At 59.9% G+C, this 53,314-nt stretch carries 72 protein-coding genes (2 of these 72 only partly in view); 59 read left to right on the top strand and 13 right to left on the bottom strand.

Annotated elements, in window-relative coordinates; all coding sequences use genetic code 11:
• The 35 genes from FQ755_RS20005 to FQ755_RS20160 all read left to right on the top strand — a co-directional run.
• Positions 1–492: the 3' portion of a phosphoadenosine phosphosulfate reductase family protein gene (locus FQ755_RS20005; RefSeq protein WP_144156532.1), read on the top strand. Its footprint begins 351 nt before the window's first position; 492 of the gene's 843 nt are visible here — the last part of the coding sequence; its start codon lies beyond the left edge, outside the window; the stop codon is at positions 490–492.
• 1 nt (position 493) lies between these two features.
• A complete protein-coding gene (locus FQ755_RS20010; protein WP_144156533.1) occupies positions 494–928 on the top strand; it encodes a recombination protein NinB in 435 nt (144 codons plus the stop codon).
• Positions 925–1,143 carry a hypothetical protein gene (locus FQ755_RS20015; protein ID WP_144156534.1) on the top strand — a complete coding sequence of 73 codons (219 nt, stop codon included), beginning with the start codon at positions 925–927 and terminating at the stop codon, positions 1,141–1,143. The genes FQ755_RS20010 and FQ755_RS20015 overlap by 4 nt, the downstream gene beginning before the upstream one ends.
• Positions 1,144–1,297: 154 nt before the next feature.
• Positions 1,298–1,942: a recombination protein NinG gene (locus FQ755_RS20020; RefSeq protein WP_260858719.1), complete on the top strand. Its 645-nt coding sequence runs from the start codon at positions 1,298–1,300 to the stop codon at positions 1,940–1,942.
• Positions 1,939–2,394 (top strand): hypothetical protein, encoded by a 456-nt coding sequence (locus tag FQ755_RS20025; RefSeq protein WP_144156535.1) that lies wholly within the window; start codon positions 1,939–1,941, stop codon positions 2,392–2,394. The genes FQ755_RS20020 and FQ755_RS20025 overlap by 4 nt, the downstream gene beginning before the upstream one ends.
• The gene (locus FQ755_RS20030) at positions 2,394–2,705 is read left to right on the top strand and encodes a hypothetical protein (protein ID WP_144156536.1); all 312 of its coding nucleotides are present in this window, start codon (positions 2,394–2,396) and stop codon (positions 2,703–2,705) included. Before FQ755_RS20025 ends, FQ755_RS20030 begins: the two co-directional genes overlap by 1 nt.
• Positions 2,706–2,886: 181 nt before the next feature.
• Positions 2,887–3,096 carry a hypothetical protein gene (locus tag FQ755_RS20035; protein WP_144156537.1) on the top strand — a complete coding sequence of 70 codons (210 nt, stop codon included), beginning with the start codon at positions 2,887–2,889 and terminating at the stop codon, positions 3,094–3,096.
• Positions 3,097–3,175: 79 nt separating this feature from the next.
• Positions 3,176–3,583: a hypothetical protein gene (locus FQ755_RS20040; RefSeq protein ID WP_144156538.1), complete on the top strand. Its 408-nt coding sequence runs from the start codon at positions 3,176–3,178 to the stop codon at positions 3,581–3,583.
• Positions 3,584–3,975: 392 nt separating this feature from the next.
• Positions 3,976–4,245: a phage capsid protein gene (locus FQ755_RS20045; protein WP_144156539.1), complete on the top strand. Its 270-nt coding sequence runs from the start codon at positions 3,976–3,978 to the stop codon at positions 4,243–4,245.
• Positions 4,242–4,367, top strand: a complete 126-nt coding sequence (locus FQ755_RS38240; protein ID WP_260858720.1) for a hypothetical protein — start codon at positions 4,242–4,244, stop codon at positions 4,365–4,367. Before FQ755_RS20045 ends, FQ755_RS38240 begins: the two co-directional genes overlap by 4 nt.
• A gap of 531 nt (positions 4,368–4,898) precedes the next feature.
• Entirely contained in the window at positions 4,899–5,549 is a 651-nt protein-coding gene (locus tag FQ755_RS20050) for a putative metallopeptidase (protein ID WP_144156540.1), read from the top strand.
• Between the two features lie 30 nt (positions 5,550–5,579).
• Positions 5,580–6,092 (top strand): DUF2280 domain-containing protein, encoded by a 513-nt coding sequence (locus tag FQ755_RS20055; RefSeq protein WP_144156541.1) that lies wholly within the window; start codon positions 5,580–5,582, stop codon positions 6,090–6,092.
• Complete coding sequence (terL, locus tag FQ755_RS20060; protein ID WP_260858722.1) at positions 6,028–7,578, top strand: phage terminase large subunit; 1,551 nt, start codon at positions 6,028–6,030, stop codon at positions 7,576–7,578. Before FQ755_RS20055 ends, terL begins: the two co-directional genes overlap by 65 nt.
• Before the next feature lie 134 nt (positions 7,579–7,712).
• Positions 7,713–8,408: an HNH endonuclease gene (locus FQ755_RS20065; protein ID WP_144156542.1), complete on the top strand. Its 696-nt coding sequence runs from the start codon at positions 7,713–7,715 to the stop codon at positions 8,406–8,408.
• Positions 8,378–9,850 carry a DUF1073 domain-containing protein gene (locus FQ755_RS20070; protein WP_144156543.1) on the top strand — a complete coding sequence of 491 codons (1,473 nt, stop codon included), beginning with the start codon at positions 8,378–8,380 and terminating at the stop codon, positions 9,848–9,850. Before FQ755_RS20065 ends, FQ755_RS20070 begins: the two co-directional genes overlap by 31 nt.
• On the top strand, positions 9,813–10,616 hold the full coding sequence (locus FQ755_RS20075; protein ID WP_144156544.1) for a phage minor head protein: 804 nt from the start codon (positions 9,813–9,815) through the stop codon (positions 10,614–10,616). Before FQ755_RS20070 ends, FQ755_RS20075 begins: the two co-directional genes overlap by 38 nt.
• A gap of 29 nt (positions 10,617–10,645) precedes the next feature.
• Entirely contained in the window at positions 10,646–10,786 is a 141-nt protein-coding gene (locus FQ755_RS37525; protein WP_186308605.1) for a hypothetical protein, read from the top strand.
• Positions 10,787–10,836: 50 nt separating this feature from the next.
• Entirely contained in the window at positions 10,837–11,442 is a 606-nt protein-coding gene (locus tag FQ755_RS20080; RefSeq protein ID WP_144156545.1) for a hypothetical protein, read from the top strand.
• Between the two features lie 55 nt (positions 11,443–11,497).
• Positions 11,498–11,797, top strand: coding sequence for a hypothetical protein (locus FQ755_RS20085; RefSeq protein WP_144156546.1), 300 nt, complete (start codon positions 11,498–11,500; stop codon positions 11,795–11,797).
• 6 nt (positions 11,798–11,803) lie between these two features.
• Positions 11,804–13,186, top strand: coding sequence for a DUF2213 domain-containing protein (locus FQ755_RS20090; protein ID WP_144156547.1), 1,383 nt, complete (start codon positions 11,804–11,806; stop codon positions 13,184–13,186).
• Between the two features lie 65 nt (positions 13,187–13,251).
• Positions 13,252–13,857, top strand: coding sequence for a hypothetical protein (locus FQ755_RS20095; RefSeq protein WP_144156548.1), 606 nt, complete (start codon positions 13,252–13,254; stop codon positions 13,855–13,857).
• 32 nt (positions 13,858–13,889) lie between these two features.
• Positions 13,890–15,098 carry a DUF2184 domain-containing protein gene (locus FQ755_RS20100; RefSeq protein WP_144156549.1) on the top strand — a complete coding sequence of 403 codons (1,209 nt, stop codon included), beginning with the start codon at positions 13,890–13,892 and terminating at the stop codon, positions 15,096–15,098.
• Positions 15,099–15,160: 62 nt separating this feature from the next.
• Entirely contained in the window at positions 15,161–15,433 is a 273-nt protein-coding gene (locus FQ755_RS20105; RefSeq protein WP_144156550.1) for a hypothetical protein, read from the top strand.
• An 8-nt stretch (positions 15,434–15,441) separates the two neighbouring features.
• Positions 15,442–15,657: a hypothetical protein gene (locus FQ755_RS20110; RefSeq protein WP_144156551.1), complete on the top strand. Its 216-nt coding sequence runs from the start codon at positions 15,442–15,444 to the stop codon at positions 15,655–15,657.
• Positions 15,654–16,388: a DUF4054 domain-containing protein gene (locus tag FQ755_RS37530; RefSeq protein WP_186308606.1), complete on the top strand. Its 735-nt coding sequence runs from the start codon at positions 15,654–15,656 to the stop codon at positions 16,386–16,388. The genes FQ755_RS20110 and FQ755_RS37530 overlap by 4 nt, the downstream gene beginning before the upstream one ends.
• 20 nt (positions 16,389–16,408) lie before the next feature.
• Complete coding sequence (locus FQ755_RS20120; protein WP_144156552.1) at positions 16,409–16,888, top strand: hypothetical protein; 480 nt, start codon at positions 16,409–16,411, stop codon at positions 16,886–16,888.
• Positions 16,889–16,890: 2 nt separating this feature from the next.
• Positions 16,891–17,301: a hypothetical protein gene (locus tag FQ755_RS20125; RefSeq protein ID WP_144156553.1), complete on the top strand. Its 411-nt coding sequence runs from the start codon at positions 16,891–16,893 to the stop codon at positions 17,299–17,301.
• Positions 17,302–17,303: 2 nt separating this feature from the next.
• Positions 17,304–17,888, top strand: coding sequence for an LIC_12616 family protein (locus FQ755_RS20130; RefSeq protein ID WP_144156554.1), 585 nt, complete (start codon positions 17,304–17,306; stop codon positions 17,886–17,888).
• 59 nt (positions 17,889–17,947) lie between these two features.
• Complete coding sequence (locus FQ755_RS20135; RefSeq protein WP_144156555.1) at positions 17,948–19,762, top strand: DUF3383 domain-containing protein; 1,815 nt, start codon at positions 17,948–17,950, stop codon at positions 19,760–19,762.
• A gap of 19 nt (positions 19,763–19,781) precedes the next feature.
• Positions 19,782–20,225, top strand: a complete 444-nt coding sequence (locus FQ755_RS20140) for a phage protein (protein ID WP_144156556.1) — start codon at positions 19,782–19,784, stop codon at positions 20,223–20,225.
• Between the two features lie 3 nt (positions 20,226–20,228).
• Positions 20,229–20,615 (top strand): phage tail assembly chaperone, encoded by a 387-nt coding sequence (locus tag FQ755_RS20145; protein ID WP_144156557.1) that lies wholly within the window; start codon positions 20,229–20,231, stop codon positions 20,613–20,615.
• 32 nt (positions 20,616–20,647) lie between these two features.
• Positions 20,648–20,824 carry a DUF6889 family protein gene (locus tag FQ755_RS38750; protein WP_409937530.1) on the top strand — a complete coding sequence of 59 codons (177 nt, stop codon included), beginning with the start codon at positions 20,648–20,650 and terminating at the stop codon, positions 20,822–20,824.
• Positions 20,821–22,674, top strand: a complete 1,854-nt coding sequence (locus FQ755_RS20150) for a transglycosylase SLT domain-containing protein (RefSeq protein WP_144156558.1) — start codon at positions 20,821–20,823, stop codon at positions 22,672–22,674. Before FQ755_RS38750 ends, FQ755_RS20150 begins: the two co-directional genes overlap by 4 nt.
• Positions 22,671–23,351, top strand: a complete 681-nt coding sequence (locus FQ755_RS20155; protein ID WP_144156559.1) for a phage baseplate protein — start codon at positions 22,671–22,673, stop codon at positions 23,349–23,351. The genes FQ755_RS20150 and FQ755_RS20155 overlap by 4 nt, the downstream gene beginning before the upstream one ends.
• Entirely contained in the window at positions 23,348–23,659 is a 312-nt protein-coding gene (locus FQ755_RS20160) for a phage baseplate plug protein (RefSeq protein WP_144156560.1), read from the top strand. The genes FQ755_RS20155 and FQ755_RS20160 overlap by 4 nt, the downstream gene beginning before the upstream one ends.
• Here the strand turns inward: FQ755_RS20160 and FQ755_RS20165 are convergent.
• Entirely contained in the window at positions 23,639–24,259 is a 621-nt protein-coding gene (locus tag FQ755_RS20165; RefSeq protein WP_144156561.1) for a hypothetical protein, read from the bottom strand. The two genes, FQ755_RS20160 and FQ755_RS20165, sit on opposite strands and share 21 nt — an antisense overlap.
• A gap of 8 nt (positions 24,260–24,267) precedes the next feature.
• On the opposite strand from FQ755_RS20165, the gene FQ755_RS20170 reads away from it, so the two are divergent.
• A complete protein-coding gene (locus tag FQ755_RS20170) occupies positions 24,268–25,224 on the top strand; it encodes a phage protein (RefSeq protein ID WP_144156562.1) in 957 nt (318 codons plus the stop codon).
• On the opposite strand, the gene FQ755_RS20175 is transcribed toward FQ755_RS20170, so the two are convergent.
• A complete protein-coding gene (locus FQ755_RS20175; protein WP_144156563.1) occupies positions 25,221–25,781 on the bottom strand; it encodes a hypothetical protein in 561 nt (186 codons plus the stop codon). The genes FQ755_RS20170 and FQ755_RS20175 overlap by 4 nt on opposite strands.
• 11 nt (positions 25,782–25,792) lie before the next feature.
• Between FQ755_RS20175 and FQ755_RS20180 the strand changes: the two genes are divergently transcribed.
• The 7 genes from FQ755_RS20180 to FQ755_RS20210 all read left to right on the top strand — a co-directional run bounded on the left by FQ755_RS20180 (position 25,793) and on the right by FQ755_RS20210 (position 32,004).
• Entirely contained in the window at positions 25,793–26,533 is a 741-nt protein-coding gene (locus FQ755_RS20180; RefSeq protein WP_144156564.1) for a Gp138 family membrane-puncturing spike protein, read from the top strand.
• 8 nt (positions 26,534–26,541) lie between these two features.
• The gene (locus FQ755_RS20185) at positions 26,542–26,892 is read left to right on the top strand and encodes a hypothetical protein (RefSeq protein ID WP_144156565.1); all 351 of its coding nucleotides are present in this window, start codon (positions 26,542–26,544) and stop codon (positions 26,890–26,892) included.
• A 158-nt stretch (positions 26,893–27,050) separates the two neighbouring features.
• Complete coding sequence (locus FQ755_RS20190) at positions 27,051–28,328, top strand: hypothetical protein (RefSeq protein WP_144156566.1); 1,278 nt, start codon at positions 27,051–27,053, stop codon at positions 28,326–28,328.
• The gene (locus FQ755_RS20195; protein ID WP_144156567.1) at positions 28,328–28,999 is read left to right on the top strand and encodes a DUF2612 domain-containing protein; all 672 of its coding nucleotides are present in this window, start codon (positions 28,328–28,330) and stop codon (positions 28,997–28,999) included. The genes FQ755_RS20190 and FQ755_RS20195 overlap by 1 nt, the downstream gene beginning before the upstream one ends.
• Before the next feature lie 63 nt (positions 29,000–29,062).
• Positions 29,063–30,388 (top strand): gp53-like domain-containing protein, encoded by a 1,326-nt coding sequence (locus FQ755_RS38245; RefSeq protein ID WP_260858724.1) that lies wholly within the window; start codon positions 29,063–29,065, stop codon positions 30,386–30,388.
• On the top strand, positions 30,389–30,751 hold the full coding sequence (locus FQ755_RS20205; protein WP_144156568.1) for a hypothetical protein: 363 nt from the start codon (positions 30,389–30,391) through the stop codon (positions 30,749–30,751).
• Positions 30,752–30,759: 8 nt separating this feature from the next.
• A complete protein-coding gene (locus FQ755_RS20210; protein ID WP_144156569.1) occupies positions 30,760–32,004 on the top strand; it encodes a hypothetical protein in 1,245 nt (414 codons plus the stop codon).
• Here the strand turns inward: FQ755_RS20210 and FQ755_RS20215 are convergent.
• The 3 genes from FQ755_RS20215 to FQ755_RS20225 all read right to left on the bottom strand — a co-directional run bounded on the left by FQ755_RS20215 (position 31,938) and on the right by FQ755_RS20225 (position 34,311).
• Entirely contained in the window at positions 31,938–33,164 is a 1,227-nt protein-coding gene (locus FQ755_RS20215; protein ID WP_186308607.1) for an acyltransferase family protein, read from the bottom strand. The two genes, FQ755_RS20210 and FQ755_RS20215, sit on opposite strands and share 67 nt — an antisense overlap.
• 74 nt (positions 33,165–33,238) lie before the next feature.
• Complete coding sequence (locus FQ755_RS20220) at positions 33,239–33,826, bottom strand: hypothetical protein (RefSeq protein ID WP_260858726.1); 588 nt, start codon at positions 33,824–33,826, stop codon at positions 33,239–33,241.
• Between the two features lie 185 nt (positions 33,827–34,011).
• Positions 34,012–34,311 carry an XRE family transcriptional regulator gene (locus tag FQ755_RS20225; RefSeq protein WP_144156571.1) on the bottom strand — a complete coding sequence of 100 codons (300 nt, stop codon included), beginning with the start codon at positions 34,309–34,311 and terminating at the stop codon, positions 34,012–34,014.
• Between the two features lie 88 nt (positions 34,312–34,399).
• Here FQ755_RS20225 and FQ755_RS20230 point away from each other — a divergent pair, with 88 nt between their 5' ends.
• From FQ755_RS20230 to FQ755_RS20260, 7 genes are all read left to right on the top strand, one after another.
• On the top strand, positions 34,400–34,840 hold the full coding sequence (locus FQ755_RS20230) for a hypothetical protein (RefSeq protein WP_144156572.1): 441 nt from the start codon (positions 34,400–34,402) through the stop codon (positions 34,838–34,840).
• Positions 34,798–35,310 (top strand): glycoside hydrolase family protein, encoded by a 513-nt coding sequence (locus tag FQ755_RS20235; protein ID WP_260858728.1) that lies wholly within the window; start codon positions 34,798–34,800, stop codon positions 35,308–35,310. The genes FQ755_RS20230 and FQ755_RS20235 overlap by 43 nt, the downstream gene beginning before the upstream one ends.
• A gap of 87 nt (positions 35,311–35,397) precedes the next feature.
• Positions 35,398–35,877, top strand: a complete 480-nt coding sequence (locus FQ755_RS20240; RefSeq protein WP_144156573.1) for a hypothetical protein — start codon at positions 35,398–35,400, stop codon at positions 35,875–35,877.
• An 8-nt stretch (positions 35,878–35,885) separates the two neighbouring features.
• On the top strand, positions 35,886–36,083 hold the full coding sequence (locus FQ755_RS20245; RefSeq protein ID WP_144156574.1) for a hypothetical protein: 198 nt from the start codon (positions 35,886–35,888) through the stop codon (positions 36,081–36,083).
• On the top strand, positions 36,080–36,319 hold the full coding sequence (locus FQ755_RS20250) for a hypothetical protein (protein WP_144156575.1): 240 nt from the start codon (positions 36,080–36,082) through the stop codon (positions 36,317–36,319). The genes FQ755_RS20245 and FQ755_RS20250 overlap by 4 nt, the downstream gene beginning before the upstream one ends.
• A gap of 39 nt (positions 36,320–36,358) precedes the next feature.
• Positions 36,359–36,679, top strand: coding sequence for a hypothetical protein (locus FQ755_RS20255; protein ID WP_144156576.1), 321 nt, complete (start codon positions 36,359–36,361; stop codon positions 36,677–36,679).
• Entirely contained in the window at positions 36,679–37,266 is a 588-nt protein-coding gene (locus tag FQ755_RS20260; protein WP_144156577.1) for a lipase family protein, read from the top strand. Before FQ755_RS20255 ends, FQ755_RS20260 begins: the two co-directional genes overlap by 1 nt.
• A 74-nt stretch (positions 37,267–37,340) precedes the next feature.
• Here the strand turns inward: FQ755_RS20260 and FQ755_RS20265 are convergent, their stop codons facing one another.
• Both FQ755_RS20265 and FQ755_RS20270 read right to left on the bottom strand, forming a co-directional pair.
• Positions 37,341–37,610, bottom strand: coding sequence for a hypothetical protein (locus tag FQ755_RS20265; RefSeq protein ID WP_144156578.1), 270 nt, complete (start codon positions 37,608–37,610; stop codon positions 37,341–37,343).
• 94 nt (positions 37,611–37,704) lie between these two features.
• On the bottom strand, positions 37,705–38,703 hold the full coding sequence (locus FQ755_RS20270; protein WP_144156579.1) for a tyrosine-type recombinase/integrase: 999 nt from the start codon (positions 38,701–38,703) through the stop codon (positions 37,705–37,707).
• Positions 38,704–39,350: 647 nt separating this feature from the next.
• Between FQ755_RS20270 and FQ755_RS20285 the strand changes: the two genes are divergently transcribed.
• The 6 genes from FQ755_RS20285 (at position 39,351) to FQ755_RS20310 (ending at position 45,364) form a co-directional block, all read left to right on the top strand.
• The gene (locus FQ755_RS20285; protein ID WP_144157071.1) at positions 39,351–40,403 is read left to right on the top strand and encodes a LacI family DNA-binding transcriptional regulator; all 1,053 of its coding nucleotides are present in this window, start codon (positions 39,351–39,353) and stop codon (positions 40,401–40,403) included.
• Positions 40,404–40,544: 141 nt separating this feature from the next.
• Positions 40,545–41,594: an ABC transporter substrate-binding protein gene (locus FQ755_RS20290; protein WP_144157073.1), complete on the top strand. Its 1,050-nt coding sequence runs from the start codon at positions 40,545–40,547 to the stop codon at positions 41,592–41,594.
• Entirely contained in the window at positions 41,591–42,415 is an 825-nt protein-coding gene (locus FQ755_RS20295) for an ABC transporter permease (protein WP_144156581.1), read from the top strand. Before FQ755_RS20290 ends, FQ755_RS20295 begins: the two co-directional genes overlap by 4 nt.
• Before the next feature lie 35 nt (positions 42,416–42,450).
• On the top strand, positions 42,451–43,398 hold the full coding sequence (locus tag FQ755_RS20300; RefSeq protein WP_260858729.1) for an ABC transporter permease: 948 nt from the start codon (positions 42,451–42,453) through the stop codon (positions 43,396–43,398).
• Positions 43,395–44,465, top strand: a complete 1,071-nt coding sequence (locus tag FQ755_RS20305) for an ABC transporter ATP-binding protein (protein WP_144156582.1) — start codon at positions 43,395–43,397, stop codon at positions 44,463–44,465. The genes FQ755_RS20300 and FQ755_RS20305 overlap by 4 nt, the downstream gene beginning before the upstream one ends.
• A gap of 71 nt (positions 44,466–44,536) precedes the next feature.
• Positions 44,537–45,364 carry a phosphodiesterase gene (locus tag FQ755_RS20310; RefSeq protein WP_144156583.1) on the top strand — a complete coding sequence of 276 codons (828 nt, stop codon included), beginning with the start codon at positions 44,537–44,539 and terminating at the stop codon, positions 45,362–45,364.
• Between the two features lie 85 nt (positions 45,365–45,449).
• Here the strand turns inward: FQ755_RS20310 and FQ755_RS20315 are convergent, their stop codons facing one another.
• From FQ755_RS20315 to FQ755_RS20335, 5 genes are all read right to left on the bottom strand, one after another.
• The gene (locus FQ755_RS20315) at positions 45,450–45,887 is read right to left on the bottom strand and encodes a response regulator (RefSeq protein WP_144156584.1); all 438 of its coding nucleotides are present in this window, start codon (positions 45,885–45,887) and stop codon (positions 45,450–45,452) included.
• Between the two features lie 167 nt (positions 45,888–46,054).
• Positions 46,055–46,687: a response regulator transcription factor gene (locus tag FQ755_RS20320; protein ID WP_144156585.1), complete on the bottom strand. Its 633-nt coding sequence runs from the start codon at positions 46,685–46,687 to the stop codon at positions 46,055–46,057.
• A 181-nt stretch (positions 46,688–46,868) separates the two neighbouring features.
• Entirely contained in the window at positions 46,869–47,417 is a 549-nt protein-coding gene (locus FQ755_RS20325; protein WP_144156586.1) for a bacterioferritin, read from the bottom strand.
• A gap of 88 nt (positions 47,418–47,505) precedes the next feature.
• The gene (locus tag FQ755_RS20330; RefSeq protein ID WP_006052455.1) at positions 47,506–47,667 is read right to left on the bottom strand and encodes a DUF1328 domain-containing protein; all 162 of its coding nucleotides are present in this window, start codon (positions 47,665–47,667) and stop codon (positions 47,506–47,508) included.
• A 98-nt stretch (positions 47,668–47,765) separates the two neighbouring features.
• Positions 47,766–47,942, bottom strand: a complete 177-nt coding sequence (locus FQ755_RS20335; RefSeq protein ID WP_144156587.1) for a DUF1328 domain-containing protein — start codon at positions 47,940–47,942, stop codon at positions 47,766–47,768.
• Between the two features lie 190 nt (positions 47,943–48,132).
• Between FQ755_RS20335 and FQ755_RS20340 the strand changes: the two genes are divergently transcribed.
• The gene (locus FQ755_RS20340) at positions 48,133–49,611 is read left to right on the top strand and encodes a sensor histidine kinase (RefSeq protein WP_144156588.1); all 1,479 of its coding nucleotides are present in this window, start codon (positions 48,133–48,135) and stop codon (positions 49,609–49,611) included.
• Positions 49,612–49,858: 247 nt separating this feature from the next.
• Entirely contained in the window at positions 49,859–49,993 is a 135-nt protein-coding gene (locus FQ755_RS20345; RefSeq protein ID WP_074300036.1) for an entericidin A/B family lipoprotein, read from the top strand.
• Between the two features lie 270 nt (positions 49,994–50,263).
• Here the strand turns inward: FQ755_RS20345 and FQ755_RS20350 are convergent, their stop codons facing one another.
• Positions 50,264–51,055, bottom strand: a complete 792-nt coding sequence (locus FQ755_RS20350; RefSeq protein ID WP_144156589.1) for a DUF4397 domain-containing protein — start codon at positions 51,053–51,055, stop codon at positions 50,264–50,266.
• Positions 51,056–51,423: 368 nt separating this feature from the next.
• Here FQ755_RS20350 and FQ755_RS20355 point away from each other — a divergent pair, with 368 nt between their 5' ends.
• On the top strand, positions 51,424–53,314 hold the 5' portion of the coding sequence (locus tag FQ755_RS20355) for an NADPH-dependent 2,4-dienoyl-CoA reductase (protein ID WP_144156590.1). It continues 140 nt past the right edge of the window; 1,891 of the gene's 2,031 nt are visible here — the first part of the coding sequence; its start codon is at positions 51,424–51,426; the stop codon falls past the right edge of the window.

Genomic DNA, 53,314 nt, shown 5'->3' on the forward strand with positions numbered 1-53,314 from the left:
AAGACTCGCACGATGCACCGCTATCTGCGCTCCATTGGCTTTACGGAGTGGGACACGATGCTCGGCATTCGGGCCGACGAACCAAAGCGCGTTGCCACGTTTCGCCGCAACCCTCATCCGGAGACTAAAGACGAAATGGTTCTGATCCCACTCGCAGATGCCGGAGTCAGCGCGCGCGATGTTGGCGACTTCTGGCGCGCGCAGGAGTTTGACCTTGGTTTGCCGAACATGAATGGCAAGACCATGCACGGCAACTGTGATCTTTGCTTCCTGAAACCCGCTCATCAGGTCTACAGCCTGGTTGCGGAGAAACCTGAGCGAGCCATCTGGTGGGCCGAACAGGAACGTCAAGCGGAAGAATTCGCGCATGGCAATGGATGCCGGTTCCGCGATGAGCGTCCTAGCTATCAACGCATGGCGCAATACGCGAGGCAGCAGCAAGACATGTTCGACCAGTTGGAAGAATCCATTTCCTGCCTTTGCGGAGATTGACATGAGCGACAAGCAACTGTTCCGCCTGACGCACCCAACCGCCCGCCAGATGGCGTCACGTGCCTGCATCAACGCACCTGACGGCTTCGTGGTTGAAATCAAGCCCGCAACACGATCGATCGACCAAAACGCGAAGCTTCACGCAATGTTTGCCGATGTGGCACGTCAGTCTGCACTGCACGGTCGCAAGCTCACAGCCGACCAATGGAAGGTCATTTTCATTTCCGGGCATGCCGTGGCGACCGGGCTTGGTGCCGACCTGTTACCCGGCATCGAAGGCGAGTTCGTAAACATCCGCGAGAGCAGCGCGCGCATGGGCGTGAAAAGAATGGCAAGCCTCATCGAATATATGTTGGCGTGGGGAGCGGATAACGAGATTGTCTGGTCGGAGCCGGTCGCCCAAGGCTACGAACAACTCGCAGAGCAATTCGCATGACCCACGACGAAACCCGCGACTACACCGACCCCACCTCAGAGGGCAACCATCCCCGATACCGTACAGGTCGCGAATGCATCATGCCTGCGTGCAAGAAAGAAGCAGGGACGGCATGGTCAAAATATTTCTGCGTGAAGCATTCGGCGAATTTCATGCGGCAGGTTGAGGCGGTTCGGCGGCGTGTGCAGGAACAGATTGAGGGGGTAGCGAAATGACAGTCCGCAAATATTGGCAGCGGCACCCGATCCAGTTGCGCCTTATGGCGTTAGTACTTCTCGTGTTCCTGCCGATCCTATTTCCGTTGCTGGCTGTGATTGTGGCCGATTGGCGCGGTATCGCTCGTGACTACGCGGGCCAATATCGAGACGCATGGCACGCATTGGTGAGGGGCAAGTGATTCGCTCATCATTCCAGCCAAAGATGCTCAAGCCCAAGAAGTGCCGCATGTGCCCCACGGTTTTCGTGCCGCAGCGATCGATGCAATTTGCTTGTTCGCCTGCTTGCGCGCAAGCATGGTCCGCCAAACAGCGCGCGCAGAAAGAAGCCCGAGCCAAGCGCGAGGAGCGGAAGTCATTCAAGGAGCGCGCGGAGAAGATCAAGACGCGGGCGGAGCACCTTGGCGAGTTACAGGATGCTGTGAACGCCTACGTGCGCCTCAGGGATATCAACGATCCGTGCATTTCCTGCGACAAGCCAGCGACATGGCAAGGGCAATGGCATGCATCACATTTTAAATCGGTCGGCCATGCGCCAGCCCTACGGTTCAACCTGCTCAATATCCATAAGGCCTGCAGTGTCTGCAACAAGTGGAAGTCAGGAAATTACGTGGGATACAAACCCCGACTGGAAAAGAAGATTGGTAAAGAGGCGGTCGATTGGCTTGAGGGTCCGGCTGGTAACGAGCCGCTAAAGATCACCGTAGCGGAGATTAAAGAGCTTAAGAAATTCTACCGTGCCGAAGTGCGCAGGATGAAGAAGGCATTCGTCAATCAACCTGAAGAGGAAACAGCATGAACAAAGATCGTCTATTGGCAGGCGCAGCAATCGTAGTCATCCTTGGCGCAGTGATGTTCGTTTGCGCGTCCTGCGATCAGCAACCGCAACCAGTTGCATATGCGCCACAACAACAGGGGCAATCGCCCGTCATGGTGGCACAGCAACCAGCCAACGATAACTTCTTGGAAGACGTCTTTCTGTACCACATGATATTTGGTGGCAATCAGACAACGGTGGTGCATCAATATTCGCGCCCCGCTTACGTCGCGCCGCCTCGATCTACCACGGTCGTCAACAACACGACCATCATTAACCGGGCCGTGCCTGCACCGCCATATACCGCGCCGACACTGCGCCCAACAACGACCTATACGCCGCCGCGTGCCACGTCTTATTCGGGCTCGTACTCGCCGCGACCCAGCTATTCGAGCTATTCGTCGCGCAGCAGCTATTCAAGCGGGAGGCGCTAATGATCGATCTATCTGATGCCGAAGACGTAGCTGACGCCTGTTCCGTCCTTACTACCCACAAGGCCGACATAAAGGCAAACGCCGCAGAGGTAATCCTTGAGCTTGTAGCGGAGGTGCGGGCGTTGCGGGCTGATGCAGCGCGACTTGATTGGATTGAGGCGCGCATCGCGGATAGCGCTGCGGTCTGGATGCTGCCATGCGGTGAGTCGCTGCGGTTTGTGCAGGTCAGGCACTTTGGCGAGTGCGAGAACTACCCCACGGTCGAAGGTCTACGCAACGCTATCGACGCCGCGCGCAAGGGCCAACCATGAACCACGACACCAACCGCGAAGACCTGATAGGACTTGGCAGAGTAATCGTCGACCAAAACGGAGTTGGCTGGTTTGGGTGCGTCTATAGGCCAATTCAACCGCATCGGATTTGCATATCGTGCGGCGCCAAACCCGATCCTTACGGCAATCTGCCATGCCCTTGTGGGCAGAGGGAGGAATCATGCTGACCATCACCGGACTCATCTTACTGGCTGCGGGAATCTTTGCTTGGTTCGCTGGGGTTGAGCATGGACGTGACTTGGAGCGAGTCGAGCGGGAAACGCGACCGATCAAAAAGGGTCGCCGCAAGTACCGTGACGCCGATCCTGCAACATTCGGAGTAGAGGCGGCGTTTCCGCGCGATGTGCATGATGGCTCTACGCAGGATTAGCTGTGGCACATAAGCAGTACTAAGTGTATAATTTTACAGGCTTTGTTTAACGGACTCGGGGTGTGAAATGACAGAGCAATTGGACGAAAATCAGGCGTTGCATCTGTTCTGCCTTGACTGGGCGGATTGGCACCGGTCACGCAGGCTGTTCGCGCCGCCGGTACCCAAAAACATCCTCGTTCGCATCGCGGGCCATATTGGCGGCGGCGAAGTGCCTGATGCGATCCTGTCCTCGGATGCCAGCTTCTTCAATCTATCGGTGCTCGCGCAGGAAGAGTCGCGCCCCAAGATGATTTTCTATCTGTACTACATCCACAAGGTGCGCCATATCAAGATGGTAGCTGAGCAGATGGGTATCAGTACCTCGATGTGGTATCGGGAAATGCGCTCGTTCCGTGGCAAGGCTTGGCGTTCATATCGCCGCATGATGGACGACCCGGCAATGAATCCGTTCGAAGAGGCAGAGGAAGTGGCCGAGCAAGTGTGAACCTGTGGAGTTCACATCTTTCTTGACTCATTTTTCCATGGAAACAGTATCATTTCTGGAAATGTGAATTGCTGCCCCCGAAGCCCTGCCGCCGCGCGGGGCTTTCGTTTTTCTGGTGATCCCATGGCCCGTTCCGCAACTTTCCAGTCTGGCTCATTTGGCCGAGACCCGATGGAGGCGTATGCCGCGAAACAGGCCAATGAGCACCGTCAGGCGCAGGAGCCGTGGAGGCGGGATGTAAAAAACAGCCCTCTCCCCGAATATCCACGTCGATGGGAAAACGAACCCACCCCACCCCACAAGCCACTAGAACAATGGCTGGCAGAAGAAGGGCAACCGCGAAAGAGAAGTGCGGCATGGCTGGCGTTAGAGGAATTGTTTAAATGAGCGGAATGATTCTCGACCATGCTGATTACTCCGATCTGGAAGAGTTCGGCCGCATCACGATCGACCACACCTCGCGCGGCGTTGAAATCACCGTGGACGGCTTCCAGTTCGCCAGTGGTGGCACGTGCCGCGAGCACAACACCAAGGCGCTCGCATGGGCGCGTGACGTGCTGGCAGCGAAGATCTCAGCCAATGCGCTCGTCCCTGGCGGCTTCATCATCTCGATTGCCGATATGGATCAGGATGAGCTCGATGCGGAACGGGCCAAGAAATGAACCTCGAAGCCCAGCAACTGATCGACAGCCTCGAGGCGGACATCCAGCGCATGAGGATTGACGAGGCCCTGAAGGCGTCGCTTGTGGCGCGGCTGGATGCTCTCCGAAGGATGGTGCTGTGATGACCGACGCTGAGAAGATTGCCGAGCTTGAGCGCCGGGTCGATCGCCTTAAAAAGGGCATCCATCGCAATGGCGAGGTGCCTACCCCACCGATTACCTGGCCAATCATGCCAACGATGGGCGCTAAGCCGCGCTGTTCTAAATGCAATATTGAGTTGGGCTCCCCTATTGGGTACGTCTGCCCGAATTTCGGCAGTTGCCCTACTAGGCTGGCTGGCTTCAGTTGCTCCACTGCGGGCGCACCGGCCTAAATCATGATCCCCATCGCCGAATACCTCGCCGCCTGCGCTGCTGCAATAGCGCAATTCCACCTTGCCGCGGCCAATGCCTGGGTGGCTTGGGGTGATTGGCTGCTGCCGGATTGATTTGCCGTCACGCGTAGGACGGCTACGCAGAGCACACCCGGGCGGCTCTATTCTCCTCCTCGGCCCTCACCGAGTTCGCTGCTTCGGCGGCGCTTTTATTCGCGCCACGCGCTAATTGAGCAGAAAGTGGCGACCCGCCGCTCTGGCCGAAGTTGGAACTGCTCAAATGGCAAAGAAAACTCCGGAATTCGCTAGAACGCGCCCTGCTCCGCCAGAAATCCTCTTCGACGAGAGCAACTGGACCAAGCACTTCGTGCCGGCCGATGGCCTCGCCGAGTGGGTAGCCAAGACCTTGATGGACGAATCCTCACCGCTCTATAACGAGGATCACAAACACCTCCACTACGCCGACATCGAATACCTCTGGGCTGCAGTCGAGAACAAACGCCAGATGCGCCGGATAGTCGGGCAGTGCGAGGAAGTCACCTTCCGTTGTGGAGCGTGGCAGAAAGGTCGTCAGGAACAGCAGATGAAGGAATGGTTCGGGCGAGTCCCGGCTTACCTGATTACGCTTGACGCCAATTACGCGCGGGAGTGCTCGGACATTGAGTTCTGTTCCCTTGTCGAGCATGAGCTTTACCACATCGCACAGGAGCGGGATGCGTTCGACGCCCCTGCTTTCACCCGCGACGGACTCCCGAAGATCGGCATCCAATCTCACGACGTCGAGGAATTTGTCGGCATCGTCCGCAGGTATGGCGTGGGTGCTGCAGCGGGCAAAACGGCCGCGCTCGTTGATGCTTCAAAGCGTGCGCCCGAGGTCGGAAATGTGGATATTGCGCGGATGTGCGGGACTTGCTTATTGCGCGCCGCGTAGTTACACCCTAGTTATACGAGATTTCACATTATGGCAACACTCACGGATGACGTGAAAACGTTCATCGTGCAGGCGTTGGCCTGCTTTGACACACCCAACCAGGTGTCCATCGCCGTGAAAGAGGAATTCGGGCTGGATGTGCCCCGCTCTCACGTGCAGGCGTATGACCCGTCCAAAGCGTTAGCTAAGAGTCTTGGCAAGAAATGGCGCGAGTTATTCGCAGCCACACGCAAGGCGTTTATCGAAGATCAGGCAACTATCCCGATTGCTCATCAGAACTTCCGGTTGCGCGCCCTGAACAGGATGTACGACAAGGCAGCATCGGGCGGCAATATCGCACTGGCTGCCCAGCTAATTGAGCAGGCCGCCAAGGAGGCTGGGGATGCCTTCACCAACAAACACAAACTGGAACACACCGGAAAGGACGGCGGCCCGATCAAGAGTGCAGTCACGCCGGTCGATCTAGACGATGCGACCGATGAAGAACTCGATGTCCTTGAGCGCGTCCTTGCTAGGCGTCAGTCTGGCGCAGATCAAGGCTGAGAAGCTTAGGCGTCTGCGCGTCAGGCTCGAAGCCGATCACCTGGAGTTCACGAAACACTTCTTCAGGATCCGCCAGGGCATCGACTTCCGCGTCAACTGGCACCACGTCTACATCGCGGATACGCTTGAGAAGGTGATCCGCGGCGAGATCAAGAACGTCGTGTTCAACGTTTCGCCGGGTTCGTCAAAGACCGAAGAGGTGGTGATTAACTTCATCGCCCGCGGCCTGGCATTGAATGCCCGTGCCCGCTTTCTGCATATCTCGTATTCGGATGACCTCGCGGTTCTGAACTCCGAAACGGCGCGTGAAGTTGTCCGCTCCGAGGAATATCAGGAACTGTGGCCGCGCAAGATCGCGACCGATGCAGACTCAAAGAAGCGCTGGAACGTCGAGGACAACGGGAAAAAGGCTGGCGGCGTCTATGCCACCTCCCTGGGTGGGCAGATTACGGGGTTCCGTGCCGGCCACATGGCTGAAGGCTGGCAAGGCGCCATCCTGATCGATGACCCGCTCAAGGTCGAGGACGCTTACAGCAAGACTAATCGCGACAAGGCAAACCGCAAGCTCATCTCAACGGTCAAGAGCCGGCGGGCCAATCCCGACACGCCGATCGTTGTGATCATGCAGCGCCTGGCTGAGGAAGACCCGACGGGCTTCATCAAGTCGGGTGGCGTGCCGGGGGAATGGACGTTCATCGAGATTCCGGCGCTTATCACGGATGAGTATGTCGCAAAGCTCCCAGAGCATATCCGACCCCTGGTTGATAGCTCGGAGCGCGATGAGGATGGGCGGTTTAGTTATTGGCCGTATAAGGAGCCGCTGCACGAGTTGCTGGCCATGGAGAAGGCCGACAAGTATGTGTTTAGCGGGCAGTACATGCAGAAGCCCTCACCTCTCGGTGGCGGCATCCTGCGCGGCGAAGCGTTCAAGCGGTATGTCCAGCTTCCCAAGATCCAGCACATCAAGATTTACGCCGATACGGCCCAGAAAACGGCCGAACGGAACGACTACAGCGTATTCCAGTGCTGGGGCATCGGTTACGACAACCATGCCTATCTGATCGACCAGATCCGCGGGAAATGGACGGCCCCGCAGTTGCGGCAAAAGGCGATCGACTTCTGGCACAAGCACAACGTAAGCGGGAAAGATGCTCCGTCGCTGCGCAAGATGATGGTCGAGGATAAATCGAGCGGCACTGGGCTTATTCAGGACATCCAGGCCGCCGGCGGAATTCCGGTTGAGGGCATCGAGCGCAACAAGGACAAGCTGACGCGCGTCATGGACGTGGTGAGTTTCATCGACTCGGGACAGGTATGGGTTCCGGCTGAGGCGCCCTGGGTATCGGACTTTATCAACGAGTGCGAATCTTTCACCCCCGACGATACGCACGCGCACGACGACCAGATCGATCCAATGGTGGACGCAATCAATGACCTGCTGGGCGGCCGACGTGGCATAGCCATGTGGGAGAGGCTCGGCAAATGACTCAAAAACGAAGCGTCAAAGGCGTAGCCCAGCGCGCGAGCCGGGAAGAAAAGAGCGTAAAATGAGCGAAGCCCCGGACGGCTGGAACCGTTCGAGGCTTCTAACCACAACCTGATCATGCGAGGATCACGGCTATGGCTGACGCCATTGTAGTCCAATTTGCGCTTGTCTCCCGCGAGGAGGCCAAAGCGCGAGGCCTGAGCAAATACTTCACGGGCGAACCGTGCCAGAACGGGCATGTTGACCAACGCTATGTGAGCAATAAACGCTGCTGCGGATGCAAAGTCGGTTCCGATGCAAGGCATAGAGACCGCTATCCCGGCAAGAACGAGGCGCAGTGCAAGGCCTACTACGAAAAGAACAAAACCCGCCATCTTGAAGTGCAGAAGGCCTATCGAGAGGCCAACAAGGCGGCGCTCGCTGCATACGATAAGGCTCGCAATGATGCTAATCGTGAGGCGTTGCGGGAGTATCACAAAAGCTATTACGCCTCAAACAAAGAGGGATTCATAGCGCGTGCCAAACAGTGGAAGCAAGTCAACCCATTGAAGGTAAAGGTAAATGGTGCTAACCGCAGAGCAAAGAAGCGTGCTGCTGGCGGGAGATACACAGCGCGGCAAATCGAAGTCCTGCATAAGGCGCAGAAAGGCAAGTGTGTGAATTGCCGAAACAGCATCAAATACGAGTTCCATATTGACCACGTAACGCCGATTGCGCTGGGCGGCTCCAACGGCATCGAGAATATTCAACTTCTCTGCCCTGATTGCAACCTGCGCAAAGGCGCTCAAGATCCGCTCGAATGGGCACAGAAGAACGGAAGATTATTGTGACCAAACGTAGTGTGAAAGGAGTGGCGCAAAGAGCGTCAAGAGAGGAGAAAAAGCAGATCGCTGGCGCCACTCAGGATTCATTCAATAACTTTGCCGCCCGCTTAGGAATGGGTGCAGATAACTTGATGGCTCAGTCAAGTTATGGATTTAACCCAATATCCAGAACTCGCACCCTGCTCGAATGGGTGCACCGCGGCTCATGGCTTGGTGGCGTTGCGGTAGACGTCGTTGCCGACGACATGACGCGTGCCGGCGTGGACCTGAAGGGCCAGTTGCATCCCGATCAGGTTGAGCAGATCCAGGAAAGCGCTAATGGCTTCGGCATCTGGAACGCCATCAACGATACAGTCAAGTGGTCACGGCTGTACGGTGGCTGCCTGGCGTTCATGCTGATCGATGGGCAGGACCCGTCCACGCCGTTGCGGCTGAACACGATCCGCAAGGGTCAGTTTCGCGGCCTGCTCGTACTTGACCGCTGGATGGTCGAGCCTAGCCTGCAGGATCTGGTGACGGAGATGGGCCCGGAACTGGGCTTGCCGAAGTTCTACACGATCACCGCCGATTCCCCTGCTCTGCCGCTCAAGAAGATTCACCATTCCCGCTGCCTGCGTCTTGAAGGTATTCGCCTGCCCTACTGGCAGCGCGTGATGGAGAACATGTGGGGCATCTCGGTGCTCGAGCGTCTGTACGACCGCATGATCGCGTTCGACAGTGCAAGTACCGGTGCCGCCCAGCTCGCTTACAAATCGTACCTGCGCACGTTCAAGGTTGAAAACCTGCGTGAAATCGCGGCTGCCGGCGGCCCAGCATTACAGGGGCTGACGCAGTACGTGAACATGATGGCCCGGTTCCAGTCGATCGAAGGCATCACGATGATCGACATGAACGATGAGTTCGTGGCCGATACGCACAGTGCCTTCAGTGGGCTTGATTCGCTCATCCGGCAACTGGGAGAACAGCTTTCCGGAGCATTGCAGATTCCCTTGGTGCGCCTGTTCGGCCAGTCCCCCGGCGGGATTGGCAACGATGGCGAGTCAGCTCTCCGAACCTATTACGATAACGTCAAGAGCCAGCAGAGCGCCCGTTTGGGTGTTCCCGTCACGCGCATCTATCGCGCGATCGCCGCATCCGAAGGCATCAAACTGCCCGATGGATTCAAGGTCGAGTTCCGCTCGCTGTGGCAGTTGACTGACGTCGAGAAAGCAGATATTGCCGGCAAGGTCGCCGAGGCTGTCACGAAGACCGACGGCGCCGGCATCACCACGCCGAAGATGGCACTCGAAGAATTGCGCATCAGCAGCCATACGACCGGTATCTTCGGTTCGATCACGGACGAGGATGTAGCCAAGGCCGCAGACGTGCCGAGCGCGCCGATGCCGGAAATGCCGGGTGACGACAAGGACGATGATGCAATCCCTGGCGAATCCTCGAAAGACGAGTGACCGCAGCGTCGCCTCATTCATCAAGAAGAAATCCGATGAGCGATTCCTTAATGGACGTAAGGCTGAGCGGTCCTATGCCCGTCAACTGAAAGGCGTCGCGCGGCAGATCAATGCCATCGTCAAGGCATTCGCTCCCGACGGCAATGTCAATGACCTGAACTCGATGCAGTCGACGCTCACCCGGTACGCAGAAATCCTGAGGCCGTGGGCGCGCGCCGTCGGCTGGGGCATGATCAGCGAAGTGTCTCGGCGGGATGAGGCAGCATGGTTCGCTCATGGCAATGAGATGGGCCGGCTGCTGCGTGAGGAAATCCGCACTGCACCGACGGGCGACATGCTGCGCGAGATTCTTGAGCGGCAGGTAACGCTTATCACGAGTCTTCCAACCGAAGCCGGCCAGCGCGTCCACAGGCTCGCGACTGAAAGCCTGATCAACAGTTCTCGTGCCAGTGAGATCGCCGCCGAAATTATGAGATCGGGAGATGTCGCTGAGTCACGTGCCGTCTTAATAGCCAGGACCGAAACGGCCCGGTGCGCTGCTGGCCTCACACAATCCCGCGCGCAGTTCGTTGGCTCGACGCATTACATCTGGCACACAGCCACGGACAGCGATGTTCGCCCTGGCCACAAAGCCATGAACGGCAAGATATTCCGCTGGGATACGCCGCCCAAAGTCGAAGAGAACGGCCGCTCCATGCTCCACGGTCCCGGAGAAATCTGGAATTGCCGGTGCTGGGCGGAACCGATTATTCCGGACGAACTATGAACACAATTTTGACATGTGTCGTGATTGTTATGGCGCTCGCCACCGGCTATCGGCTCGGTCGCCGTGGCATTTTCATTTCATTCGACGACATCGAAGTTGAGGCGCCGACGCGCGAACAGGCAGAACGCCTTCTTGACATCGCGATTGGCATAAAGAATCGCGGCAACTGATTCAGTTTCAACCCGGCATCCGCCGGCCACCCTCCCCAGGAGATTCGCAAATGAAGTTCACCCATCTGGCCGTAATCGGCGCAGCGCTGCTGGCGATGGCCGGGAGTGCCTTTGCTCAAGCGTTCAACACTGCAACCGCGGTTTTTCCGGTCACCCAGCGCACGTACGAGGCGACCATCGTCGGGCTCGTGCCAGCGGCCTCGGCCACTGATCTGCTGACCCTCACTGGCGTTGCTGGTCACATCGTTCGCGTCACTCGCGCGGAATGCACGGGTACAGCAACTGCTGTAGGTGCGGCCAACCTCATCGCGCTGGTTCGCAGCACGGCGAATACGGGTGGTACGTCGACTACCCCTGCGGCTATTCCTGCTGATCCGAGCGATTCGGCGGCTGGCGCAACAGTCAAGGCCTACACCGCCAATCCTACAGTCGGCACATCCGTCGGCCCGGTGCGCGCCGCAGTGCTGGTGCTGACTCCGACTGCCACGACCACGATCGCAGAAGACCCGGTCAACTGGACCTTCGGCAACAACGCCGGTACTCGCGCGGGGATTGTGCTGCGCAGCGCAAGCCAGGTGTTTTCGCTCAACGGCAACGGCGCCTCATTCCCTGCTGGCACCGCGCTCAACTGCTCGATCGAGTGGACCGAGCTGTAACCGCAACCGCTTCGCACTAAGCCCCGCTTCGGCGGGGTTTTTCATTTGAGGCTCTATGGCACTCGCCGCAATCAATCCGACAGGCCAGGCAGCGCTGACGGCTGGCACGGTTTCGTCCAACGTCGCCATTCCCGCGACGGGCACGCCTACGCAAGTGCTGGTGCAGAACCTCGGCAGCCGGGCTGCGTTCGTGTTGCTGGGCTCATCGAATGCTGTCGCGGCAACAGTTGCCGATGGCACGCCCATTCTGCCCTGCCCCAATCCCGGTGTCGTGCTGACGCTCAGCACCAACACATTCATCGCGGCCATCACTGCCGATGGTTCGACGCCTCTGCGCGTCACCGCAGGAACCTGATTCGCTATGGCAATCCGCTTTTATTCCGTCGAGCAGCTTGGGCCCAAGCAATCTCTGACGCCTGAAGGATATCTGCTCTGTCTTGACGTGCCAGCTTCTCGCACAGGCCAGATGATCTACGGGCCGGATGAAACCCCGGTCAAGGCGGATGGCGAAGAGTTCGTACGCATCAATCGCACTGACGAGGAAGTGTTTCGGCCTGATGCGATGGCGAGCCTGAATGGCAAGTCTGTCACCAACGACCATCCGGACGAAGACGTTAGCCCAGCCAACTGGAAGGAGCTCGAAAAGGGTGTTGTGATGAATCCGCGCCGCGGCAAGGGCTCGGAGGACGACCTTCTTTTCGTGGATCTTCTGATCAAAGACCCGGACACGATCCAGGCCGTGCGCGATGGCAAGCGGGAAGTCTCCGCAGGCTACGACGCTGAGTATTTTCAAACCGGCCCCGGTCAGGGCGAACAACGGAACATCCTGTTTAACCATGTCGCGTTGGTCGAGAAAGGTCGCTGTGGCCCGCGATGCGCTATTGGCGACCACGCATCAATCCCCCAACCTGTGGAGAAACACCAAATGGCTACGCCCAGCAAATGGCTGAAAAAGATCCTCGACCGAGCGCACGATGCGAAGGATGAGGAAGAAATGAAGAAGATCGCCGACGAGGCGGCCGAGGAAGAATCCAAGGCCAAAAAAGAGGCTGAAGACAAGGCGCGCGACGAGGCTGAGAAGGAAGCCGAAGAAAAGGCCAAGGACAAGGCGCGCGATGCCGAAGAGCATGGCAAACGCCTGACGTCGCTCGAGGAAGGCCACAAGGAAATTCTCGGCAAGCTCGATGAGCTCAGCGCCAAGGTTGGTGACAAGGCTCGCGACGAGGAAGAGGAAGAGCGCAAGAAGAAGGAAGAGGAAGAAAAGGAGGCCAAGGATGCCGAAGCCGTCGAAGGCGAACTCGCCGAAGAAGCACCCGCCGGCACTGCCGATCGTGCACGCAAGGCTCGCGACAGTTCGTTCCTCGAAGAATCGTTCCAGGACACGGTTGCCCTCGCAGAAATTATCGCGCCAGGCATCGCCATTCCGACCTTCGACCGCGCTGCCGCTCCGATCAAGTCGCTCGACCAGATGTGCGGCTTCCGTCGCAAGGCGCTTGACCTTGCCTACGTGCAGGCCGAGACGCGCAACATGATCGACGAAGTGCTGGCCGGCAAGGAATTCGACCTGAAGGCCATGAAGTGTGACCGCGTGCGCGACCTCTTCCGCGCCGTCGGCGCCATGAAGCGCAAAGCCAACAATACTCCGGTGCCGCGAGGGTGGGCACGTGATACCGGCGAAAAGGTAGTACCGAAAACGCTTGCGGACATCAACAAGATGAACCGCGAGCGTTTCGCCGCCAAGTAATTCCACCCTCCCTTCGCGTATTAATTGCCCGCTTCGGTGGGCATTTTCATTTGGAGATGTACATCATGTTTCTGAAAAAAATGCTTCGAGCCATTCTGGCAACCTTCGAGCCGAAGCGCCCCGGCATTTACATGGGCCACGCTCGTACCTGCGATATCTCGTTCGGATACCGCATGGGCGCGGGCTTCCCCGGCGATGTGAACCGCACTCACCCGGTCAATATCGAGCCGTGTCTGGTTGATCCCAGCGCACCGCCGACGCTTTACGGCCAGGCTGTGGTGATCGATGCAACGAGTCAGGGCGTTCGCCCGCTTGTTGCTGGCGACTCGTCACTGACCGCAATCTACGGTATCACCGTTCGTCCCTTCCCGATTCAGGGCCAGTCGAGCACGAACTACGGCGCCAGCAACATCGGCGCGGCGACGCCGCCGACCAGCCAGCCAATGGATGTGGTCCGCAGCGGCTACATCATGTCGACCCTTTCGGGTTCGACAGCCGCAGTCAAGGGCGGCACGGTCTACGTCTGGGTGGCTGCATCGAGCGGTTCGCACATTCAGGGCAACTTCGAGGCCGCGGCGACGGGCGGCAGCACGATCGCACTCGATGCAAAGACGAGTTTCAACGGCCCCGCAGACGCAAGCGGTGTAGTTGAGGTCGCATTCAACATCTAAACCATCGCCACACCTTCTGCGGAGCAACAACAATGAGCAATCTGATTATCCCGCGTCGCACGGCGATGCGTTCGGCCGTCGATGAGCAATTCGGCGCACGGTTTGCGGGGCGCATGAAAACCCGCGACAGCATGACCTTCGACCAGGCCCGTTCGATGGGTGGCCGTGACAGCGGTGGCGGTCAATCGCTCGGTGGCGCGTATCGCACCCACGATGGCCTGCAGGACATCGCCGGCGGCCGTTACCGCACGGTTGACTCGACGGGCGCCTTCCTCGTTGGCGAACTCGAACGCCTGGACATGACGCTACATGAGCCTCTCGTGTCGGTTACGTGGGGTCGCGACATCGACCTACGCGAAGACGTCACGCTGGCCGACGAAGTGTCGAGCTACACCGTATCGACCTATGCGTCGGCTGGCGGCCTGGGTGCCGGCAACAGCATCGGTAACGGCAAAGCCTGGATGGGCAAGAAGACCAATCAGGTCTCCGGTGTGGGTGTGGATATCGGCAAGATCGTCCAGCCGTTGACGCCGTGGGCGCTGGAGCTGGCCTACACCATTCTGGAACTGGAATCGGCAGCCAAGACCGGCCGCCCGATCGACGTCCAGAAGTACAACGCGCTGAAGTTGAAGCACCAGATGGACATCGACGAAATGGTGTACATCGGCGATACGAGCCTGGGCATGTATGGCCTGTGGAATTCGAATAACCGTACTGGCGTGGATCAGGTCACGAACGTGTCGAACGTGGTCGCAGGCGCATCCGGCCAGACTCAATGGACCGGCAAGACGGCTGACGAAATCCTGAGCGACTTCAACTCGCTGATCGTTTCCGTATGGGCGGCTTCGGGTTACGCATTGATGCCCGGAAAGATCGCTTTGCCGCCGGCCCAGTTCGGCTACATCTCGACCGAGAAAGTGTCGCAGGCCGGCAACGTCTCGATCCTGAAGTACGTCAAGGAAAACAACGTCATGACCGCAGAAACGGGCGGCCAACTCGAAATCGTGCCGAGCAAGTGGCTGGTCGGCGCAGGCGTTGGCGGCACCGTCGGCACGTTGGGAACCGTAGATCGGATGGTTGCGTACACACAGGAGAAGGATCGCGTGCGCTACCCGATGACGATGTTGAACAGCACGCCGATTCAATACGATTCTGTCTATCACAAATCGACATATTACGGCCGTCTTGGCGTGCTGGAAATCGTGTACCCGGAAACTATCGGTTACCGGGATCAGATCTGAGCGTTGCCGACTCCGGGATGGAATCTCATTCCGGAGCACAAGGAACTGCAATGAACCAACCTATGAAAGGCCCGATGGACGTTGCTGTGCCGGGCGAGCTGCTCGTCACAGCAATTGTTCCGCGCACCTTCATCCTGACGCTCGCCAACAGTGTGCCGATCAGGGTTCCAGGTGGCATTCACGAAATGCCCGAAGCGATCGCCAACCATTCCTATTCGAAAGCCAATGGCGTGAGCATTTACGTGCCTGCCAAGGCTGCAGAGCCGGTTGCCGCCGAATCGGAGCCGACCGAAGTCAGGCGCGGTCCCGGTCGACCACCAAAAGCCCAGTCGTAGGAGTCGCCATGCCGCTTGAACAAGGTAAGTCAGAAGCCGCGCATAGCGCCAACGTGAAGACGGAAATCGAAGCTGGAAAATCGCCCGCGCAGGCGAATGCGATCGCCTATTCTGTCGCCGGCGAAGGTCGTGATTGTCTGCCGGGAAATCTGCCCGTGCAATCGACCGTCACGCAGGCCGACATGATCGCCGACAACCGTAATTACTGGCAGCAGAAGAAGTGAGCAATCCTACCGTCGCCATCACCGCGCCGTCGGCGGGAAGTTTTCAGCTGGCTGGCTCGCCGGTTACGCTCGCTGCGTCTGCGGCGGCAACATCTCCGGCAACCATCGCCAGTGTGGCTTTCTATGCGAATGGCGCCCTGCTCTCGACGGTCAACGCCGCACCATTCCAGTATGCGTGGTCGCAACCGATCGGCGGTGAGTACAGCATCACCGCAGTAGCGACGGACAGTAACGGGCTGCAGACGACGTCCAACGCCATCACTTTCACGCTGATCCAGTTGCGCACAGATTTTCCGGAGTTTTCGAGCAGCACGAGTTATCCGGATGCGGTCGTGAATTTCTGGCTGGGCGTGGCCGGCAACATGCTGATCGCCAACCGGTGGGGAAACATGCTCAGCGTCGGTATTGAGCTGTATGCCGCGCATAACCTGGTGCTCGAAGCGCAGGCGGCTATGACGACGGCTGTCGGTGGCATCCCTGGCGTATCGAAAGGCCCCGTCAATGGCGAGAGCATCGATAAAGGCAGTGTCTCGTATGACTCGGTTACTGCCTCTGAAGGTGGCGCGGGCAACTGGAATTTGACCACCTATGGATCGCGCTTCATTCGCATGGCAAAGATGTTCGGTGCCGGTGGATTGCAGATCGGCATCGGCTTTAATCCCAATCCGTTGAGCGGTGGCGCATGGCCAGGTCCTGACTGTGATCCTGGGTTTGCGAACTTCGGTAACTGACCATGAAATCCGGTGCGAAGATGACGAAGGATTCCATGGCGTCGCTGCGTAAATCTATCGAAGACCTGTCGAAACAGCGCGTGCTGGTGGGGATTCCGAGTGAGGAAGCGGCGCGCGTGAACGACGATGGCTCAGTCTCGCCGATCAACAATGCGAGACTTGGATACATCGTCGAGCGAGGTTCTCCAGCGAGCAATATCCCGGAGCGTCCTTTTCTGGTTCCAGGTGTTCAGGAATCACTCCCGCAAGCTAATCCGCGCATCGGGAAGGCTGGGGCAAAGATGCTCGCAGGCGACCCTGCTGGCGCTGAGAAGGAGCTCCACGCTGCCGGCCTGATCGCCCAAGCCTCTGTGAAACGCAAGATGAATGTCGGCCCGTTCGCAAAATTGGCCGATAGCACCCTCGCAGCGCGCCGGCGCCGCGGCGTTACGCGTATCACGCCGACGGTCGATACGGCGAATCTGCAGGCGCATATCACCTACGTTGTCAGGAAGAAATAGCCATGCCGATGATAGACATCAGCACTGCGCTGACCAGCCTGATGTTCGTGGATGTGTTTCAGGTGACGCGCCGCACCGAGACGGTTGATGAATACGGCGAGTCAGTCGTTACCACTCAGGTTTTCTTTCCCGTCTATGGATCGGTTCAGGCGGCCAGCAATAACGACCTGAAGCGCCTGCCAGACGAGCAGCACCAGGGCAAGAATATCAGCATCGTCACGAAGTTTCCGCTGCAGGGTGTGGCACGCGGCATGCAGCCTGACCTCATCCAGTGGCCGATGAATAACGGTGGATCGAACGCCGACAATTTCGTCGTCGCCTATCTCGACGATTATTCGCAGTTCGCCGCCGGGTTTATCCAGGCGATTGCGCATTCTATCGATATGGTCGACTACACACCTACACCGAACTGATCATGGCAAACGACTCGAGCACGGGCGGATATCTAACGCCCGCGACCAGTCCTGCGCCGCTCGAAGGGCAAGCATTAAACCGGTTTCTGCAACAGGTATGGGTCGGCATCGCAGGACTGGACGGAACGCTGATCCGGCCGCGCTGGCAGGCTGAGCCCCCCGCTATCCCGCCGTTCGGCACCGACTGGATGGCTTTTGGGATTACGAGACGCAAGGGCGACACGTTCACGTCAACGATTCACGATCCGACTGGCAACGGCAATGATTCGGTCTACCGGCAGGAAATGCTGGACATCCTGTGTACGTTCTACGGGCCTGATGCGGACAACTATGCCTCGTTGCTTCGCGAAGGTCTGTTCGTCGCCCAGAACCGCGAAGTCCTGCAACTGAACAATTTTGGCCTCGTCGAGGTTGGCGAGGCCATCGCAGTCCCTGAGATCATCAAGGATCGCTGGACGTACCGGGTCGACATGAGAGTCACCTTGCGCCGCTCGATTCTGCGCACATATCCGGTCCTGAACATTCTTTCCGCAGAAGGCACGGTCGATACCGATCCATACACCATTCCCTTCACCGTTTCCGAATAACCCCTAGCATCACCTTCTGAGCCCGCCGCGCGCGGGCTTTTTCATTTCTGGGACCATCCATGACGACGGCTCAACTTCCTATTTCGCGCCTGATCCAGGGGACCGTGAACCTGTCGCCAAACGCGGCCCAGGCACAGAACCTGAATACCGAACTGATCCTCGGCTCCTCGCCGGTGATCGATGTGAATTCGCGGATGCGCATTTACACCGGGATCACTGGTGTCGCCGCTGATTTCGGCACGACCGCCCCTGAATATCTGGCCGCGGTCGACTGGTTTGGGCAACTGCCCTCGCCTGCCAATGTCCTGATCGGCCGGTGGGCGCAGACCGCGACTGCTGCGGAGCTGTTCGGCGCATCCTTGTCGGTCGCGCAACAATTGATATCCGCATGGACGGCCATTACGGCTCCGGCCTTCTCGATCACGATCAACGGCACGCCGTACACCATCTCGCCGGCAAGTTTCGCAACGCAGACGAATCTGAACGGGATTGCGGCGCTGATCCAGACCGCTCTGGCTGCCGCCGTGGCCGGCTCGACCTGCGTGTGGAATTCGAGTTTTGCCCAGTTCCAGATCACTGACGGCACGACCGGTGCAACGTCGACGCTCAGTTTTGCCAGCGCGCCGACGGCATTCGGCTCGGTAACGTATTCGGTCAACCCGTCTGCGGCTGCCACGGTCACGATCGGCGGCACTGCGGTCACGTACGTCTCGGCGCTGACCACTGGTAACCAGATCCTGCTCGGAGCCACGCTGGCTGCAACGCTCGCCAACGCGGTGACGTTCCTGAACCAGTCGACCGACACGAATCTGTCGAAGGCTGTCTATTCGGTTAATCAGGCCGGCACTGCGCTCCAGATCGTCTACAAGACCGCCGGAACGGGCGGCAATGCATTCACGCTGGCGGGTTCGGTTGGAACCGTCTCTGGCGCCACACTGAGCGGCGGAAGCGGTATGGATATCTCCTCGATGCTAGGCATGACCGCTGCCTCCTCGGGTGCATTCGTCGCGCAAGGTGTTGCAGCAGAATCGGCTGTCGCAGCGGCCACCCTGTTTGACAACCAGTTCGGCCAACAATGGTACGGCCTGACGGTCCCGCAAGCCGCTGATTCGGATCACCTTGCACTCGCAGCATTCATTGAGGCAACGACCAACAAGCACTTCTACGGCGTGACCACGCAAGAGGCTGGTGTCCTGACGACGCAGAGCACGACCGATATCGCTTCGCAGTTGCAAGCGCTTGGCTACAACAAGACCTGTACGCAATTCTCGAGCAATAGCGCCTATGCAGTGAACTCGCTGCTCGGCCGCCAGTTGACGGTGGACTACACGGGCAACAATACGGTCATCACCCTGTTCTACAAGCAGGAGCCGGGTGTGCAGGCGGAAACGCTCAATGCCACGCAGATCGGCGCGCTCGAAGCCAAGAACTGCAATGTCTATGTCGCCTACAACAACGGCACGACGATCATCGAGCCGGCCAAGGTCGCGTCGGGCCAGTTCATTGACACTATCGTTGGTTGCGATGCGTTCGTGATCGACGTTCAGACGGCCGTGTTCAATTTGCTCTATACGAGCACAACGAAGATTCCGCAAACCGATCCGGGCATGCACATCATCGCGACGGCCATCGAGACAGTCTGCCAGCAGTACGTCAACAACGGCCTGTTGGCTCCGGGTACCTGGAATAGTGGCGGTTTCGGCACGCTGAACCAGGGTGATTTCCTTCCCAAGGGCTTCTACGTCTATCAGCCGCCGGTTGCATCGCAGAGTCAGGCGGACCGCGCGGCGCGCAAGTCGGTTCCCTTCCAGATCGCAGCAAAGTTGGCCGGCGCAGTTCACACAGCCGACTTCGCAATAAATGTAAATCCCTGAGCCCTAATCGAGAGCAAACATGACGACTTATAGTTTTCAGGACTATGCCATGACCATTACTGGTCCTGGCGGGTCAATCACGCTCGGCGATGGCTCGGGCGCAGCTAAGGAAGGCGCGACATTCGAATTCGTCGAGAACAAGAACACGATGGTGATTGGCGCCGACGGTTCGGGCATGAATAGCCTGAACGCAAGCAAGGCCGGCAAGATCACCGTGCGCCTGCTGAAGACGTCGCCGACGAACGGTCTACTGAGCGCCATGTACGCATTCCAGAGCACCAGCTCAGCGAACTGGGGGCAAAACGTAATAGCGGCTTCGGATATCGTCCGCGGTGAGCAGTACTCCTGCCAGCAGGTTTCGTTCTCGAAGTTCCCGAACAACACCTACGCGATGGATGGCAATATCCTTGAGTGGAATTTCGATACGGTCGCGATGGATGCCGCACTGGCAACGGGGATTTAAGTGATGCTTGATACCGTTGAAGTGAATGGCCAGTCGTACCGGATTGGCAAGATGCCGGCACGCGAACAGTTCCACGTAGTGCGCCGGCTCGGCCCCGCGATCATGGGTTTCCTCGCGTCTGGCGTGAAGGGTGGAAGCGTCGCTGGTGCGATTGGTCCGATCATCGACCATCTCTCAAAGATGAGCGATGAAGATTCGGACTATGTGCTGGATCACTGCCTGAGCGTCGTGCATCGTGCCCAAGGGAATGACTGGGTAAAGGTGCGCGCTCCGAATGGCGCGTTGATGTTCAACGACATCGAACTGCCCCAGTTGATCAACCTTACGCGCGCCGTCCTCACCGAGAATCTCCGCGGGTTTTTTCCCGCAGCCGCGCCCGAGTCGAAATAGACGAGTCGGGACCGGGGATAGAACTGGTTTCGATGCCCGACGAGGAAGATTGGCTGTGGCGGCCAGCATCCGAAGGATTGTGCAAGTACGAGTCTGTGATTGATGGAACGCTGGACCTCGGAGACCTGGCGACCATGAACGACATTCTCAGTGTGCGCTTTGAAAACCAACGAAGACTGCAAGAGGCCGCTGAGCGGAGTCGACAATGAATGAAGACGTACTCAGGGAGTTCCTCGTATCGCTTGGATTTGTGGTCGAAGAATCAAGCTTCAAGAAATTCAATCTGGCTGTCGAAAGTGTCACCAAAGGCGTGATGCAGGCTGGCCTGGCCGTGGCCGCGACTGCCGCGGGTATTGTTGCTGGTGTGAAGGTCATCTCCAGCCAGATGGAGAATCTTTACTACGCATCGCAGCGAACGGGCGCGACCGTCGGTAACCTGATGGCGCTGCGCTACGCCGCCGGCCAGATCGGCTTGACGGCTGACCAGGCGCAATCGTCGCTCGAAGGCTTCACGCGCACGCTGCGGCTGAATCCAGGCACGGACAATCTCCTGTCTTCGCTGGGCGTTACCGGCAAAGATCCGACCGAGAAATTCGATAGCTTCATCGATAAGATGAAGGGCATGCAGCCGTATGTGGCTGCCGCCTATGCGGGTCTGTTCGGCATTGATCCGGACACGCTGCTGATGCTGGAAAATGGCCTTCCCAAACTGGAAGCCGAGCAGAAGAAATATACCGAGAGTCTGAAAGCCTGGGGTATAGATCCAGCCCAGGCCGCTGCATCCGGCGTCGATTTCAATAACGCCATCCGTCGCGTAACGAGCGATTTTGACAAGTTGTGGATTGTCATTGAGTCCAAGCTTGTGCCCGTCCTGACGCCGCTGATTGATCGGTTCGAAAAGTGGGGCGAAACCCATGCGGGAGACGTTGCCAGCGCAATCGCCGACGCCGTTCAGAGGCTGGCGAACTGGCTCAATAATATCGACTGGGACAAGACGACTTCGGAGATAGATAAGGTCGTTGATGCGCTGGGTGGCGTAAAGGGAATCCTGCTTGGACTGGTGGGCATCAAGCTTGCTGGCGTCGCCCTGGAAATAGCCGGACTTGCTGGAGCGCTGGGTAAGCTGGGTGAAGCCGGATCAGCCGTAGGCGGTGCGGGTCTCGTAGGATTGCTTGGTCGATTGAGCGGATATGGCCTACTCGGATACGGCGCATACGAAGCCATCAAGACGATGGCCGACAATACGCCTGGCGGCCACTTCGTTCCGCGCAATGGCGGCGCTCGCCCGACTGGCGGTGTCGGCGGAAGCGACTGGAGCGCCACGTGGGAAAACATCAAAAAGGCGTTCAACTACGGTGGAACTGGGCATTTCGTTAGTCGTGCCGATACGAATGCACATGGGTCTACGTCTGGCACTACCTACGATGCATTGCCGTCTCCTTCTGTGCCCGCATCGCCTTCACGGGCGGCCACTTCATCTGGATCGAATTCAGTCGACTCTGCTGCGCTTTTCTCCTCGCTGGAAGACAAGTTCGGGTTGCCTAAGGGACTTCTGGATAGCGACTGGTATGCGGAGTCGTCGCGCGGTAGGAACATGCGGTCACCCAAGGGTGCCAAAGGCCACTTCGGCTTCATGGACGACACGGCCAAAGAATATGGCCTAGCCGATCCAAATGACCTTCAGCAATCGGCGCAGGCCGCAGCCCACAAGTTTTCTGACCTTATGAATCACTATGCTGGCGATCTTACGAAAGCCATTGCAGGGTATAACTGGGGCGAAGGAAACCTGGACAAGGATATCTCCAGATTCGGTGCCGATTGGGCGCAGCATCTGCCGCAGGAGACGTTCGATTACGTCAACCGCGTAACGAATGGCATGGGCGGCGCACGCCTCGGTGTGAATGGCACGAACAGTAACCGCTCTGTCGCCGTGACGCAGACGAACACCTTCCATATTGCCGGCACCTCAGACCCGCAAGGAACTGCGCGCGCCGTGGCTGGTGAGCAATACCGGATCTATGGCGATCTTGTGCGTAACTTCGCTGGAGCGGTGCGATGAGCATTCTGGGAAACGTGGCGGCGGCCGGGCAACTCTCGCTCCAGTTGCTGACCATCAAGCCCAAGCGCGGCTTTTACGCTTCTACCGATGGCGCGATCATCGCCCAGGCAACCGTCGAGGAGATGCATAGCGACGAAACCGAGATCACCGAGCATCCAGTCGAGCAGGGTTCGACGATTTCGGATCACGCTTTCTCGCGTCCGTCAGAGGTAATCGTCACGTGCGGGTGGTCGAATAGCCCTAGCGGGAATAGCCCAATCAACGCGCTGATCGGGGCTGCTGCGAACGCAAGTCCGGTGGCTCAGGCAATCATCGGCGCCGTGCAATTCGCGGGCGGCATCATCAACCTGCTCAACGGTGGCCAGGACACGATCACGACCGCCTACAACAGCCTGCTTTCGGCGCAGCAGAACCGCATCCTGTTCGACGTCTACACGGGCAAACGTGTTTATCAGAACATGCTCATCAAGAGCGTGGTCCAGACGACCGACCAGCACACGGAAAACTCGTCGCTGATCCGCGTGTCGTTCCGACAAATCCTGATGGCCGTGACGCAAACGGTGACCGTGCCAGATTCGTCGGTAATGGCCAATCCGGAGCAAAATGGCTCGACGGTGAACATGGGAACGCAATCCCTGCTTCCATCGCCCACCTATAACGTGAACGCAGCGCCATGAGTACGCCCTACGAGATTCCGCTATCGCCGCAGCCGCAGATGTTCGGCATCGCGATAGCGGGCACGACTTACACGTTGACGGTCACATGGAATTGGGTGAACGCGTCGTGGATCATCAACATTGCGGACTCAAGCGGGAATCCGATCCTGTCGGGCATTCCGATGGTGACCGGTGCCAACCTGCTTGAACAGTTCGGCTATCTCAACTTTGGCTTTCAGTTGATCGCACAAACTGATAATGCGCCAGATGTAGTGCCGACGTTTGCCGATCTCGGCTCAACCGGGCATCTATACGCTATCGTCGACTGACGGCCATTCGATCACGTTTTGCTGATGGTGCTCGATGCGATCCGTGCCATCGGCGCGCTTAAGCCCGGTCGCGTCAAAGTTCGGGCACCAGTCGCAGCCAGCCTCGACGGCCATGGCCTGTAACTGGTCCTGCGCACTGGCTGGATGCAGTCGGCTGATTTTCCATGTCGGCCAGCGTGACGCGATCAGGTTGCACGGCACGAAGTAATCAAATCCGTCCTCGCTATTCCGCACAACGCGAATACAGTGCGCGCGCGGATCGTGGCAGGACAACGACTGGACATAGCACTTTAGCGATTCGTAGAGCCGCCCAAGGTCGACAAGCGGCAGTCCTCGCGCGTAGAAGCGCGCCGCGGTCATAGTGTTGGCGTAATTCGCGACGGCAAGTGCACGGGATATCTGCTCTGGCGTCCGGCCGAATGCCGCGAAGTGGTGAAGGAGCCCATTTGTTTCGGCCTCCCAATACCGGTCTGCGCCTTTGCTGATCGCTACGACGGACGGGTAAGCGGTTGCCTTGCTCTTCGGAAACATAACGCCCAGCACGTGTTCGCGCGATACCTGCGCAATCTCGAAGCTGACAGTGGCGACATCGGTTTTCACGGAAAGATATGGCAAACCAATTCGGCAGACAGGCCAGTCTGATCGTGAGCACTGGAACGCAGGGCCTTGATCTCTCGCAACTCAGATTCAAATTCCAGACCCGGAACGCAGACACGCAAGCTCCGAATACGCTGTATGTCCGCATCTACAACCTGGCGCCGACCACGGTCCAGACGATCCAGAAGGAATTCACGACCGTAACATTACAGGCAGGTTACGAATCGGGTAATTACGGCATTATATTCCAAGGCACGATCAAGCAGATCGCGACGGGGCGTGAACGTAATGTGGATTCGTACCTGGATATCTGGGCTGCCGACGGGGACGAGTTTTATAACTTCGCGGTTATCAGTCTATCGCTCGCCGCGGGCCAGACGCCCGAACAGGTCATCAACGCGATCCAGTCGGCTCCCTCGGTCAATGGTGTGGCGCCGGTTCAGTATGCCAGCGATGCACAAGGCCTGGTTGCCGGTGCGGGTGCGGGACAGGCACAAGCCTTGTCGAGGGGGAAAGTCCTCTTCGGGATGACGAGGGACTACGCACGGGATTGGGCTGACAAGTACGGGTATCGCTGGTCACTGCAAAACGGTCAGTTCGTTGTGGTGCCGATTACGGGATATCGCCCCGGCGAAGCGGTTGTGCTTTCATCGACCACCGGCTTGATCGGAATTCCTGAAATCACGAATGAAGGCGTCACGGCGCGGGCGCTGCTCAACCCACTGATTCGCATCGGGTGTCTGGTGCAGATTGCCCAGTCGGATATCAACCAGATAACGCAACAGCAGCAGGGTTTGCAGTATTCGCCTGCGGTCGCAAACGCGACAACTGCGGCCGGATTTTATCGGGTGATGCTAGCCACCTTCAGCGGCGATACCCGGGCGAATGACTGGTACGTAGACATCGTTTGCCTCGCCGTCGATACGACTGCGCCAAACCAGAATGACTCGGTTTCGGTGGCCGGCTAGCGTTCGATCATCTGGGGATTTGTGACCCCTGCAAATGGACGTCCATCTTTCATGGTTCCCCAGACGACGGGAAGATAGCCGCCCTCCATCTTGACATTCATGGGCGTCCCCGCCGGAACGAACTGACATCGGTAGTCGGAAGGATTGGGCTCTTCGCCAACGTCATATCCATTGACGAGTGCTGCGCGTCTGCGGAGATCGGCCGGCAATGAAAGTCGCGCGTGTCGCGCCATATTGATCTGGCCGAAAAGCCAGTTTGCCTCATCCATCGAAGGGCAGACGATCGCGCCGTCAACCAGATCGATGCCTTTGGCTATCGATTGAATTGGCACTTTCGGCGCGAGAGATACATGCCCTACTGGTGTCGGAGCGGCGGCAATAGTCATCTCGGGCTGATCAATCTGGCTTATCGCTGGTTGAGGCTTTACGTCTGCATCGCTCGCGCCCTGATTCGACAGCCCTGACAACTGGCTTGCCAATGGCAATTGGGCTTCCCACGGCTGCTGCGTTGCGCATGCCGACAGGGCGAGCATTGAAACAAGAATCATTTTTTTCATAATGGTCTCCAATGCTCCAGATAGAGCGTGTAAATGATAGTCAGGAGGCGCTTCAAACTGCTCTTGACGGCCGGCAGGCGCAAATCTGGACCACGATGCCAGGCTTCATCGAGGCCGTCAATGGTAACGGAACGGTGAATGTCCAGCCGGCGATCATGTGCCAGGTGCGCGCGCCGAATGGTTCGATGGTATGGACTGCCTTACCCCTGCTGCTTGACTGCCCGATTGTCTACCAGCGCGGCGGCGGCTGCACTTTCACGTTTCCAGTAGCGAAGAATGATGAATGCGTGGTGTCGTTCGCCTCGCGCTGCATAGACGCGTGGTGGTCTGCCGGCGGAATTCAGGTGCAATCCGAATTCCGCATGCACGACCTGTCCGACGGTTTCGCATTCGTCGGCCCGTTCTCTCAGGCGACGCTGATCGGCGGAATTAGCACATCAAGCGCGCAGCTTCGCAGCAACGACGGTTCGACCTTTATTGACCTGAACCCATCCACCCAGAAAGTGACGATTACCGCGCCAGGTGGATTCACGGTCAATGCACCGCAATCGAACTTCAGCGGAGCGGTGATTATTCAAGGCCTTCTGTCCTGGCTTGCCGGGATGACTGGCAGCGTTGCAAGTGGTGTGGCGTCGCTGATTACCGGCACCGTCCAGTTCGTCGGCTCGATCACATCGAACGGTCATGCGATCGACAGCACGCACCAGCATACAAACTCTGGCGGCACCGGATTGGGCGGGCCGCCCCAATGAGATAAGACATGCGCTATCGAATGCTCGACGCCAACGGCGACTACACGTGGGGGCAAGCAGGCCAAAATTTCCTCATAAATTCGCCCGCTGCCGTAGGTCAGGCAATCCTCACCAGACTCAAATTAATGCAGGGTGAGTGGTTCCTAGACCAGACGGCCGGCACGCCATACGACCAGATCCTCGGCGCCGGTACCGAATCAACGCGCGACCTAGCCGTGCAAACCGTGATTCTTCAAACGCAAGGCGTGAGTGAAATCGTTGAATACGCCAGTTATTTGAATCCGACGACCCGCGAGTTTATCTGGGCCGTAACGGTCGACACGATCTACGGCACCACAACTGTTACGAACGGCACCTGATGGCAACGACCTTTCCACTTCCGACGCTCGCATGCACGATCTCGTCGACCGGGATATCTGCGCCTACCTACTCGGACATACTTTCCAGCCTGACCGCGAGCTTTTTGAGCATCTACGGAAGTGATTCCTATGTTCAGCCTGATAGCCAGGATGGACAGATGCTTGCGCTGTGGGCTCAGACCATCAATGACGGCAACCAGGCCGACATCGCCACGTACAACGGCTACTCGCCGACCTATGCCCAAGGCGCCGCACTCTCGAGTCAGGTCAAGATCAACGGTATTCGCCGTGCCTCCTCGAGCAACAGTTCCGCCGTGGTCGACGTGGGCGGCCAGGTGGGCTCGATCATCACGAATGGCGTCGCGCGAGATACGAATCAGAACCTGTGGAACCTGCCGGCCACCGTTGAAATCCCCATTTCAGGGACGATTGCCGTCACTGCGGTAGCGCAGCAACCTGGCGCGATCACCGCAATCGCCGGGGCCATCTCAACGATCTACAACCCGCAACCCGGCTGGCAGTCGGTCTCCAATCCGTCGGCTGCGGCACCCGGCAATCCGGTTCAGACGGATGCCGCGCTTCGTCAGCAACAGGCTGTATCAACGTCACTGCCGGCGCAGACTCCATTGCAGGCGATTATCGCAAACGTCGCCAACACGCCCGGTATTGGGCGCTATGCAATCTACGAGAACGACACTGGCACGACCGATAGCAACGGCATTCCGGGGCACTCCATCGCAGTAGTGGCCGAGGGCGGCAACGTTGTCACGATTGCCCAGACCATCGAGGCAAAGAAGTCTCCTGGGACGGGGACATTCGGAACGACCTCGGAAACCGTCCGGGACCCCGCCGGCGTCCCCATCACGATCAATCTGTTCGAACTGTCCGAAGTCAGTATTTTCGTTCAGGCGACCATCGTTCCTCTAACCGGCTTTGTCTCGACGACCGGCACGCTGATTGTCAATGCGATTGCAGCCTACCTGTCTGGCTTCGCGATTGGTCAGGATTCCATGCTTGGCAAACTGTTCGGTCCTGCAAACCTCTCGGGGGATGCAGCGACGAACAGTTCCAGCCTCACGCAGGCTCAACTCGACGTGCTCAGCAACACGTACAACCTGCCCATTTCGAATCTGTATCAGGGTCGCTTTGACATGGTTGTGACCGGCGGCCCGTACACCTCTGGCACTAGCACGATCAATATCCAGAACGTCGCGAGCCTGGCGAATGGGCGCTCGATCATCGTGAATCAGGTAGACGGTTCGCAATTGACTGCGGTCATCACTGGTATCGCGGGGAATGCGGTCACGTTCACGCCGGCCATCGCGAGCGGTAAGACGATTGACGCCGGCGCACAGGTATATGCGAACGGCGACCTGACGATTGCATTCAACGAGGGTGCGGAGTGCGCGGCGGCTGATATCAATCTGGTGACGTGATGACGGTACAACTTTCCCAGTACACGTCGCTCATCACCAGTGAGCACAATGAAAAGCCACGTTTCATGGCGATGGTCTCGCTGCTCGGTCAATGGGCAGTCGATCGCCAGAACATGCTGGCATCAATTCCGGGTCTGTTCGATATCGATGATGCGGTCGGCCAGCAACTGGATTGGGTCGGCCAATGGGTCGGCGTCTCGCGCAACCTGTCCATCCCCCTGACGGGCGTCTATTTCAGTTTCGACACGTCCGGTCTTGGCTTCGATCAAGGAACATGGCTAGGGCCGTTCGACCCGACTACGGGCCTGGTATCGCTTCCGGATAACGCCTATCGGACCCTGCTGTACGCGGTCATCGCCGCAAACAACTGGGATGGAACTGTCCCCGGTGCGTACACCGCCTGGAACACGATCTTTGAGCCGTTGGGTTACAGCATCCTGATCGAAGACGGTCAGGACATGACCATGACGGTTGCGCTGATTGGACCAACTCCAGATGCGGTGACACTGGCGTTATTCACGGGCGGCTATCTCAACCTGAGACCGGCCGGCGTGGGCATCACCTTCTATTACACGCAGAGCGTTCCAGACGTCCCGATCTTCGGCTTCGATGCCGAAAATTCCTCGATATCAGGTTTCGACGTAGGCGCTTGGGCAGTTTCCGTCGCCTGACACCCTCTTCAGCTTTACACGATAGGCCGCCTCCGGGTGGCCTTTTGCATTTCTGGGCCACCGATGACCACTGAAAATGATTTCATCCCGTTCGCCGTAGGCGGCAGCGCGAACGTTATCTCGCAAGCGACCTACGCCGCAGATACCACGCTCACGCAAGGCGGCTTTACTGCCGGCATTGCGACCTCGGCGCAACTGAACAAGGTCTGGCGCCAGTCAAGCATTATGGCGGCCGTCATCGCTTCATTCATCGTGGCCGAGACCGGCCAGACGGCGATCGACGATGGCACGACTGCGACACTTCTGACGAACTTCACGAACGCCGTCAATGCGGCTTCCAAGAACAAGATCATCCTGACCGATACCGGCACGGCAAACGCCTACACCGCGGCGAATCCCGTTCCGCTTACCGCATTGCCGACGGCAACCGGCTTCACGCAGACGGTCAAGATTGCGCACCTGAACACGGGAACCTCGACCTACGCCCCCGACGGACTGGCGACGGCTCCGATTTATGGTCTCGGCGGCGCAGTGCTTCAGGGCGGCGAACTGCCTGCCAACGGCGTTGCGACGCTCGTCTCGTTCGTCGACCCGCTCCTCAACTCGGGCAATCTCTGCTGGGTGCTCTACGAATGCGTCGGCGGTGCTCAGCAGGTTCCCCCCGCCACTGCATCCCAGCATGCGGTGCAGTTGGGGCAGCTTGCTAGCGGACTGAATCTTGCGACGCCAGCGCAGTTCGATAACAGCACGAAGATGGCTAGCACCGCCTTTGTCTGGCAGAACCGGGCCGGCTTCAATGGGGTCTTGGGACCATCTTCCAACACGACGCTTACGACGGCCAATCTCGGTTCGTTCGTCGCCTGCCTCAATGCTGCATCACCATTCACGATAACGCTGCCCGTAACGACTAGTGCGTTCGCGTCCGTCTCAACTCGAATCGTAAATATTTCGTCGCAGACCATCACGATTCAAACGCAGAGTGGCGGCACGATCCAGGGGCCTTTCAATACGGTCGGCGGCACGTCGTTCACAATTCCGTCTAATAGCTGCGTCGACGTCCTGTGTAACAACGCGAACAATTTTATCGTGAGCGGCGACGGCCAGATTGGATCGTCGTTCCTGTTTGCGAATGGTACTGGCTTTCAGAAGTTCCCCGGTGGCTTGATCATACAGTTCAGCTCATTTACAGCATCCGCAACTCCCGGTGCTCCGGTGACGGTGACCTACCCGATCCCGTTCCCCGTCGCTACCACTGGCATCGCCACAACCGTTTCCAGTGCATCGACATCAATCGTCGCGTCCTGGTATGACACCCCTACGGTGAATGGATTTAACGGGCATGGCAGTCTCGCCACACTGACTTGCAACTACATCGCTGTGGGGCATTAAATGATCCGCTATTCGAAAACTACGCACAGTTTCTACCCGCATGACATCGAGTATCCGAATCTGCCAAATGATCTCATCGACGTTGAGGATGCGGAATACTTGAAGGCCCGGAATCGGCTGCAAGGCGACCCTGGCGAAACGTTTGAAGTATCAGATGACGGCATTGTCACGGTCATCCCGGCGCGCGCATTGACCGCCCAAGAAAAAGCATATGCCGCGGATGAATCGATTCTTATGCAGATCGCATCGATAGAGCGCGACAAGCAGCCCCGCGCCGTTCGGGATTTCATTCTGACTGGCGACAAAACGCGCCTTCAGTCGATCGACTCCGCTGTTGCCGCGCTTCGCGCAAAACTCGCATAAGGAAGGCGATGGCTTCGATCGATCTGAGTAGCTATGGCGTCATTTATGGCGCCAACCAGGCCAACGTCTCGAATAATGACGGCGCCCTTGCCGCGTGCGCGATGTGGTTCGCGGCGCAAGTCGCAGCAGGCAACCCGTTGCCGAAACTGACTTCACACGAGGGCATTGTCTGCTACAGTCAGAGCCCGAATTGGGCCATCCCGGGCCTGTTTTTCGAGGCGGTCGGCGATGTGCATCTGCGCTATTTCGGCACCGGGGATGCCGTCACAATCGACGGGGGCGCTACATCACCGCAAAAGACCTCCAACGTGAATTTCGGGGGTGCCGGAAACTTCATTCTGGAAGCACCGGGCACAGCGCAGAACGCCTGCTATGCCCGTGCGCTACTGCGTAGCTCGATCAACATTCGCGTCTACGGAGCGGGCGCGCAGAGCGCCGGACTGCTGACTTCATGGTTGGTGGATTGCGATATCAATGCCGTCGTCACGCCGGATGAGACCGGCGGCTGGTATATGAACGCGCAGCCCTTGGCTGGCGTATCCCTGGGTGCCCGCAAGTCGAATGAGCAAACGTCGTATTGCCGGATCAAGGCATCGGTCGATGGCTGCACGATTGGCGCATATCTGTCCGGCACTCTCGGAAACCACTTCGAAGGCGGCTATATAGAAGGGTGTAGCGGCTACGGTATGCAACTTTTAAGCGGTGCGCTCAACGACAAGGTTCGAGACATGGACTTTGAGACGAACGGCACCGATATCACGTGCGATGGTCAGTACACCACGCTCGAAGATATCGACACCTCATCCCACGTTGTTTTCACGAGCAACTCTGTTGCCAGCCGTCTTGTCGGCGGCAACCATGATGCAGTTACAGTTAATCTGGGTGCGAAAGGAATCGCGGTTGATCGCATCCGATATGGCCGGGCCCTGTCTGGAAACGGCATCACCAATCTCGATCCCTCAAGCGATATTGGGGTGAATTACAACTGCCTGACGAAAAAGTGGAGCGACCAGTGTTTGCCGACTAACGCCATCTCGGTCGGCGCGAGCCCGTTCATCTATACCTCGGCGCTGCCCCGCGGCGAAACGCTCCTAGTGACGACGCCCGCATCTCTGACGGGCATCGTGCTCTATCGGAACGGCGCCGCAGTTGAAAACTTCCCGCCAACACAGCCCATGTTTCTGTCCTATGGCGATACTGCGGTATTTTCGTTCACGGGTGGTGCGCCTACAGTAGTGAGTTTGCCGCGTTGATTTTCCGCAATTTGACTGGTACTGGTCGATACGCGCACGCGATGTTTAATCGCAAATATCATCAGCGACTGACACGGTTTCTCAATGGCAAACCAAAGCACGGCAGACACCGCGATTGTCGCCAACCAGTAGTACGCGAATTGCGCCTCCATCGTCCAGCCGGTCGGCCACATAAGCATCGACGGCTTGAGCTGTAAGACGCGCACGATAATCTGGTGAGCGAGATACATCGCGAAGCTGATCTCGCCGAGCTTGACCAGTGGCGAAATCGAGAGTGCGCGTCCGATGTACCCTTTGCCGCTCGCGATCAGGAAAACGCCAACGGCATAGAACGGCGCTGATCCGCTGACGGAAAGCCACGACCGACTGGCTTCGCCGATATACCCGGCAGCCCACATTCGCCATGCGAGACCAGGCATCTTTGCCGAACCAATGAGGACCAGAGTGATGCCAAAGATTTCGGCGCCGGTAGACATCCACTTGTCATCGAAATGTTTCTTGTATTTCTTCCAGAGATGCCCAGCAACCATGCCAAGCACGAATTCGACCAGATGGGCGGGCGGCCATATATAGACCCATGATCCGATCGATGCAACATCCTGTCCGTCGAACGACTTTGCGCCCATGTTGTTTGCGAGACTGATGGCGTATAGCACGAGTACCGCCGCGCCAGCCAACTTCACGTGCCACGTACGATCGAAGTTCGTGATGAGCACTGGAAATGACACGTAGAAAAAAAGCTCAACCGAGAGTGTCCACGCCACGCTGTTGAAGGCGAAATATCCGGAAGGAGTCGGGTCCCATGCCTGAAGCAGGGACGCATTTGCGGCCCACATTTCCGTCGATGGGTCATAGGCAATGCCGACACCGACAACCAGCAACGCGTAGAAGGCCAGCATCGTGGCAATATGCGCTGGCCAGATCTTGGCAATGCGCTTATAGACGAAGCGGAGCCCTTCGCCAACGCCACTCAGGTTGCCGTACTGATACGTCAGAATGAAGCCCGATAATACGAAAAAGAACGTTACACCCTGAATCAGGATGTACTTTGCGGCGAATGCTTCCCCGGTATGAAAATAAGGGATCGAATGCTCAAGGACGATCGCCGCTGCAGCAAAGAAGCGCAGCGACGTCAAAGCGGGTAGTTTTGAGTTGTTCACATCGCCCTCGGACGGCGTCAAATTGTTGTGAAGCGGATATTACATCAGACGGGAAGATCCAGTAAGGAACGGGATCATTCCCCGATAACGGCCTCGACGAGAGGTGCAATGACCGTCAGTTCCTGTTTTGCTTTCAGCGCGTCAAGATATGCGTCCGGAATCAGGCAGTTGAGCATGTGTGTTTGCCAGTCCGGAATTGATTGCACGTACGCGTATTGCGCGATAACCGGTACGTTGTACTGTTTGGCGACCGCATCCATCGCGGACACGTAGATCGGCAATCGCGGATGGTCAGTGTCGCACGTAGGCGCCGCCTCTTCAAGGACTGGCCGAATCCCGCTGGCGCGCGCATCCTGAATCCACTGGCCAAGATAGGCCGCGTACTGGTCGACCGTTTCGCCGCCCAGGTTGTCGTTTAGTGTATGCGCCTGAATTGCGATCCTGGCGCCCGATTGAATCATGCGAGCGGGCTCAGCCTGCCCGCCACCGTCCATCCCGTCCAATTCGTTTTGCAGGCTGCTGGCGGTGCCGCCAGTTGCCCCGCTCCGCACAGTCACGCCCAGGTCGTTGAACTGCGCTTGCAATAGCGTCTGAAGTACGGCTGGCTCATTGGGCGCGACCATAGAGACCATGCCGTAAGCGTTGGGAGCATCGCCCATCATCTGGTCGTCGCCATAAACCACGACTGCGACGATGGGCGTCGATGCTGGCACCGAAGCCGCAACTGGCGCACTGGCCTCAACTGCCTGCGAAGCCGCTGGAGCAATAGCGGGAATGGCTTTGACTGCCGGCGCGGGATTTTGTGATCCGCCACCGCAAGCAGAGAGTGCGCAAGCGGTGAGGGCAGCTATTGCTCCTGCTCGCCACCTTGCACCGGGGAATCGGATTCCGCGTCCAGGTCGATAGTCGCGCCGATCTCGCGCATTTTCTCGAGAACGAGTTCGATCTCCGATGCGGGAAGAATGACTAGGGCCGCGCCCATGAAAAGGTTCGCCGGCGGGATGCCTTGCGGCTTGTTCTCGTCCGCGTAGTCGCGCCAACGCCGACTGGTTTTCATACCGAGTATCTGGGCCATTCTTGCGCCGGAATACCCGAGCGAGGCCTTCCATTGCTTGAGCTGGGCCACCGTAGGCGGGCGAAAGAGCATGTTGGGTTGATCCAGTGCGCGTGAACGCGCGAAAGCGGTATCGCATGATGGGTTCCTTTCGGATGGCGGCCGCGCGAGTGCGCTTCCTATGAACAACATGCTAGGCGGAATCCGCCTAGGCGTCAAGCACCAAATAAAGATTCGACCAACAGCCGCCTGCAGGGCGGCTTTTTCATTTCTCCGGGGCCCCATGGACGCCAAAGACATGATCGACATGCCTGAAGTCGAATTTCGCCGCAGCGTTGTCGAGCGCTTCAATGCGCAGGACGCAGCAATCAAGGAGAACACGACGCTGACAAAGACGGTCGCAGAAGACACCGCGTTTATCCGCGCGATCCTGAGTGATGTAGCTGCGGGTGCGCGAATGCTGTGCCGGCTCGCTGCGGCGTGGAAATTCATGTTGCGTCAAGTGTTCATCCCGGTGGTGCTACCGCTGGCCGGACTGTGGACGCTGATCCGCATCGTGCATCACGAATCGATCCCCGATTGGGCCAGTGCGGCCGTAAAGCTGATCGTGACGTGGCTATGACTCCCGCCAATCTAGCCCTGCTCATCGCCGAGTTGCGGCGCGATGAGGGCGTGCGTTATGTGCCGTATCTCGACACAGCCACGCCACCCAATGAAACGGTGGGCGTCGGATTCAACCTGAATGCGCATCCATTGCCCGTCGGCTGGACATACCCGCTCTCCGATGCGCAGGTCGATCAACTTCTCACGCAGACCTTGCAAGAGACGTTCGCCGGCCTGAACGCGTCACTGCCGTGGTGGGTCTCGCTCGACGTCGTTCGCCAACGGTGCGTTGCGAATGTTGCGTTCAACATCGGCGTTGCTGGGCTGCTCGGATTTCACAACGCCCTCTTTGCCCTACAGCGCGGGTCGTATGCCGTTGCGGCAGCCGGATTTAAAGCCTCTGCATGGTATGGGCAGGTCGGCGCCCGTGCACAGCGCATCTGCTATGCGATCGAGTATGGACAGATGCCCGACGAACCAGTCGCCTGATCCCGAATCCCCTCACCTATACCTCGCCATTCAATCGCGAGGTATAAACCGCCGCCTCCGGGCGGCTTTTGCGTTTACGGCCACCACATGACTGTCGAACAAATCCACGAAGAGAAAGAAACGCTGTCGGTCGAAGTGAACATTCCCGGCCATGACCCGCGCACCACGACCGCACTATTCACGCGCACTCGCAAAGAGCTGATCGCGCGCGACGGCCGCTGCTTCATCTGCAATGCCACAGCCGAGGAATCTGGCCATCCGCTCGAAGCCCACCACCACCCCATCGAGCGCTCGCTCGCAGAACTCATCGACTGGGACCGATTCAAGGCAGATGCGCGGGCCGGCGTCTGGGGAGAAAAGGTACGCGCATTCGACTGGGACAACTTCACCGACTGGACGCAGTTCGTTGACGACATGACTGTGAACGGCATGTTGCTCTGCAAGGCCCATCACATCGGGAAAGACGAAGGACTGCACACGATGCCCTTCCCCCTATGGGTAGCGCAGAAGTACGCCAAGGAGGGCTATCAATTCTCCGCAATCGAAGTCATCCACCACCAGCAATAGGAGCATCCATGAGTGATCTCATCAAGCCCGTCTCGGTCGGCCTGCTGTTCGTGTTTCTGGCCGTCTGCGACTTCCTGCACATCAACGATCCAATGCTGCGCGATGCCGCGTTTGGAATGATCGGCATCATTACCGGATGGCACGGTGTGCTCTCGCTGCCGATCAGCCTCGGCAAGCCTGCAGCACCCGCAACACCGGCATCGTGATCCGCTGCCGCTTCGTTGTTGCATTGCTGTGCTGGATGGCGCTGATGATTGTCCTGAGTTTTATGTTTGTTGGCTGCGTTCAGGTCGTCGTGCTTCCGGTAGTCAATCCGACGACCTACGACGCTTCGTGCTGCGTGGCCTACGTCGAACTCAACCGCTCCACCACCGGCAGTCTCGAGATGCAGAAGACCGCCAAAACCTGGTCGATCAGCACCAAGCTTCACTTCCAGTTTTAATCCCCCGCCGCGCCCGCGGCACCCTCTGAAGGAATCACCATGTTCAAGAAACTATGCCTCGCGGCAGCTCTTGTCGCGTCTATTGCCGGCTGTACCGCTGCACAAATCCAGACTGCCGGCGCAAACGTCGCGGCAGTCAATGGCGCTGCTGCTGGCGCACTGCAGACCGTCGCGACCTCGATCGTCGCCGCGTGTCCGGCTGGCGAAGCGTTTGCAAGCGCTGCCGCTGCGGCTACCGCACTGCCTGACGTCGCACTCGCAGAAGATGCGAATGGCCTGTTCTGCGCATTGAACAAGGCGATCGTCGCGACTGCGCCGGCTAGCGCTCCGGTTGCTGCTTCGGCACCTGCGAGCAAGTAATGAACGTCAGGGACTACGCCGCCCTGGCCCAACTCGCCTATGATGCCCCTCCAGATATTGGCATCGCAGACAGCGCCTCCCGTGCGATCGTGCGGGATACGGCGGGCGGGCTGGTTGTGGCGTTTCGCGGCTCTGATGACGTCGATTCGTGGATTCACAATCTTGATGCCATTCCGATACCGGTCGCGGGTATGGGCGTAGTCCACGCCGGGTTTTACTGTGCATGGTCCGACTTCGCGTCCCAGGTGATTGCGACGATTGGCGAGAAGCCGGTAACGCTGGTCGGCCATTCGCTTGGCGGAAGCCTGTCTCTACTGGCTGCTGCTGCGCTTACCCTGGCCGGCAGTCCGCCGCTTGCCGTGTATGCCTTCGAACCTGCACGCGTGAGTTTCGACTTGACCTTGCGGAACCTGCTCGCCAAGGTGCCACTGCATCTGTGGAGGAACGGTTCGGACCCGGTGCCTAACCTACCTCTTGGCGGCATGCACCCCAGACTGTTGACCCATATCGGCAAGCCGGCCGGCGTCCTGCCAATCGTTGCAGATCATCCGCTGCCGGCGGTCACGGCTAACCTGCCACAGGCTTAACAGCCTATTTCCTGTATTCGGCGGTTACAGTCTATCGGCTGTGTCGCTCACCCCTCTTAGCGCCTTCGCGCAAATCAAATCCCGTATTCCGCATCAAACTGCGCGCAATGCTTTATCAGCCGACGCTCACCAAGATATGTGATCCACAAATCGCCGCAGTTGTAGTGCATGGCGCTGTAGACATGAGCGCGTAACTCGTCCCTATCGGTGATAACGACATCTATAACCAACGCACCGCCTAAGGAAATAGATACCTCCCGCTTCTCGTCGCCGATCTGTACTGAAGCCGTGTAGACGGGCTCAAAGACTTCCAGCCGGTAGACATCGAATCTAGGCTCTTTCATGCCGTCCCCTACTGATTCGCCCGTACAGCATCGCGCACATCAATCGCCTACCTCGGTAGCGCGTCCTTTAGCCGAATCCGGCACTTCCTCTCCGTCACAGTCTGGCTGCAATATCCTCGGCAGACTCCCGATAATAAACCTCCTGCAATATCCGCAAATCCTTGTGCCCGCTGATTTTGGCGAGAGTCATTACGTCCACCTTGCGCGCCATACGAGTTAGTGCCTCGGCGCGAGTGTCGTGAAAGTGCATATCGACAAACTTGAGCTGGTCGCGAGCCTTACGGAAAAGCGCATCCAATGATGCCGATGTGACGGTAAAGCATTGCTCCCTGTCGGCAATCGGCTTCAGCAATCGCACGGCATGCTTCGATAGCGGAATTACGCGCGGTCTCCCAGTCAGATATTCCATCTTGTGGTGGACTGTCGCCGTCCGCTTTTTCAGGTCTAGCGAAGCCTTGCCGAGGCTCAGTATCTCGCCCGCGCGCATTGCCGTCCTGAGCCCTATCATGAACGCCAGCGCCACCTCCTGGCTCTTCGTCGCAGGCGCATGCCCCGTCCGGTATTTCAGGTGACGACACAACGGTCTGACTTCTTTCCACGGATCAACCCGGCGAGTCCGCGGCGGGCCCTCTTGCGGCACGCGGAACCCTTCGAACGGGTTGTGTTCCATCCAGTGCCATTCCTGCCTAGCTATCGTGAAGGCATTCCGAATCAGATTGACATCGCGTACGACCGATGAGGATTTGACAACCTTCAGGCGCGCATCACGCCACTCAACCAATTGCGGGGTTTTGAACTCCGATAGCTTTAGTGCGGCGAGTTTTGGAAAGTCGGTAATGAATGCCTCCAGCCGTAGAAATTCCGATCTCGAGCCTTGTTTCTGTGGGGAGACGTCCTCCCCATATTTACGCAACATCTCCGCAACCGTGTGGCGGTCACCCGGGGACTGGGTCTTCTGCGCCTGAAGTTCGATTTCCCGGGCGGAAGCCCATGCCTTGGCTTCGCGCTGCGTTCGAAGGATCCTGGAATCCCGAATGCCGCTAACATAGACCTGTGCCCGCCAGCCGTTCTTGTGGGGCGTAATGGATGCCATGGGGAGGGGCTTGGGGAGTATTTGGGGAGACAAGTGTACAAACTTGCTCACCCAATGGTCAAACGTGGCTGTACGGATGAACAGGTACGATCGGATAAGGCCTTGATTTACCGAGATTTCGCGTTGAGTGCGAATGTCCGATTTTTGGCCTGGTGCCGGGGACCGGACTCGAACCGGCAAGCTGTTAAGCGGCGGATTTTCGTCACACCACGTCTTTCGACGCCAGGAATACCGGGCGGCATTCCCGTTCGTGCGCTGGACTATGCCTTCACCATCGCGGCTTGACTGCACGGCACAACCAAACCGCCAGCACGCGCCGCCTTAGGCGCCCCCCGTCTAGTCTCTACACCTTCCGCACCCTCGCATGCCTGCGACGGCCGGCTTGGCTCGGCGTTGCCTCGCTTGCGCGCAGCGCAAACAGGGGTTTCTCCGAATTTGAGGGGTTCTGCACCGGCCGTTTCCGGTCGGGCACTCAATAGTTTAAGTCCGCTATGTTTACCAATTTCATCACCCCGGCAGGGCGGACGCGATTCTACCATTGCGCCGCCCGCGCACCAAACCCGCTCCGTCCGAGTCATCTGCCAGTCACAAAGCACCCCGATAATCGCTCGACGAAAACGTTTACAACCCGAGTGAAAACGACAGCGATGACTCCCACCATCAAGGATGTCGCGGCACACGCCGGTTTTTCGATTGCCACGGTTTCGCGCGCCATCAATGCGCCCCACACCGTCAATCCCGTCACGCTCGACAAGGTGCGCCAGTCCATCGACGCGCTCAACTTCCGCCCGAGCCCGCTTGGCCGCCAGTTGCGCGGCGAGCGCACCCGGCTGATCGGCGTCATCCTGCCGACGATCGCCAATCCGGTGTTCGCGGAGTGTCTGCAAGGCATCGACGAACTGGCCTGCGCCAGCGGCTATCGTCTGATGCTGATGACCACCCAGTACGACGCCGAGCGCGAGCGTCACGCCATCGAAACGCTGCGCGAGCAACGCGTCGAAGGCCTGATGCTGACCGTCGCCGACGCCGACACTCACCCGCTCCTCGACGAACTCGACCACGACGGCCTCCTCTACGTGCTGATGCACAACGACACCGTGCGCCGGCCGTCGGTCTCGGTCGACAACCGCCAGGCCGCCTACGACGGCGTGCGCATGCTGATCGCCCACGGCCATCGCCGCATCCTGATGCTGGCCGGCACGCTGGCCGCCTCGGACCGCGCGCGTCTGCGCCACCTCGGCTATGCCCAGGCCATGCAGCAGGCGGGGCTCACGCCCGCCCCCGCACTTGAAATCGATTTCAATGCCGACGAGCTCGCGCCCTCGGTGCTCGCGCATCTGACCAATGGTCCGAACCGCCCCACCGCCCTCTTCTGCAGCAACGATCTGCTGGCGATGGTGGTGATGCGTGGTCTGCGGCGCGCGCGTCTGCAGATTCCCACGGACATGTCGATCCTCGGCTTCGACGGCCTCGCCATGGGCGAGTTGCTGCAACCGCCGCTCGCCAGCATCTGCGCGCCGAATCGCGAGATCGGCTGCGCCGCCTGGAAGCGTCTTCTCGCGCGCATCGACCAGACCTACACGGATGCCTCGCTCGCGCTCACACTGCCCCACAGCTTGCGCGAAGGCGCGACCATCGCCGCGATCTCGAACACCAGCGACGCGGTGCCGCGCATCCGTTCGATGCAGCCGCTGGTGTAGGCACGAGCATATCGGCGGCCTGGTTGTTCATCCTGTAGCGGCCCGCTCGACAACCAGGAAACCTCCGACCGCCAACCCGACGCCTCTTCCCTTCCAAGGAGACCCGCTGTGACTCGCCGTTCCCTCTGCTTCGGTCCGCTCATGCGCACCTTGACCGCGACGTTCAAACGCACGGGCGCCACCGTGCTGTCGGTCGCGGCCTTCACGGCCGCGGCTTTGACAAGCCTGATCGCCCCCGCCACGGCCTATGCCGACGAAACCGCGATCTGCTACAACTGCCCGCCCGAATGGGCCGACTGGGCGAGCCAGATCAAGGCGATCCAGCAAAAGACCGGTATCCGCGTGCCGTTCGACAACAAGAACTCCGGCCAGGCCATCGCGCAGATGATGGCCGAGCAGAAAAGCCCGGTGGCGGACGTCGTCTATCTCGGCGTGTCGTCGGCTTTCCAGGCGAAGGACAAGGGCGTGATCCAGCCGTACAAGCCGGCTCACTGGGACGACATCCCCGCCAACCTGAAAGACCCGCAAGGCTACTGGTTCGCGATCCATTCCGGCACGCTGGGCTTTTTCGTCAACAAGGATGCGCTCGAAGGCAAGCCGGTGCCGCGTTCGTGGGCCGACCTGCTCAAGCCCGAGTACAAGGGCATGATCGGCTACCTCGATCCGTCGAGCGCGTTCGTCGGCTATGCGGGCGCGGTGGCGGTGAATCAGGCGCTCGGCGGCAGCTTCGACAATTTCCAGCCCGCTCTCGACTGGTTCCGCAAGCTCAAGGCCAATGCGCCGATCGTGCCGAAGCAGACCGCCTATGCCCGCGTGCTCTCCGGCGAAATTCCGATCCTGCTCGACTACGACTTCGACGCCTACCGCGCGAAGTACAAGGATCAGGCCAACGTCGAATTCGTGATTCCGCAGGAAGGCACGATCTCGGTGCCGTATGTGATGAGCCTCGTCAAGGGTGCGCCGCATGAAGCCAACGGCAAGAAGGTGCTCGATTTCGTGTTGTCCGACGAAGGCCAGAAACTGTGGGCCAATGCCTATCTGCGTCCGGTGCGGGCCAACGCCATGAGCCCGGACGCCGCCGCCAGATTCCTGCCCGCGAGCGACTACGCGCGCGCCAAGGCGGTGGATTTCGGCAAGATGGCCGCGAAGCAGCAAAGTTTCGGTGAACAGTATCTTCAGGTGATGCATTGAACGACGTCACGTTTCCGTTGCGCTGGCGCATTGCACTGCTTGCGCCGGCGCTCGCGGTCTTTATCGCTTTCTGGCTGCTGCCGATGGGCGCGCTCGTGCAACTGAGCGGCAACGGCCACGCCTTCGACACCTACCGTGCAATGCTCGGCAACCCGCGCTACATGACGAGCCTCGGCGCCACCGTGCTGCTTTCCGCAGCTGTCACGGCCACCACGCTAGTGCTTTCCGTCATCTCCGGCCTGCTTTTGGCACGGCGCGAATTTGCCGGCAAACGCTTCTTGATGGCACTCCTAACCTTTCCGCTGGCGTTTCCCGGTGTGGTGGTCGGCTTCATGGTCATCATGCTGGCCGGACGCCAGGGGTTGATCGGCGCCTTGTCGCTAAAGCTCACGGGTGACCGCTGGGTGTTCGCGTATTCGATGAGCGGGCTCTTTCTCGGCTACCTGTACTTCTCGATTCCGCGCGTGATCGTGACCGTGATGGCATCGGCGACCAAACTCGATGCGTCGCTGGAAGAAGCGGCCCGTTCGCTCGGTGCGTCACCGTGGCAGATCATGCGCGACATCGTGTTGCCGGCGCTCTCGCCGGGACTGATCGCGGCCGGCGCCGTATGCTTCGCCACGTCGATGGGCGCGTTCGGCACCGCCTTCACGCTCGCCACCGATATCGACGTGCTGCCCATGACCATCTACTCCGAGTTCACGCTCAACGCCAACATGGTGACGGCCGCGGGTCTGTCGATCGTGCTCGGGCTCGTGACGTGGCTCGTGCTGGCGTTGGCACGCAGCGTCACCGGCTCGGCGGTCGCCGCGAGCGCCTGAGCTTGTCGATGAACTCCGCGAATGATCAACCGCTCATGAATTCCGTGACCCAAACCGCAAGGCCGCCGGCCCCACCACCCTCCGCACCCGCCGCCCGGCGCCGCGCTTTGCCTTATGTGTCGTCGCGCACGTTGCTTGCCGCCGCTCAATGGCTCGTCACCCTGCTGCTGTGCGCGTTCTTGATCGTGCCGGTCGTGATGTCGATTCTCGCCGGCCTGACCGTCAACTACTTCAGGGGTGTTGCGAGCGGCCTCACGCTGCGCTGGGTCATCGAGGTATGGACGCAGTATCACGACTCGGTGTTCCTCTCGCTCGAAGTGGCGGCGGCGACGCTCGTCATCACGCTTCTGACCGGCGTGCCGGCGGGCTACGCGCTGGCGCGCAGCAAGACGCGTCTGTCGCGCATCATCGAGGAGTTTCTGGTGCTGCCGATCGCGTTGCCCGGTCTCGCCTCCGCGCTCGCCCTGCTGGTGGTCTACGGCGGTTTCACGATGTTTCGCATGAGTGTCTGGTTCATCGTCGTCGGGCATGTGGTGTTCACGCTGCCGTTCATGGTGCGCGCGGTGGCGGCGGTCTGCGCGAGCGTCGATCTGCGCACGCTCGAAGAAGGCGCCGCCAGCCTCGGCGCCAGCTTCACGCAGCGCTTTCTGACCATCGTGCTGCCGAACGTGCGGCCGGGTATCGTCGCGGGCGCGCTGGCGGTGCTGACGCTTTCCATCGGCGAATTCAACCTCACGTGGATGCTGCACACACCCGACACCAAGACCTTGCCGGTGGGCCTCGCCGATACCTATGCGTCGCTGCGCATCGAAATCGGCAGCGCGTACACCATACTGTTTTTCGTCATGACCATGCCGCTGCTGGTGGCGATGCAATGGCTCGGCGTCGATGCCACCGGCCAGCGCAGCGTCTCGTCCGGCAAGTCTGCCAGGCGCCGCGCGGCCCGTCAGCCCGTTTCAACCCGCTCTACCGACACGCCATGAAACTCGCCCCCGTTCCCATCACGCTCACGCAATGCGCCAAAACCTTTCGCGGCACACGTGTGCTCGAACCGCTGGATCTGCAGATCGGCGCCGGCGAAACGCTGGTGCTGCTCGGGCCGTCGGGCTGCGGCAAGACCACCACGCTGCGCATGATCGCGGGCCTCGAAACACCCGACGCGGGCGGCCGGATCGCGTTTGGCGACGAGGACGTCACCGCCTTGCCGATCGAGAAGCGCCAGGTGGGCATGGTGTTCCAGAGCTACGCGCTGTTTCCGAACCTGACGGTGCGCGGCAACATCGGCTATGGACTGAAGATCAAGCGGGTGGCGGCGGAGGTCGCGCGTCAACGGGTCGACGAACTGCTGGCGATGATGCGCCTCACCGACCACGCCGACAAACCGATCGATCAGCTCTCCGGCGGCCAACGTCAACGCGTCGCGCTCGCGCGGGCGCTGGCGATGCAACCGCGCGTGCTGTTGCTCGACGAACCGCTCACCGCGCTCGACGCGCGCCTGCGCGACGCCTTGCGCGGCGAAATGAACACGCTGCTGCGCGAGCTCGGCATCACCACCGTCTACGTCACCCATGACCAGGCCGAGGCGATGGAACTCGGCGACCGCATCGTCGTGATGAGCGCCGGACGCATCGAGCAGATCGGCACGCCGCGCGACATCTACTATCGGCCGGCGAACCGCACGGTCGCGCAGTTTGTCGGCACCATCAACCGTCTCGCCGGGCGGCTCCGCGACGGCGTGCTGACCACGACGGGCGGCGCCGTCCCGCTTCCCGCGGGCGCGTCGGGTGTGTCGGGTGCGTCGGGTTCACCATTTACTCAGCATAACGAACTGTTTTTCCGTCCCGAAGACGCCCACCTCGCCGACCCTGCCGGCGCGCATCTGCGCGGCACGATCGAACACGCGGCGTTTCTCGGCGAGCGTACCCGTCTGACGATTGGCGGCGCCGCACCCGACGTACTGATCGTCGACGTGGCCGGCCGCGTCGAACTGGCACGCGGCACGCCGGTGGGCATTTCGATCACACCGGAAGCGCTGATCGCGCTATCGTAGATGTGCGTCGGCGTGAGCCCTTTCTGTCAATCCCTACGAATTCCAGCGAATCCCTAAGGACACACTTCATCATGCTGCTTGCCCAGATCAGCGACCTGCATATCAAACGGCCCGGCGCGCTTGCTTACCAGCGTGTCGATACCGGAGCCGCGCTCGCGCGCTGCGTCGCGGCGCTTAATGCGCTCGTGCCGCGTCCCGACGTCGTGATCATGACGGGCGACCTCGTCGACCAGGGCGACGCCGAGCAATACGCGCACCTCAAGACGCTGCTCGCGCCGCTCGAAATTCCTTACTACCTGCTGGTCGGCAATCACGACGACCGCACCGCCCTGCGCGAGGCGTTCAGCGAGCGCCCCGAATTGCGCAGCGGCGGCGACTTCGTGCATTACGCGGCGGATCTCGGAGCGCTGCGCCTGATCGCGCTCGACTCGATCGTGCCGGGCCAAAGCGCGGGCACGCTCTGCGACGCGCGTCTCGCGTGGCTCGAAACGCAACTCGATGCGGCAAAGGATCGGCCCGTGATCGTCGCCCTCCATCATCCGCCGTTCGCATGCGGGATCGGGCATATGGACGAACTGCGTCTCGATCCGCGCGCCGCCAGCCGCATGGAAGCGCTGATTGCGCGCTATCCGAATGTCGAGCGGGTGATTTGCGGCCACGTGCACCGGCCGATGTTCGTGCGCTTTGGCGGCACCATCGCCTCGGCCGTGCCGGCGCCCGCGCATCAGGTGGCGCTCGACCTGCGCGATGACGCGCCATCCGCATTTATGCTCGAACCGCCCGCGTATGCGCTGCACCGTTATGACGCGGGCAGCGGACTGGTGACGCATCACGCGTATGTCGAACGCGCCGAGGGACCCTATCCGTTTTATGAACCTGAAGGCGGCTTGATCGACTGAAGGGCGCGGCGGGCGTGCAGCGCGAACCGCCGCCGCGACCGGCAACTGCGACGGCGTGCAGACGCGCTGCGGCACGAAAGCACGCTCAGGCTTGCGACGACCGCCCCCGACTGCGCGTATGAGCGTAGTCGTGCAGCGCGTCGATGACGCGGTCGAATTCAAACGACTTGTCGTAGAAGTGGCGCACGCCGTATTGTTCGCAGCGTTCGCGATACGCCGGCAGCGCATGATTGGTCAGCACCGCGGCGAAGGTGCGCTCGATCAGCCCCTCGCGCTGCAGATACGCCAGCACCGGGACACCCGAACCATGCTTGAGTTGCAGGTCGACGATCACCGCATCGAAGGCTTCGTCGTGTAGCAGCGCGATCGCCTCGTCCGACGAATCGGCATACGCGGCGACATGCAGCACGCCGGAGGCATCGATGGCTTCGACGAGACTGCGACGGATCAACGCCGAATCCTCGATCAGCAGCACCCTTAAAGGCGGCTGGCCGGCGTTGGAAAGAGAGGTCGAATCGCTCATTGCACTGGTCCATACGTGGTTGCACGCATGGCTCCTTTGCCCCCACGTTGCTTGCCTGGTTACCCGATTAGCCGGTTGGCCGGTTGGCCGGGGTTAGCCGGTCATTGCCGCACCGGCCGGTTCACCCGCTTGATACGGGTTATTCAACACTCGGCCTGTTCAGCCGTTCATTCGATCAAGCCGTTCTTGATCGCGTAATACGTCAGGTCCGCGTTGTTCGCGAGCCGCATTTTCTCCAGCACGCGCGCCCGATAGGTACTCACCGTCTTCACCGACAAATGCAGTTCCTCGGCGATGTCCGTCGGAATCTGCCCGGCCGCGAGCTTGCAGAAGATCTGGAACTCGCGCTCGGATAAAGCCTCGTGGGGACGGCCCGCCGCCGGCTTGTCGAGATTGTCCGCGAGCGTGTCGGCCACCGCTTCCGAAAGATACCGATGCCCGCGCGCCACTGCGCGAATCGCCCGCACGATTTCGTCGGGCTCGCAATCCTTGTTCAGATAGCCATTAGCGCCGGCCCGCAGCAGGTTGATGGCGTACTGGCTTTCCGGATAGCCGGACAGGATCAGCACGCCCTGCTCCGGCCGCACCTGCTTGATGATGCGCAAGGTGTCGATGCCGTTCTTGTCCGGCATGGCGATATCGAGCAGCACCACGTCGAAAGCCTGCTCGCGCACGAGGCTGATGGTTTCGTCGCCGGTCGCGGCTTCCGCAGCCACGCACATATCCGGCTCGTCGGCGACGAACTGTCTGAATCCCCCGCGAACGATGGCATGATCGTCGGCTATCAACACTCGAATCATCGGCTTCCCGTCGCTGCAGCGCAGATCGCTCCAAAGCTGCCATTGTAATGACGTCCGGCTTTTCCGTCGGCCTGGCTGTCGCGGCGCGGCGGCCCGCATGGCCGCACGCCAGGCGACCCCATCATCTCGATCAGCGCATCGCCAGGCGGCACGCGAATGCCGCCCGTGCGATGACGCTCACTCACTCGCGGCCTTCGAGCAGGTCGGCCATGTCGTCGGCATGCTCTTCCTCGACGGCCAGCACGTCCTCGAAAATCCGCCGCGTGGTGACGTCCTTGTCGCCCAGGTAACGGACGATCTCGCGATAGGTGTCGATAGCAATGCGTTCCGCAATCAGGTTTTCGCGGATCATGTCGGTGAGGTTTTCGCCTTCCCGATACTCCGAGTGCGAACGGGTCTTCAGGCCGTCCGGCGCGAAGTCGGGCTCGCCGCCCAGTTGCACGATGCGCTCGGCAAAACGGTCGGCGTGTTCCTGTTCCTCGGCGGCATGCTCGGCGAACTCGGCCGCAACCGCCTCGGAGTTGATGCCCTTGGCCATGAAATGATGGCGCTTATAACGCAGGGTGCAGACGATTTCGGTGGCGAGCGCGTCGTTCAGCAGCTTGAGCACCGCCTCGCGGTCGGCGCCATAAGTCTGCGTTACCGCACCGTCGGACATATGTTTGCGGGCCTGATCGCGAATCTTCTGCAGGTCCATAACGAAGGGCTGGCTGGCTGGTTTGCTGGACATGGTGTTTCTCCTTTATCCGGTATTTGTGGGGGAACTGCGCATCCCGCACGAATCGCGCCTGATGAGCCGCTCGGGAGAGAAACCGCGTCTACGTTCGGAACACGCCAAGCAGCAATGTCACGACGAACACGACCAGGAAAATGTAGAACAGAATCTTGGCGATTTCGGCAGCGCCGGCCGCGATGCCGGTAAAGCCGAACACCGCCGCAATAATGGCGATCACGAAGAATACGATGGCGTAGTGAAGCATGGCGACTCTCCTTCCTGAATTGAATGGTGTGGGTCGATGGTGAAGCGGCCCGGCCGCTTCACGGCCTATGCAATGCGCGGGCCTGAGGGTGCGCGCCGCTAATCGACGATCTTCTTCGTCACCACGAAGCCCAGCACGAGGAACAGCACGCAGAGAATCAGGAACACCACGAACAGGAACTTCGCGATCGCCGCAGCGCCCGCGGCAATGCCGGTAAAGCCGAACAAGCCGGCGATGACGGCCACCACGGCGAAGATCAAGGCCCATTTCAGCATGACGGATTCCTCCAGAAACAAAGTTGAACTGACACAGTTATCCTAATGATCGATGCGGCGCGCCGCATTCGGGCTCACGCCGTTTTTCGTGTGGGAATCCGCCGACAAGGCATTACAGCCACGTTACGATGACGCGACAATGCCAGCCACCGACGCGCGGCGACCGCTACACTGACGGTTCATCCAGCTAATGAGGCGTGCCAAGGTGCAAAAGGTGCAGGAGATGCCAGGCGTGACCGCGTCAACCCGACTCGGCGAATGGATGCGCAACCGCAGTTGGGCCATTGCGATGACGGTGGCGATCGTCATCACGGTGGGCGGCCTCGTGATTCTGGAGACGGCCCGCGAGCGCATCGCCGCCGAATACGAAAGCGCCCTCGAAGCACGCGACGTCACCGTGCAGCTAAGCACGCTCGAAAGCCAGCTGGCGCAGTTGCGCGCCTATCAGAGCGACTTTCTTCTGACGAAGCAGGCAGCCGATGCGCAGGCTTATTGCGCGACGGCGGCGCGTCTGCGGCAGACGGCCCAGCAACTGAACACCTACTATCACCGGCGCGAAGCGGACAGCGCGGAACTGGCGAGCTTCGTGCAGATCACCGGGCTGCTCGAAGCGCGCATCGGCGCCGGCGCCGCCGCGTTGCAGCAGGCCGGGCCGCAAGCGCCTGGGCTTGCCGCCTGCGGCACGGCAAGCGGCGATCGCACGGTGGATACCACGCTGGTCGACGGCACGCTCTCGCTGTTGCGCGACAACGAAGCGAATCGCGCGCAACAGGCCCTCGACGCGAGCCGCGCCGATCAGCGCGTCTCGACTTTCGTGGCGGCCGGGCTATCGGCACTGAACATCGTGCTGTTCATCCTGCTGTTTCGCAATCTCGGCATCCAGATCGACCGCCAGGCGCGCGTGCAGCGGCAACTGGTCACCCAGCAGGAAGAACTGGACCAGCTCGTCACCGAACGCACCCGGCAACTGGAGGCGCTCGGCTGGCACCTGCAGGCCGTCGCCGAAAACGAGAAGACCCAGCTCGCCCGCGAACTGCACGACGAACTCGGCGCGATTCTCACCGCCAGCAAAATGGATGTCGCCTGGGCCAACCGCAAACTGAAGGACAGCGAGCCGGCGATCTCCGAGAAACTTACGCGCGCCCTCGCCAATCTCGATCAGGGCATTGCGCTCAAGCGCCGCATCATCGAGGACATGCGCCCCACCGTGCTGGCGAATTTCGGTCTGGTGACCGCGCTGCGCACGCTCGCGGATGAAGCCGCGCAGCGTAACAACTGGACGCTCGAACTGCAATTGCCCGAGGACGACGTCCAGCTCGACGAGCAAACCGAGATCGCGCTATTCCGCGTCGCCCAGGAGTCGTTGAACAATGCGGCGAAGTACGCACGCGCCTCGCGCGTCGCCATCGGGCTGCAGGTCGGGCGGACGCAGGTGGCGCTTTCGATTGCCGATAACGGCGTCGGCATCACGCCGGCCGATCTCAAGCGCACCCACACGCATGGCCTGCTCGGCATGCGCCAGCGGGTCGCGGCGCACGGCGGCCGCTTCGACATCCAGCGGGGCGTGCCGAACGGCACCGATATTCATGTGGTGATGCCGTGCGCCAGCTCGGCCGCGTCGTCCTCGGGCGAGGGGCCGCGTGACGGCTATCCGCAATCGTCGCGCTGAACCGGTGGCTTCGCGATTCGCCACAGCGCAGCGCGGCATCACGTGGAAATGCGCGCGTAGGACTACACCGACGCAAACAACGGATTGCACCTACAACAAAATCGCAATCAGACTGACAGCGCGCCCACCCCCCATTTCTTAAGATGCAATCAGACCGGATCGGCTGGCGTGATGCCCGGTCGGACGCCAGAGCGCGTGCCAGCAGTCAGGCGCGTCAATCGAATGCATTCTTCAAAGGGGAACACTCATGACTCGACTCATCGCTTTGCTTCTCATTGCGGGCACCGCGGCACTCGCCGGTTGCAACACCATGGCAGGCGCCGGTCAGGACATTTCCAACGGCGGCCATGACCTCACCAATTCGGCCGAGCAAGCCAAGTAAACTGGCCTGGCTGATGGCATGACGGCGCGGCACTGCGGCGCCGCGGTCATGGTCTTGGCTTCAGATTGATCTGTAAAGATGGGCCCGGAGCGTTCGCGCGACGGGCCTTTTTTTCGTGCGCTTAGCATCAACGAAGTACCAAACAAAGCATCAAACGAAGCGCCAAAGCAAAACGGCGATCCACCGCCGGTGGACCGCCGCCCTGCTCCTCCCTGCCTGGCTTTTCACGCCGCGATCTTATGGATTGCTAAGCGACCGCTCATGAAGCGCTTATTGATTGGTGAGCGTATTGGTCAGCTCGATGGCCGGCGTACCGGTGTTGCCGCCCTGTGCCACCAGCAGATGGATCTGACCCGGCAGCAACTGGCTCAGCGTGCCAGCGATCGGCACCGTCGTTACCAGCCAGTCGGCATTGTTGGCGAGACTGAAGCCCGCTGACTGGAAGATCGGCGTCTTGCTGCCCGCCACCGTGGCAATCGCGATATAGGTGCCGCCCGACAGATACAGCGAGTCCTGACCGGTTGCCGGCACAGCATTGCTGAACTGCACGCCGGACATCGTCGGGCTCACGGTCGAGATGTTGGTGCCGGCGGGCACGATATACAGGTCGAGATTGGTCGCATTCGCCGACGCATTGAAGGCACGAACGCGAGCATCGCTCGACAGCAGACCCTTGTCGAACGGATCGTCGATCAGGCCGATGCCGGGCGAAGTCAGCCCCGGCAACGCGATCACGGTGTATTCGTGGCCGTTGGCGGCATCCGGGAAGTTGCCGCTTGCCAGCGCCGTCGTCGTGCCGGTGTCGGCATAGGCAACGGTGGTCGAGCCCGTGTTGATATTGGTGAAGTTCGTCACGCCCAGATAGTTGATGTCGGTCTGTCCGCCGGGCGCCTTGCCGTTGACGAGGAAGTCGACCGCCGGGCCGCCGGGAATGGCATGCACGAAGTGGATTTCCGGATCGGTGATGCCGAGGGTTTTCGCTGCGTCGCTACCACTGCCACCACACGCCGTCAAAACAGCTGCAGCACCGGCCAGCGCTGCCATGGTTCGGATGAGCTTCATATGTTCACCTATATCGATGTCGGGTCTTGACCCATTAGTTATGTGAGCGCCCAGTCCCCCGGATACGCCCCCCTCCTTATCCCTACTGCACATCTCGCAGCCGGGGAATCGCCGGCCCGCTCCACGCGCCTGGCTTCTACGGCATCCGGCGCCATGTGCCGGAATACGCAAAAGTGTTCGCCGTGGAATGTGCGAATGAGTGACGCTCGCATTCAGCAATCGGTGTGCCGCGTGCGGTCCGTGCGCGGACATCGCTTCGACGGAGGCATGGCGGGCGTCAAGTTAGACCAATTAGAATTTTTCCTCGGAAGCCAGGCCCCATGCGCGGTGTATTGTTCGTGCGCACCCACTTTTACAAGGCCCGTTGCATGCCTTACCGACTCTTACTCGCCGAACTCGATCTCGGCTTCACGACCCTGCGCAACCGCGTCGTCATGGGTTCGATGCATACGGGCATGGAAGACCGCTTCTGGAATTATCCGAAGCTCGCCGCCTATTTCCGCGAGCGCGCCAAAGGCGGCGCGGGGCTGATCATCACCGGCGGCATCTCGCCGAACCGGCAGGGCTGGTTGCTGCCATTCGGCGGCACGCTGAACTCAGTATTCGACTTGCACAATCATCGTCGGTTGACCGAAGCAGTTCATGAAGAAGGCGGCAAGATCGCGCTGCAGATCCTGCATGCGGGGCGTTATGGGTATCAACCGTTCGTGGTATCGGCGTCGGCCCTGAAGTCTCCGATTTCGAAATTCCGGCCCCGGGCGCTGACGCTCGCCGGCATCGCGAAGACCGTGCGCGACTATGCGCGTTGCGCGCGTCTCGCCCAGCGCGCGGGTTACGACGGCGTGGAGATCATGGGCAGCGAGGGCTATCTGCTCAACCAGTTTCTTTGCCCGCGCACCAATCAGCGTGACGACCGTTACGGCGGCAGCCTCGAGAACCGTCTGCGGCTCGCGCGCGAGATCGTCGAAAGCGTGCGGGCCGCGTGCGGCGAGCGCTTCATCGTGGTGTACCGGCTCTCGCTGATCGACCTGGTGGAAGGCGGCAACACGTGGGACGAAACCGTGCAGGTCGCGCAGGCGCTCGAAGCGGCCGGCGTGACGATGTTCAACACCGGCATCGGCTGGCACGAAGCGCGGGTGCCGACCATCGTCACCTCGGTGCCGCGCGCCGCCTTCGCGCCGCTCAGCGCGCGCCTGAAGGCCGCCGTCAAGGTGCCGGTGATCGTCTCGAACCGCATCAACACGCCAGAGGTCGCCGAGGACCTGCTCGCGCAAGGCGCGGGCGACCTCGTGTCGCTCGCGCGGCCGTTCCTTGCCGATCCGGATTTCGTCGTGAAGGCCGCCGAGGGACGCGCGCACGAAATCAATACCTGTATCGCCTGCAATCAGGCCTGTCTCGATCACACGTTCCAGAACCGGCGCGCGAGCTGCCTCGTCAATCCGCGCGCGGGACGTGAAACCGAGCTGGTGTATCGACCGCTCGCCAATCGCGAAGCGCGCCGCGCCATCGCCGTGGTGGGCGCGGGGCCGGCGGGTTTGTCGGCGGCCACGGTGGCGGCCTCGCGGGGTCATCGGGTGACGCTGTTCGATGCGGGCGCAACCATCGGCGGCCAGTTCAACCTGGCGATGCGGGTGCCCGGCAAGGAGGAGTTCAGCGAAACGATCCGCTATTTTCAGAGCCAGTTGCAGCGGCATGGCGTCGACGTGCGGCTCGCGACGCGAGTCGATGCCGCGCTGCTCGACGCGGGCGGCTACGACGAGGTGATCCTCGCCACCGGCATCGTGCCGCGCCGGCCGTCGATTGCCGGCATCGACGGGCCGAATGTGCTGAGCTACGTCGAAGTGTTGCGCGGCGCGCCGGTGGGCCGCAGCGTTGCGGTGATCGGCGCGGGCGGCATTGGTTTCGATGTCAGCGAGTTCCTGCTGCATCGTCCCGGCGAGCCGCTGCCGCTGTCACGCGAGGCATGGCTCGACGAGTGGGGTGTCGATCTGGGCGTGCGGGAACGCGGCGGCCTCAAGCCGGCGGCGCCCCTGCAACCGGTGCGCGACATCTGGCTCTTGCAGCGCAAGGCGGGCAAGCTCGGCGCGGGGCTCGGCAAGACCTCGGGCTGGGTGCATCGCGCGACGCTGGCGCGCAACGGCGTGCGCATGCTCGACGGCGTGTCGTATCTGGAGATCAGCGCGCGCGGCCTGAAGATCGCCCGCGCCGGCGTGGAGCAATGGCTGGAGGTGGAGACCATCGTGATCTGCGCGGGGCAGG

Origin of the sequence: Paraburkholderia sp. BCC1885 (genome assembly GCF_900996235.1) — a bacterium.
Taxonomy (GTDB): Bacteria; Pseudomonadota; Gammaproteobacteria; order Burkholderiales; family Burkholderiaceae; genus Paraburkholderia.

Excerpts from the sequence above, each read along its gene's own strand:
- FQ755_RS20010 (WP_144156533.1), top strand. The coding sequence starts at position 494 with ATGAGCGACAAGCAACTGTTCCGCCTGACGCACCCAACCGCCCGCCAG.
- FQ755_RS20015 (WP_144156534.1), top strand. The coding sequence starts at position 925 with ATGACCCACGACGAAACCCGCGACTACACCGACCCCACCTCAGAGGGC.
- FQ755_RS20020 (WP_260858719.1), top strand. The coding sequence starts at position 1,298 with ATGGCACGCATTGGTGAGGGGCAAGTGATTCGCTCATCATTCCAGCCA.
- FQ755_RS20025 (WP_144156535.1), top strand. The coding sequence starts at position 1,939 with ATGAACAAAGATCGTCTATTGGCAGGCGCAGCAATCGTAGTCATCCTT.
- FQ755_RS20030 (WP_144156536.1), top strand. The coding sequence starts at position 2,394 with ATGATCGATCTATCTGATGCCGAAGACGTAGCTGACGCCTGTTCCGTC.
- FQ755_RS20035 (WP_144156537.1), top strand. The coding sequence starts at position 2,887 with ATGCTGACCATCACCGGACTCATCTTACTGGCTGCGGGAATCTTTGCT.
- FQ755_RS20045 (WP_144156539.1), top strand. The coding sequence starts at position 3,976 with ATGATTCTCGACCATGCTGATTACTCCGATCTGGAAGAGTTCGGCCGC.
- FQ755_RS38240 (WP_260858720.1), top strand. The coding sequence starts at position 4,242 with ATGAACCTCGAAGCCCAGCAACTGATCGACAGCCTCGAGGCGGACATC.
- FQ755_RS20050 (WP_144156540.1), top strand. The coding sequence starts at position 4,899 with ATGGCAAAGAAAACTCCGGAATTCGCTAGAACGCGCCCTGCTCCGCCA.
- FQ755_RS20055 (WP_144156541.1), top strand. The coding sequence starts at position 5,580 with ATGGCAACACTCACGGATGACGTGAAAACGTTCATCGTGCAGGCGTTG.
- terL (WP_260858722.1), top strand. The coding sequence starts at position 6,028 with ATGAAGAACTCGATGTCCTTGAGCGCGTCCTTGCTAGGCGTCAGTCTG.
- FQ755_RS20065 (WP_144156542.1), top strand. The coding sequence starts at position 7,713 with ATGGCTGACGCCATTGTAGTCCAATTTGCGCTTGTCTCCCGCGAGGAG.
- FQ755_RS20070 (WP_144156543.1), top strand. The coding sequence starts at position 8,378 with ATGGGCACAGAAGAACGGAAGATTATTGTGACCAAACGTAGTGTGAAA.
- FQ755_RS20075 (WP_144156544.1), top strand. The coding sequence starts at position 9,813 with ATGATGCAATCCCTGGCGAATCCTCGAAAGACGAGTGACCGCAGCGTC.
- FQ755_RS37525 (WP_186308605.1), top strand. The coding sequence starts at position 10,646 with ATGGCGCTCGCCACCGGCTATCGGCTCGGTCGCCGTGGCATTTTCATT.
- FQ755_RS20080 (WP_144156545.1), top strand. The coding sequence starts at position 10,837 with ATGAAGTTCACCCATCTGGCCGTAATCGGCGCAGCGCTGCTGGCGATG.
- FQ755_RS20085 (WP_144156546.1), top strand. The coding sequence starts at position 11,498 with ATGGCACTCGCCGCAATCAATCCGACAGGCCAGGCAGCGCTGACGGCT.
- FQ755_RS20090 (WP_144156547.1), top strand. The coding sequence starts at position 11,804 with ATGGCAATCCGCTTTTATTCCGTCGAGCAGCTTGGGCCCAAGCAATCT.
- FQ755_RS20095 (WP_144156548.1), top strand. The coding sequence starts at position 13,252 with ATGTTTCTGAAAAAAATGCTTCGAGCCATTCTGGCAACCTTCGAGCCG.
- FQ755_RS20100 (WP_144156549.1), top strand. The coding sequence starts at position 13,890 with ATGAGCAATCTGATTATCCCGCGTCGCACGGCGATGCGTTCGGCCGTC.
- FQ755_RS20105 (WP_144156550.1), top strand. The coding sequence starts at position 15,161 with ATGAAAGGCCCGATGGACGTTGCTGTGCCGGGCGAGCTGCTCGTCACA.
- FQ755_RS20110 (WP_144156551.1), top strand. The coding sequence starts at position 15,442 with ATGCCGCTTGAACAAGGTAAGTCAGAAGCCGCGCATAGCGCCAACGTG.
- FQ755_RS20120 (WP_144156552.1), top strand. The coding sequence starts at position 16,409 with ATGACGAAGGATTCCATGGCGTCGCTGCGTAAATCTATCGAAGACCTG.
- FQ755_RS20125 (WP_144156553.1), top strand. The coding sequence starts at position 16,891 with ATGCCGATGATAGACATCAGCACTGCGCTGACCAGCCTGATGTTCGTG.
- FQ755_RS20130 (WP_144156554.1), top strand. The coding sequence starts at position 17,304 with ATGGCAAACGACTCGAGCACGGGCGGATATCTAACGCCCGCGACCAGT.
- FQ755_RS20135 (WP_144156555.1), top strand. The coding sequence starts at position 17,948 with ATGACGACGGCTCAACTTCCTATTTCGCGCCTGATCCAGGGGACCGTG.
- FQ755_RS20140 (WP_144156556.1), top strand. The coding sequence starts at position 19,782 with ATGACGACTTATAGTTTTCAGGACTATGCCATGACCATTACTGGTCCT.
- FQ755_RS20145 (WP_144156557.1), top strand. The coding sequence starts at position 20,229 with ATGCTTGATACCGTTGAAGTGAATGGCCAGTCGTACCGGATTGGCAAG.
- FQ755_RS38750 (WP_409937530.1), top strand. The coding sequence starts at position 20,648 with ATGCCCGACGAGGAAGATTGGCTGTGGCGGCCAGCATCCGAAGGATTG.
- FQ755_RS20150 (WP_144156558.1), top strand. The coding sequence starts at position 20,821 with ATGAATGAAGACGTACTCAGGGAGTTCCTCGTATCGCTTGGATTTGTG.
- FQ755_RS20155 (WP_144156559.1), top strand. The coding sequence starts at position 22,671 with ATGAGCATTCTGGGAAACGTGGCGGCGGCCGGGCAACTCTCGCTCCAG.
- FQ755_RS20160 (WP_144156560.1), top strand. The coding sequence starts at position 23,348 with ATGAGTACGCCCTACGAGATTCCGCTATCGCCGCAGCCGCAGATGTTC.
- FQ755_RS20170 (WP_144156562.1), top strand. The coding sequence starts at position 24,268 with ATGGCAAACCAATTCGGCAGACAGGCCAGTCTGATCGTGAGCACTGGA.
- FQ755_RS20175 (WP_144156563.1), bottom strand. The coding sequence starts at position 25,781 with ATGAAAAAAATGATTCTTGTTTCAATGCTCGCCCTGTCGGCATGCGCA.
- FQ755_RS20180 (WP_144156564.1), top strand. The coding sequence starts at position 25,793 with ATGCTCCAGATAGAGCGTGTAAATGATAGTCAGGAGGCGCTTCAAACT.
- FQ755_RS20185 (WP_144156565.1), top strand. The coding sequence starts at position 26,542 with ATGCGCTATCGAATGCTCGACGCCAACGGCGACTACACGTGGGGGCAA.
- FQ755_RS20190 (WP_144156566.1), top strand. The coding sequence starts at position 27,051 with ATGCTTGCGCTGTGGGCTCAGACCATCAATGACGGCAACCAGGCCGAC.
- FQ755_RS20195 (WP_144156567.1), top strand. The coding sequence starts at position 28,328 with ATGACGGTACAACTTTCCCAGTACACGTCGCTCATCACCAGTGAGCAC.
- FQ755_RS38245 (WP_260858724.1), top strand. The coding sequence starts at position 29,063 with ATGACCACTGAAAATGATTTCATCCCGTTCGCCGTAGGCGGCAGCGCG.
- FQ755_RS20205 (WP_144156568.1), top strand. The coding sequence starts at position 30,389 with ATGATCCGCTATTCGAAAACTACGCACAGTTTCTACCCGCATGACATC.
- FQ755_RS20210 (WP_144156569.1), top strand. The coding sequence starts at position 30,760 with ATGGCTTCGATCGATCTGAGTAGCTATGGCGTCATTTATGGCGCCAAC.
- FQ755_RS20220 (WP_260858726.1), bottom strand. The coding sequence starts at position 33,826 with ATGATGGGCGATGCTCCCAACGCTTACGGCATGGTCTCTATGGTCGCG.
- FQ755_RS20225 (WP_144156571.1), bottom strand. The coding sequence starts at position 34,311 with ATGCTCTTTCGCCCGCCTACGGTGGCCCAGCTCAAGCAATGGAAGGCC.
- FQ755_RS20230 (WP_144156572.1), top strand. The coding sequence starts at position 34,400 with ATGAACAACATGCTAGGCGGAATCCGCCTAGGCGTCAAGCACCAAATA.
- FQ755_RS20240 (WP_144156573.1), top strand. The coding sequence starts at position 35,398 with ATGACTGTCGAACAAATCCACGAAGAGAAAGAAACGCTGTCGGTCGAA.
- FQ755_RS20245 (WP_144156574.1), top strand. The coding sequence starts at position 35,886 with ATGAGTGATCTCATCAAGCCCGTCTCGGTCGGCCTGCTGTTCGTGTTT.
- FQ755_RS20255 (WP_144156576.1), top strand. The coding sequence starts at position 36,359 with ATGTTCAAGAAACTATGCCTCGCGGCAGCTCTTGTCGCGTCTATTGCC.
- FQ755_RS20260 (WP_144156577.1), top strand. The coding sequence starts at position 36,679 with ATGAACGTCAGGGACTACGCCGCCCTGGCCCAACTCGCCTATGATGCC.
- FQ755_RS20265 (WP_144156578.1), bottom strand. The coding sequence starts at position 37,610 with ATGAAAGAGCCTAGATTCGATGTCTACCGGCTGGAAGTCTTTGAGCCC.
- FQ755_RS20270 (WP_144156579.1), bottom strand. The coding sequence starts at position 38,703 with ATGGCATCCATTACGCCCCACAAGAACGGCTGGCGGGCACAGGTCTAT.
- FQ755_RS20285 (WP_144157071.1), top strand. The coding sequence starts at position 39,351 with ATGACTCCCACCATCAAGGATGTCGCGGCACACGCCGGTTTTTCGATT.
- FQ755_RS20290 (WP_144157073.1), top strand. The coding sequence starts at position 40,545 with ATGCGCACCTTGACCGCGACGTTCAAACGCACGGGCGCCACCGTGCTG.
- FQ755_RS20300 (WP_260858729.1), top strand. The coding sequence starts at position 42,451 with ATGAATTCCGTGACCCAAACCGCAAGGCCGCCGGCCCCACCACCCTCC.
- FQ755_RS20305 (WP_144156582.1), top strand. The coding sequence starts at position 43,395 with ATGAAACTCGCCCCCGTTCCCATCACGCTCACGCAATGCGCCAAAACC.
- FQ755_RS20310 (WP_144156583.1), top strand. The coding sequence starts at position 44,537 with ATGCTGCTTGCCCAGATCAGCGACCTGCATATCAAACGGCCCGGCGCG.
- FQ755_RS20315 (WP_144156584.1), bottom strand. The coding sequence starts at position 45,887 with ATGAGCGATTCGACCTCTCTTTCCAACGCCGGCCAGCCGCCTTTAAGG.
- FQ755_RS20320 (WP_144156585.1), bottom strand. The coding sequence starts at position 46,687 with ATGATTCGAGTGTTGATAGCCGACGATCATGCCATCGTTCGCGGGGGA.
- FQ755_RS20325 (WP_144156586.1), bottom strand. The coding sequence starts at position 47,417 with ATGTCCAGCAAACCAGCCAGCCAGCCCTTCGTTATGGACCTGCAGAAG.
- FQ755_RS20330 (WP_006052455.1), bottom strand. The coding sequence starts at position 47,667 with ATGCTTCACTACGCCATCGTATTCTTCGTGATCGCCATTATTGCGGCG.
- FQ755_RS20335 (WP_144156587.1), bottom strand. The coding sequence starts at position 47,942 with ATGCTGAAATGGGCCTTGATCTTCGCCGTGGTGGCCGTCATCGCCGGC.
- FQ755_RS20340 (WP_144156588.1), top strand. The coding sequence starts at position 48,133 with ATGAGGCGTGCCAAGGTGCAAAAGGTGCAGGAGATGCCAGGCGTGACC.
- FQ755_RS20345 (WP_074300036.1), top strand. The coding sequence starts at position 49,859 with ATGACTCGACTCATCGCTTTGCTTCTCATTGCGGGCACCGCGGCACTC.
- FQ755_RS20350 (WP_144156589.1), bottom strand. The coding sequence starts at position 51,055 with ATGAAGCTCATCCGAACCATGGCAGCGCTGGCCGGTGCTGCAGCTGTT.